At 65.0% G+C, this 56,177-nt stretch carries 60 protein-coding genes and 1 tRNA gene (2 of these 61 cut by a window edge); 47 read left to right on the forward strand and 14 right to left on the reverse strand.

Features of this window, described 5'->3' with window-relative positions; translation table 11 throughout:
• The 24 genes from NA11_RS17650 to NA11_RS17775 all read left to right on the forward strand — a co-directional run.
• Window positions 1-35, forward strand: the final stretch of a protein-coding gene (locus NA11_RS17650; RefSeq protein ID WP_069163010.1) for a GAD-like domain-containing protein. It extends 607 nt beyond the left edge of the window; 35 of the gene's 642 nt are visible here — the last part of the coding sequence; its start codon lies off the left edge, out of view; it ends in the stop codon at window positions 33-35.
• Window positions 36-66: 31 nt separating this feature from the next.
• Window positions 67-834 (forward strand): hypothetical protein, encoded by a 768-nt coding sequence (locus NA11_RS46660; RefSeq protein WP_245745927.1) that lies wholly within the window; start codon window positions 67-69, stop codon window positions 832-834.
• Between the two features lie 417 nt (window positions 835-1,251).
• Window positions 1,252-1,860: a hypothetical protein gene (locus NA11_RS17660; protein ID WP_069163011.1), complete on the forward strand. Its 609-nt coding sequence runs from the start codon at window positions 1,252-1,254 to the stop codon at window positions 1,858-1,860.
• A 21-nt stretch (window positions 1,861-1,881) separates the two neighbouring features.
• Entirely contained in the window at window positions 1,882-2,316 is a 435-nt protein-coding gene (locus NA11_RS17665) for a hypothetical protein (RefSeq protein ID WP_069163012.1), read from the forward strand.
• 50 nt (window positions 2,317-2,366) lie between these two features.
• A complete protein-coding gene (locus NA11_RS17670; protein WP_069163013.1) occupies window positions 2,367-2,762 on the forward strand; it encodes a hypothetical protein in 396 nt (131 codons plus the stop codon).
• A gap of 164 nt (window positions 2,763-2,926) precedes the next feature.
• Entirely contained in the window at window positions 2,927-3,514 is a 588-nt protein-coding gene (locus tag NA11_RS17675) for a phage tail tube protein (RefSeq protein ID WP_141717662.1), read from the forward strand.
• A gap of 125 nt (window positions 3,515-3,639) precedes the next feature.
• Window positions 3,640-3,930: a hypothetical protein gene (locus tag NA11_RS17680; protein WP_069163015.1), complete on the forward strand. Its 291-nt coding sequence runs from the start codon at window positions 3,640-3,642 to the stop codon at window positions 3,928-3,930.
• Between the two features lie 62 nt (window positions 3,931-3,992).
• Entirely contained in the window at window positions 3,993-4,307 is a 315-nt protein-coding gene (locus NA11_RS17685; protein ID WP_069163016.1) for a DUF5361 domain-containing protein, read from the forward strand.
• A 161-nt stretch (window positions 4,308-4,468) separates the two neighbouring features.
• Complete coding sequence (locus NA11_RS17690) at window positions 4,469-6,862, forward strand: hypothetical protein (RefSeq protein ID WP_141717663.1); 2,394 nt, start codon at window positions 4,469-4,471, stop codon at window positions 6,860-6,862.
• Window positions 6,859-7,752: a phage tail protein gene (locus NA11_RS17695; protein WP_069163018.1), complete on the forward strand. Its 894-nt coding sequence runs from the start codon at window positions 6,859-6,861 to the stop codon at window positions 7,750-7,752. Before NA11_RS17690 ends, NA11_RS17695 begins: the two co-directional genes overlap by 4 nt.
• Window positions 7,752-9,371 carry a Gp37-like protein gene (locus NA11_RS17700; RefSeq protein ID WP_069163019.1) on the forward strand — a complete coding sequence of 540 codons (1,620 nt, stop codon included), beginning with the start codon at window positions 7,752-7,754 and terminating at the stop codon, window positions 9,369-9,371. The genes NA11_RS17695 and NA11_RS17700 overlap by 1 nt, the downstream gene beginning before the upstream one ends.
• Before the next feature lie 22 nt (window positions 9,372-9,393).
• Window positions 9,394-10,434 (forward strand): hypothetical protein, encoded by a 1,041-nt coding sequence (locus NA11_RS17705; RefSeq protein WP_069163020.1) that lies wholly within the window; start codon window positions 9,394-9,396, stop codon window positions 10,432-10,434.
• A gap of 126 nt (window positions 10,435-10,560) precedes the next feature.
• Entirely contained in the window at window positions 10,561-11,526 is a 966-nt protein-coding gene (locus NA11_RS17710; protein WP_141717664.1) for a hypothetical protein, read from the forward strand.
• A 14-nt stretch (window positions 11,527-11,540) separates the two neighbouring features.
• Complete coding sequence (locus NA11_RS17715; RefSeq protein WP_141717665.1) at window positions 11,541-12,578, forward strand: hypothetical protein; 1,038 nt, start codon at window positions 11,541-11,543, stop codon at window positions 12,576-12,578.
• Between the two features lie 100 nt (window positions 12,579-12,678).
• Window positions 12,679-13,965: a hypothetical protein gene (locus tag NA11_RS17720; RefSeq protein ID WP_069163023.1), complete on the forward strand. Its 1,287-nt coding sequence runs from the start codon at window positions 12,679-12,681 to the stop codon at window positions 13,963-13,965.
• 241 nt (window positions 13,966-14,206) lie between these two features.
• Entirely contained in the window at window positions 14,207-14,653 is a 447-nt protein-coding gene (locus NA11_RS17725) for a hypothetical protein (protein WP_141717666.1), read from the forward strand.
• Window positions 14,654-14,695: 42 nt separating this feature from the next.
• On the forward strand, window positions 14,696-15,160 hold the full coding sequence (locus NA11_RS17730; RefSeq protein ID WP_141717667.1) for a hypothetical protein: 465 nt from the start codon (window positions 14,696-14,698) through the stop codon (window positions 15,158-15,160).
• 79 nt (window positions 15,161-15,239) lie between these two features.
• Window positions 15,240-15,683: a hypothetical protein gene (locus NA11_RS17735; protein ID WP_141717668.1), complete on the forward strand. Its 444-nt coding sequence runs from the start codon at window positions 15,240-15,242 to the stop codon at window positions 15,681-15,683.
• Between the two features lie 65 nt (window positions 15,684-15,748).
• Complete coding sequence (locus NA11_RS17740) at window positions 15,749-16,522, forward strand: N-acetylmuramoyl-L-alanine amidase (protein ID WP_069163027.1); 774 nt, start codon at window positions 15,749-15,751, stop codon at window positions 16,520-16,522.
• Window positions 16,522-16,731, forward strand: a complete 210-nt coding sequence (locus NA11_RS17745; protein WP_069163028.1) for a hypothetical protein — start codon at window positions 16,522-16,524, stop codon at window positions 16,729-16,731. Before NA11_RS17740 ends, NA11_RS17745 begins: the two co-directional genes overlap by 1 nt.
• Before the next feature lie 15 nt (window positions 16,732-16,746).
• Window positions 16,747-17,031, forward strand: a complete 285-nt coding sequence (locus tag NA11_RS17750; RefSeq protein ID WP_141717669.1) for a hypothetical protein — start codon at window positions 16,747-16,749, stop codon at window positions 17,029-17,031.
• Between the two features lie 148 nt (window positions 17,032-17,179).
• Complete coding sequence (locus NA11_RS17755; protein WP_141717670.1) at window positions 17,180-17,779, forward strand: hypothetical protein; 600 nt, start codon at window positions 17,180-17,182, stop codon at window positions 17,777-17,779.
• A gap of 312 nt (window positions 17,780-18,091) precedes the next feature.
• A complete protein-coding gene (locus tag NA11_RS44835; RefSeq protein ID WP_141717671.1) occupies window positions 18,092-21,040 on the forward strand; it encodes an NHL repeat-containing protein in 2,949 nt (982 codons plus the stop codon).
• A gap of 32 nt (window positions 21,041-21,072) precedes the next feature.
• Window positions 21,073-21,384 carry a hypothetical protein gene (locus NA11_RS17775; protein ID WP_141717672.1) on the forward strand — a complete coding sequence of 104 codons (312 nt, stop codon included), beginning with the start codon at window positions 21,073-21,075 and terminating at the stop codon, window positions 21,382-21,384.
• A gap of 20 nt (window positions 21,385-21,404) precedes the next feature.
• Here the strand turns inward: NA11_RS17775 and NA11_RS17780 are convergent, their stop codons facing one another.
• Entirely contained in the window at window positions 21,405-22,106 is a 702-nt protein-coding gene (locus tag NA11_RS17780; protein WP_069163035.1) for an SMI1/KNR4 family protein, read from the reverse strand.
• A 243-nt stretch (window positions 22,107-22,349) separates the two neighbouring features.
• On the opposite strand from NA11_RS17780, the gene NA11_RS45675 reads away from it, so the two are divergent.
• Entirely contained in the window at window positions 22,350-22,505 is a 156-nt protein-coding gene (locus tag NA11_RS45675; RefSeq protein ID WP_167837666.1) for a hypothetical protein, read from the forward strand.
• Window positions 22,506-22,811: 306 nt separating this feature from the next.
• Complete coding sequence (locus tag NA11_RS17785; protein WP_167837667.1) at window positions 22,812-23,945, forward strand: GGDEF domain-containing protein; 1,134 nt, start codon at window positions 22,812-22,814, stop codon at window positions 23,943-23,945.
• A 50-nt stretch (window positions 23,946-23,995) separates the two neighbouring features.
• Here the strand turns inward: NA11_RS17785 and NA11_RS17790 are convergent, their stop codons facing one another.
• Window positions 23,996-25,831 (reverse strand): acyl-CoA dehydrogenase, encoded by a 1,836-nt coding sequence (locus NA11_RS17790; RefSeq protein WP_069163037.1) that lies wholly within the window; start codon window positions 25,829-25,831, stop codon window positions 23,996-23,998.
• A gap of 229 nt (window positions 25,832-26,060) precedes the next feature.
• On the opposite strand from NA11_RS17790, the gene NA11_RS17795 reads away from it, so the two are divergent.
• The gene (locus NA11_RS17795) at window positions 26,061-26,657 is read left to right on the forward strand and encodes an alpha/beta hydrolase family protein (protein ID WP_069163038.1); all 597 of its coding nucleotides are present in this window, start codon (window positions 26,061-26,063) and stop codon (window positions 26,655-26,657) included.
• A gap of 158 nt (window positions 26,658-26,815) precedes the next feature.
• The gene (locus NA11_RS17800; RefSeq protein WP_084654721.1) at window positions 26,816-28,270 is read left to right on the forward strand and encodes an alpha/beta hydrolase family protein; all 1,455 of its coding nucleotides are present in this window, start codon (window positions 26,816-26,818) and stop codon (window positions 28,268-28,270) included.
• A 2-nt stretch (window positions 28,271-28,272) separates the two neighbouring features.
• Here the strand turns inward: NA11_RS17800 and NA11_RS17805 are convergent, their stop codons facing one another.
• From NA11_RS17805 to NA11_RS17820, 4 genes are all read right to left on the reverse strand, one after another.
• Complete coding sequence (locus tag NA11_RS17805) at window positions 28,273-28,962, reverse strand: class I SAM-dependent methyltransferase (RefSeq protein ID WP_069163039.1); 690 nt, start codon at window positions 28,960-28,962, stop codon at window positions 28,273-28,275.
• A 31-nt stretch (window positions 28,963-28,993) separates the two neighbouring features.
• Window positions 28,994-30,199: an erythromycin esterase family protein gene (locus tag NA11_RS17810; RefSeq protein WP_069163040.1), complete on the reverse strand. Its 1,206-nt coding sequence runs from the start codon at window positions 30,197-30,199 to the stop codon at window positions 28,994-28,996.
• A 102-nt stretch (window positions 30,200-30,301) separates the two neighbouring features.
• The gene (locus tag NA11_RS17815) at window positions 30,302-31,411 is read right to left on the reverse strand and encodes a glycoside hydrolase family 183 protein (RefSeq protein ID WP_069163041.1); all 1,110 of its coding nucleotides are present in this window, start codon (window positions 31,409-31,411) and stop codon (window positions 30,302-30,304) included.
• Between the two features lie 177 nt (window positions 31,412-31,588).
• Complete coding sequence (locus NA11_RS17820) at window positions 31,589-32,335, reverse strand: crotonase/enoyl-CoA hydratase family protein (RefSeq protein ID WP_369691136.1); 747 nt, start codon at window positions 32,333-32,335, stop codon at window positions 31,589-31,591.
• 135 nt (window positions 32,336-32,470) lie between these two features.
• On the opposite strand from NA11_RS17820, the gene NA11_RS17825 reads away from it, so the two are divergent.
• From NA11_RS17825 to NA11_RS17835, 3 genes are read left to right on the forward strand one after another with little or no spacing between them, the layout of a single operon-like run.
• Window positions 32,471-34,003 carry a TLP1 C-terminal extension domain-containing protein gene (locus NA11_RS17825; RefSeq protein WP_069163043.1) on the forward strand — a complete coding sequence of 511 codons (1,533 nt, stop codon included), beginning with the start codon at window positions 32,471-32,473 and terminating at the stop codon, window positions 34,001-34,003.
• Window positions 34,000-34,764, forward strand: a complete 765-nt coding sequence (locus tag NA11_RS17830) for a crotonase/enoyl-CoA hydratase family protein (RefSeq protein WP_069163044.1) — start codon at window positions 34,000-34,002, stop codon at window positions 34,762-34,764. The genes NA11_RS17825 and NA11_RS17830 overlap by 4 nt, the downstream gene beginning before the upstream one ends.
• A 50-nt stretch (window positions 34,765-34,814) precedes the next feature.
• The gene (locus NA11_RS17835) at window positions 34,815-35,414 is read left to right on the forward strand and encodes a TetR/AcrR family transcriptional regulator (RefSeq protein ID WP_069163077.1); all 600 of its coding nucleotides are present in this window, start codon (window positions 34,815-34,817) and stop codon (window positions 35,412-35,414) included.
• A gap of 41 nt (window positions 35,415-35,455) precedes the next feature.
• Here NA11_RS17835 and NA11_RS17840 read toward each other — a convergent pair whose 3' ends face one another.
• Window positions 35,456-36,247: an alpha/beta fold hydrolase gene (locus NA11_RS17840; protein ID WP_069163045.1), complete on the reverse strand. Its 792-nt coding sequence runs from the start codon at window positions 36,245-36,247 to the stop codon at window positions 35,456-35,458.
• 191 nt (window positions 36,248-36,438) lie between these two features.
• On the opposite strand from NA11_RS17840, the gene NA11_RS17845 reads away from it, so the two are divergent.
• The 6 genes from NA11_RS17845 to NA11_RS17870 all read left to right on the forward strand — a co-directional run bounded on the left by NA11_RS17845 (window position 36,439) and on the right by NA11_RS17870 (window position 41,026).
• On the forward strand, window positions 36,439-36,663 hold the full coding sequence (locus tag NA11_RS17845; RefSeq protein WP_069163046.1) for a hypothetical protein: 225 nt from the start codon (window positions 36,439-36,441) through the stop codon (window positions 36,661-36,663).
• Window positions 36,650-36,946: a hypothetical protein gene (locus tag NA11_RS17850; RefSeq protein WP_069163047.1), complete on the forward strand. Its 297-nt coding sequence runs from the start codon at window positions 36,650-36,652 to the stop codon at window positions 36,944-36,946. Before NA11_RS17845 ends, NA11_RS17850 begins: the two co-directional genes overlap by 14 nt.
• Before the next feature lie 103 nt (window positions 36,947-37,049).
• On the forward strand, window positions 37,050-37,385 hold the full coding sequence (locus NA11_RS17855) for a hypothetical protein (RefSeq protein WP_069163078.1): 336 nt from the start codon (window positions 37,050-37,052) through the stop codon (window positions 37,383-37,385).
• 100 nt (window positions 37,386-37,485) lie between these two features.
• Window positions 37,486-38,238, forward strand: a complete 753-nt coding sequence (locus tag NA11_RS46145) for a hypothetical protein (protein WP_174567693.1) — start codon at window positions 37,486-37,488, stop codon at window positions 38,236-38,238.
• A gap of 128 nt (window positions 38,239-38,366) precedes the next feature.
• Entirely contained in the window at window positions 38,367-39,590 is a 1,224-nt protein-coding gene (locus NA11_RS17865) for an acyl-CoA dehydrogenase family protein (protein WP_069163079.1), read from the forward strand.
• Window positions 39,587-41,026 carry an LLM class flavin-dependent oxidoreductase gene (locus tag NA11_RS17870; RefSeq protein ID WP_069163049.1) on the forward strand — a complete coding sequence of 480 codons (1,440 nt, stop codon included), beginning with the start codon at window positions 39,587-39,589 and terminating at the stop codon, window positions 41,024-41,026. Before NA11_RS17865 ends, NA11_RS17870 begins: the two co-directional genes overlap by 4 nt.
• 36 nt (window positions 41,027-41,062) lie before the next feature.
• Here NA11_RS17870 and msrC read toward each other — a convergent pair whose 3' ends face one another.
• Entirely contained in the window at window positions 41,063-41,545 is a 483-nt protein-coding gene (gene msrC / locus NA11_RS17875; RefSeq protein ID WP_069163080.1) for a free L-methionine (R)-S-oxide reductase MsrC, read from the reverse strand.
• A gap of 97 nt (window positions 41,546-41,642) precedes the next feature.
• Here msrC and NA11_RS17880 point away from each other — a divergent pair, with 97 nt between their 5' ends.
• The 6 genes from NA11_RS17880 to NA11_RS17905 all read left to right on the forward strand — a co-directional run bounded on the left by NA11_RS17880 (window position 41,643) and on the right by NA11_RS17905 (window position 48,008).
• Window positions 41,643-43,028, forward strand: a complete 1,386-nt coding sequence (locus tag NA11_RS17880) for a styrene monooxygenase/indole monooxygenase family protein (RefSeq protein WP_069163050.1) — start codon at window positions 41,643-41,645, stop codon at window positions 43,026-43,028.
• Window positions 43,029-43,176: 148 nt separating this feature from the next.
• Window positions 43,177-44,292 carry a dimethylsulfone monooxygenase SfnG gene (sfnG, locus tag NA11_RS17885; protein ID WP_069163051.1) on the forward strand — a complete coding sequence of 372 codons (1,116 nt, stop codon included), beginning with the start codon at window positions 43,177-43,179 and terminating at the stop codon, window positions 44,290-44,292.
• A complete protein-coding gene (locus NA11_RS17890; RefSeq protein WP_069163052.1) occupies window positions 44,292-45,542 on the forward strand; it encodes an SfnB family sulfur acquisition oxidoreductase in 1,251 nt (416 codons plus the stop codon). Before sfnG ends, NA11_RS17890 begins: the two co-directional genes overlap by 1 nt.
• 47 nt (window positions 45,543-45,589) lie before the next feature.
• Window positions 45,590-46,105 carry an NADPH-dependent FMN reductase gene (locus tag NA11_RS17895; RefSeq protein ID WP_069163053.1) on the forward strand — a complete coding sequence of 172 codons (516 nt, stop codon included), beginning with the start codon at window positions 45,590-45,592 and terminating at the stop codon, window positions 46,103-46,105.
• Window positions 46,098-46,622, forward strand: a complete 525-nt coding sequence (locus NA11_RS17900) for a flavin reductase family protein (RefSeq protein WP_069163054.1) — start codon at window positions 46,098-46,100, stop codon at window positions 46,620-46,622. Before NA11_RS17895 ends, NA11_RS17900 begins: the two co-directional genes overlap by 8 nt.
• A 255-nt stretch (window positions 46,623-46,877) precedes the next feature.
• A complete protein-coding gene (locus NA11_RS17905) occupies window positions 46,878-48,008 on the forward strand; it encodes a methyltransferase (RefSeq protein ID WP_069163081.1) in 1,131 nt (376 codons plus the stop codon).
• 45 nt (window positions 48,009-48,053) lie between these two features.
• On the opposite strand, the gene NA11_RS17910 is transcribed toward NA11_RS17905, so the two are convergent.
• The 3 genes from NA11_RS17910 to NA11_RS44845 form a co-directional block, all read right to left on the reverse strand.
• Complete coding sequence (locus tag NA11_RS17910; protein ID WP_069163055.1) at window positions 48,054-49,487, reverse strand: alpha/beta hydrolase; 1,434 nt, start codon at window positions 49,485-49,487, stop codon at window positions 48,054-48,056.
• A 126-nt stretch (window positions 49,488-49,613) separates the two neighbouring features.
• Window positions 49,614-49,687: transfer RNA gene (locus NA11_RS17915), tRNA-Gly, on the reverse strand.
• Window positions 49,688-50,087: 400 nt separating this feature from the next.
• Complete coding sequence (locus NA11_RS44845) at window positions 50,088-50,894, reverse strand: hypothetical protein (protein ID WP_141717673.1); 807 nt, start codon at window positions 50,892-50,894, stop codon at window positions 50,088-50,090.
• A gap of 676 nt (window positions 50,895-51,570) precedes the next feature.
• On the opposite strand from NA11_RS44845, the gene NA11_RS17920 reads away from it, so the two are divergent.
• From NA11_RS17920 to NA11_RS17925, 3 genes are all read left to right on the forward strand, one after another.
• Window positions 51,571-52,182, forward strand: a complete 612-nt coding sequence (locus tag NA11_RS17920; protein WP_069163056.1) for a 2'-5' RNA ligase family protein — start codon at window positions 51,571-51,573, stop codon at window positions 52,180-52,182.
• An 85-nt stretch (window positions 52,183-52,267) separates the two neighbouring features.
• Window positions 52,268-52,501, forward strand: coding sequence for an FDXHR family putative zinc-binding protein (locus tag NA11_RS47345; RefSeq protein WP_439957080.1), 234 nt, complete (start codon window positions 52,268-52,270; stop codon window positions 52,499-52,501).
• A 282-nt stretch (window positions 52,502-52,783) separates the two neighbouring features.
• Window positions 52,784-53,716: an MBL fold metallo-hydrolase gene (locus NA11_RS17925; protein WP_245745928.1), complete on the forward strand. Its 933-nt coding sequence runs from the start codon at window positions 52,784-52,786 to the stop codon at window positions 53,714-53,716.
• A gap of 29 nt (window positions 53,717-53,745) precedes the next feature.
• Here NA11_RS17925 and NA11_RS17930 read toward each other — a convergent pair whose 3' ends face one another.
• Both NA11_RS17930 and NA11_RS17935 read right to left on the reverse strand, forming a co-directional pair.
• Window positions 53,746-54,453 carry a phosphatase PAP2 family protein gene (locus NA11_RS17930; protein WP_141717674.1) on the reverse strand — a complete coding sequence of 236 codons (708 nt, stop codon included), beginning with the start codon at window positions 54,451-54,453 and terminating at the stop codon, window positions 53,746-53,748.
• 56 nt (window positions 54,454-54,509) lie between these two features.
• Window positions 54,510-55,283 carry an SDR family NAD(P)-dependent oxidoreductase gene (locus NA11_RS17935; RefSeq protein ID WP_069163058.1) on the reverse strand — a complete coding sequence of 258 codons (774 nt, stop codon included), beginning with the start codon at window positions 55,281-55,283 and terminating at the stop codon, window positions 54,510-54,512.
• A 180-nt stretch (window positions 55,284-55,463) separates the two neighbouring features.
• Here NA11_RS17935 and dcd point away from each other — a divergent pair, with 180 nt between their 5' ends.
• Window positions 55,464-56,063 (forward strand): dCTP deaminase, encoded by a 600-nt coding sequence (gene dcd / locus NA11_RS17940; RefSeq protein WP_069163059.1) that lies wholly within the window; start codon window positions 55,464-55,466, stop codon window positions 56,061-56,063.
• Window positions 56,064-56,071: 8 nt separating this feature from the next.
• Here the strand turns inward: dcd and NA11_RS17945 are convergent, their stop codons facing one another.
• A protein-coding gene (locus NA11_RS17945; RefSeq protein WP_069163060.1) for a hypothetical protein crosses the window boundary here: on the reverse strand, window positions 56,072-56,177 show its 3' end. It continues 296 nt past the right edge of the window; 106 of the gene's 402 nt are visible here — the last part of the coding sequence; its start codon lies off the right edge, out of view — the gene reads right to left on this strand; the stop codon is at window positions 56,072-56,074.

A 56,177-nucleotide genomic window follows, 5' to 3' on the forward strand; every position in this document is an offset into this window, starting at 1 on the left:
TCACACCGCGAACGATCATGGTCAATCCCTACTAGCTGACAGATGCCAATCAGCGGGGGAGGAACCATGCCGGACAAGTCGATTCGCGACTTGCTCTTCACTGATTTCGACGGTGCATCGGTGGAGGATCCCGACAAGGTGATCCTCGATGCCTTGGATGATCCCCGCTATCAGCAACGAGTCGCGCCGCTCGAGCGGTTTCTCGAAGAGGAATCCAATCCGCCGTACGATCGCTTCCTTGCTTGTTGCGCGCTGGCTTCCTGGGCCGAACCTGTTGGCTTCCAAGCGATTGTCGAGGCGGCGAGGGCAGGAACTGAAGCGGCCTGGTTCGGTGCTCTGATTGATCGGCGATACTCCGTGGACGAAACGTTCACCTATCTCGGCGAGGCCATGCGGGTCAGCAAGAACTTCGTCGGCGAAAAGTCCACTGAGCAGGACCGTTTGGCCGCACTGCGTGCGCTGATCGGCATCGCCGATCGCTTCTACTTCGATTGGCACCTCGCCGGGGCGATCGATGGCAGCACGGCCGCCGCCGTCAATGCCGACGTGGCCGCCACTGTCCGGCGGGGCATCGCGGCGTTGACCAACGGTGAACGACCGCACTTCGATCTAGGGGGCCAACTGGCCGGGTTGGTGGTGTCCCTCGCAACTGCCGACGAGTCGACAGCTGTTCAGCTCGGCTACGAGCTGGCTCGAATCGACAGCACCCCAAGCACTCTCATCCGTCTCGCGGCGATCGCATCGCCGGGATCCACCCCCGACAGTCGTTCATTCGGCGAGTACCTCAGCACGATCGGCGACGAGCGAGTGCGGGCCGCGATCGCAGAAACCTGAGCTGGACAACATCTATGGAGTCATTCCCGCTCATGCACTCGGTGGGCCGATGCTGCCCGACCATGTTCAGATTGTGGACGCGGCGGTGCACATGCAGATCCTCAGCCAGGTCACACCACGAACAGTCATAGTCAATCCTTACTAGCCGATAGACGCCAATCAGCCTGGCTAGAAGCATGTTTCACGGACTTTGAAATTTGATCTTGCGTTAGGTGAAGGTCTTTTGCTAGGCTGAAGTCGTTAGCGTGTTGTGTACCTGCTAGCCATCTTTGTCACCCAATCCCGTTGTCGGGGTTGGGTTTTTTCATGCCCCCTCTCGGGCGCCCCCATGACCGACGGTCTCTGCGCAGGCATTCGAAAGACCTCTCTCGAACCATGCAGTGCACCAACCGAGTTCAGATCAGGTGACGAAAAACATTGTCTGACAAGGAAATTGTCGAATCCATTCAGTTCGCCAACCACCAGCCACCACCGGAGTACGTGAAGACCGACACCGGTCAACTGGTCACGCCGGAGTTCCTCGCGTTCATCCAGCAGGCGCTCAGCGGCAAGCTCGCCGAGTCCGCGGAAACCGCGGCGCTGGATCCGCAGGTGCAAGCGTTGGCCGAGGAGCTGTCGGTGATCCACCTGCCGGAATGGCGGAGCACGCAGTCGCCCAAGACGGCAGAGCCGACCGTGACCGGGATGAAGCAGGCGACGCGCGTCGCCGAATACCTCGTAAAGCGCGGTGTGCGTGTGCATCCCGAGCTGGAGGAGATCCGCTGGGTGGCCACACCGGGTGGCCCGCCGGGTGCCTTCGACACCGGACTCCATGTCACCAAGGACGAGAACGGCGCGTGGCCGGCCCCGGATCCCGAGTCGTTCTACGACCTCGACGACATCCAGACCAACCAGACCGATGACGGCCACTGGTACGCCGTCCATCCCCGCGGCCTGTCCTTCGAGGCCGCGACCAAGACCGAAGCCTATGCGGGAGTCGTCGATCAACTGCGACAGCGGATCGAGCAAGCCCGGCAAGAGCCATAGCCACGAAAGGGTGGTAGCGCGATGACTGAACGAATCGTGTTCCCCGACATCGAGAAGACTCTGGTCGATTACCTGACCGCGCAACTCCTCGCCGCGTCCGACACCGCAAAGGTTGTCACCCGGATTCCGGACCCGCGGCCGGTACGCATGGTGCGGGTGAAGCGCAATGACCGACTGCTGCGGCAGGACATCGAGGACCGGGAGGGGCGCCGCGGGCCGAACTTGATCCTGGATCGTCCCCGCGTGGTCCTCGAATGCACCGACGACTCCGGTGCCGCAGGGGGTTTGGCCGGTCGCGTCCGCTCCATCCTTTCGGCTGCCGCGCCCGGCTACCTCGGTCCTGTGTGGTGCGAATTCATCGAAGATGTCGGCGTCGAGAACGATACCGACCCCGCGACCGCTGCCCCACGTCAGGTGATTGTCGTCGACCTGATCGTGCGCGGTGCGACTGCCTGAATCACCAGACAACGCAACGCAACTGAATTCCTTGACAAGGAGATATAGCAGTGACACAGCGTGAAATCAGTCTGAAGAAGGATGAAACCCTTCTGGTGAAGTGGATTGCAGAGCCATTCCGGTATGCGCGGTTGGTTCGCGTACCCGGTGACTCCGGCCCCCGCGCTTACATTTTCGATATCCACCCGATAATACAGGAAGGTGGAACGGAATTGAAGCGAGCGGACTTGAGGTTCTACCATCCTAACCTCTATGTCAGCCTCTATTACGGTCCAAGTGACGACCAAAGGGGAGGTCTTAAAGAGATTCGTAGGGATTCCTGGGGCGAGCAGACCGTGAAGCAGCTACTCGCATCGGCGCTCGCCGGCTACCTCGAGGGTTACGAGGTTGTTGATTGGGGCGGTTTTGCGGTCTCCGACGATCGCCCCGCGACCCAAGTCTACTGACCTGCATCATGCGTCACTTCGCACACCCTTGCCTGAACTTCGGCAGGGCGTTGTGCGACATCAAACGTGCGGGGAATAGCCCTCGCCTGACTCCCCCTCATGGGAGCCACAACTGAATACCGAAATCCCATGGGCCTGCGCAACAATCCCAAGGGAGATTCACCATGGCTGTGCCTAACAGCAATTTCATCGGCGCTGGTACTCCGGTGTCCGTCACCGGCGGTGTGCTGGTCGCCAACATCGGCACCACGCTGCCCGCCTCCGCGTCGGAAGCCCTCGACATCACCAAGTTCAAGCCGCTCGGCTACGTCTCCGAGGACGGCATCGAGTCCAAGGGTGAGCGCAAGATCGAGCAGATCAAGGACTGGAACGCCGACATCATCGCCAACCTGCAGACCGAACACTCGGTCCGCTTCGGCCTCACCCTGTACGCGGTGTGGGACGAGGACGTCCTCAACGAGGTGTTCGGCAAGACCAACGTCACGGTCACTCCGGCCAGCGCCACCAGCGGCAAGCTGTACACGGTCAAGGAAACCGGTTCGGTGCTGGAGCGTCGCATGTTCGTGTTCGACATGCTGAGCGAGAAGAAGAAGATGCGCATCGTGCTGCCGAACGCCTCGATCTCGCAGGTCCAGGAGCGCAAGTTCGTGTCCAAGGAACTGGCGGGCTTCAGCATCACCATCGAAGCGTTCAAGGACGGTAGCAACAACAAGGCCTACCGCTACCTCGACGACGGCATCAAGGCCGCCTGATAAAAGCCCCCAACGGCGGCGGGTAACACACCTATGCGCAGGCCCGCCCGCCGCCGTTGGGCCCTTGTCTCTCAATACTTCTCAATTCCTGCGCACATAAACGTCATGAAAGGGTCTGCGAACCAATGACTTCCCCGAAAGCTCCGATCACCTTGAACCGTCCGGTCCAGGTGAAGGACGACTTCGTCTACAAGGTGGACGGCGTCGAACTGCATCTGCCATCGCTGTCGTACCTCAAGCCGGGCCTGATCCGCCGTATTCGTCGCCTCGGCGATGTCGACGCAATGTACACACTGCTCGAGCTGACTCTGTCCGCGGAGTCGCTCGCGGTGCTGGACGATATGGATCCGGACGCCTACCACGAGCTGCTCGACGCATGGCGCACCCACTCCGGAGTCAACCTGGGGGAATCCTAAGCCTCGATGCTCTTCTCGAAGAGCATTGCGAGGCAATCGAATACGACCTGATTACGCTTGGCTTGCGCTTGCATCAGCTCGGCACCGAGGTGCTCGGCTGGCGTGAGCTGAAGGCGATCATCAGATGGCTGCCCACCGAATCCGCGCTGTTTCGCGCGATGAACCCCGAAAGCCATCGCTGGCAACTCGACCAATTCCTCCTCGCCGATATCACCGATTCACTGCGCTGGCTGGTGTGGGCGAAGACCGACGACGCCAGGAATGGGCGCAACCGTCCTGAACTCGTGCCGCGGCCAGGAGTGAAGTCCGATCGCGAGCGCGTCGGCACGGCCACCGGGATCGGCGAGATGAACGAGTTCCTCAACTGGGACGAGTAGCGATTCGCGGGTGTTGATCTGCGCAAGCGGCCGAGAAAGTAGATGCGAATGTGGAGAAACAAATGAGCTCCGATGTGCGGACTCCGCCGGACTCGAGCCGCCCTTCGGCGGCTGATACCAATACTTCTCGGTCCGAGCAGACACGCCCGCCGGTCATGGCGATGCCGGACATTCTTGCCATGGCCAACAGCGGCCAGCCCGCTCCAGGACAACGAGTCACGCTGCCGAGTGGGGCGGTCTGGGAGGGCGGGAAGGTCACCGGGACATCGATCATCACCCTTCCCGGTGACGATCCGATTCTGGTGGCCGGCGATTCCTCGGCGAACGGAATCACCGGCGATTCCGTCCAGATCGGTTCGCTGGCAAAGGCTTTCCACGAAATCCTCGGCGCGGTACCCAGGTTCTTCGCCAACTGGATTTCGGCAGGCGCGCTCAACCGCTACGACCCGGACGCGAAGGGGGCCAAGACTCGGACCCGAGTCGTCCGGGTCAGTTCGAAGGCAACCCTGTCCGGTCTGGCACCTGGTAAGGGCGACAACGACTCCGGCGACGACGTAGTCGACGTTCCCGACTCGGGTATCGACGGCCGGACGCCGCAGCGCTTCGCCAGCGGCGGCATGGTGTACGGGCCTGGCGGGTCGCGGGACGACCGGGTGCTCGCTCGGTTGTCTCCTGGCGAGTTCGTGGTCAACGCCGCGGCGACGTCGAATGCGTTGCCGCTGTTGGCCGCAATCAACGGCGGTTGGGTGCCGTCGCCGTCCTACCTGGGCGGCATGCTGCCCGGCTTCGCGGATGGCGGTCTGGTCGGCGGGGATTCCGCGGCGTCCTGGCGTGACCTGCTTCGCAACCCGATCGCTCCGGCCGGAGCTGACGCGGCCTTCCGGCCGCAGGACTTCGGTTTGTTCGGCTTGGTGGCAGATGCCTTGGGCGGCATCGGAAATGCCGCGATCAACGCGGGTGGCGCCGCCGGTGCCGCGCTGGGTTCGCTGATCGCGCCTGCCTTCGGGCCGGGCGGCATGTTGAGCTCGGCGTTCGGTACTTCAGCTGGTGGCTCGACACAGGAGTCGGCGACTCGCTCGGATCCGGCTGAGGGCGCCGGACTCGATCCGATGGCCGCCGCGATGCGGGTGCGGACCGAAGGCAATCCGGAGGCGCTCGGCTTCGGCCGCGCGTACAAGGCGCCGATCGGCACCATGCCGACCGGCAATCCGGCCCGCCAAGAGGCACTGCGACCCGAGGGCCTCAGTCAGATGGGCTCGTTGTCCGCTGCGCTGGCACAGGGCATCGTCGGTGCGGCCACCGAAGCGGGCGGTCGGGTCGGTGCCGCCTTGGGCACGGCACTCATACCGGCGCTGGGACCTGCGGGTGCCTTGGCGCCCGAGATCGGTGCTCAGCTAGGAAGTTTGATCGGCTCGAAGTTCGGCGGCAGCCTGTCGGCGTCGATGACGTTGAGCGGCCAATCCGGCGGATCCGGTCTCGCTCCGAGCGGACCGACCAGCCTCGGTGACGGAGGAGTCGACACCGAGGGCGGGAATTCGTTCGTGCCGGGACAGCCGGAATCGAACACTGAGACCACCGATACGGGAGCCTCGTATTCCGGCGGCGGGTCGAGCTTCACCTACGGCGGCGGCTCCTCGACGGCCGGGCAATCCCCGGCAAGCTCGTATCTCGTCCGCAACCGCCCGAACACCAACGGACTACCGGCTCAGGCCGGTGGAGCCGCAACTCCCGGCGCGGACTTGGGAGAGTCTGTGCCGCAGGGTGATTCGCCGGTCGATGGTACGCCGTTGGTCGGCGCGCAATCGCTCGCGCTGAGCGACCGGATCTACGACCCGACGAAGGACAGTTTCAAAGACTTCCTCAACGTCGCGGGCGGCAAGCTCGGCGGTGACGCGGCCTCGATGATCGCCCCGCTGCTCGGTGAGAACGGCAACCAGATCATCGAAGCCGGAGCCCAATTCGGCGCCGGGCAAGGCGACGCCCTCGGCGACTTCTACAAGAGCGTCGATCCTGAGGGCAAGTGGTCGTCGAGCATCGCCTCAGTTGTCAAGCAGTACACCGGCATCGACTGGAACCCGACAGGCAAGCAGGGTGAGACGCCGCAGCTGACCCCTGGCGATCAGGTCGGACTCGCTGCTCTGCAAGGTGGCATCAGCGGCCTGCAGCAGCACGGCCTGGTCGGCGGCATCACCGGCGCGATCAAGGGCGCCGCATCGACGGTCGGCAACCTGGCCGGCACCGCCGCTGGAACCTTGCTCGCCCCCGTCCTCGGCCCACTGGCGCCCGTCATCGGCGGGATGCTCGGTTCGATGATCGCAGGCACCGCCGCGGAGGTCGTCACCAAGCCGATCGAATTCGCGGCCAATGCCGCGAAAGAGGAGATCGGCACCGGTTTCGGCCTGACCAACCTCGCCAAAGGTCCGGGCGGTCGCACCGCCCGGGGAGACATCTACAACTTCAACGGCATGGACCCCAAGAGCGCCGCTATCGCGGTGGAACGGGTTCGCCGGCGTCGCACGGTGGCGCAACAACGCGGAGGAGGGCTCGGCCGATGACCCACCAGCTATTGGAAAGCCAGTACACGAAGGTCGTCCTGTGGGACATCAACGGCCGGGTGTGGCATCTGTCCGGCGCGAACGCCGGTCGCGAAGGTGTCCGGCTGTCGAATCAGACCGGTTACATGTTCGCCCCGGTGCAGTTGCTCATCAACGAGGGCGCCCGCCAGGACGGCGCGACCTTCCAGCGGTCGGTGCGTGCGAAGAAGGAATGGGATTTCATCGCCGTGATCTCCCCGGCCGCGAAAAGCACTGGCGCCAACCCGATCCGCGACTTCTACGCGGTGCACGACGCTTGGTTCCGTGGCTGGTCCACCGACAAGCCGTCCACCATCGGGTATTTCACCCGGCACCAGGGCTGGCGGTTCCAGCAAGTGCAGCTCGACAGCGCACCGGAGGCGGTCGGCGAGATCGATCCGGCACGCAATGCGGTTGCGCTGTACAAGATGTCGGCGACGGCGATGGACCCGTTGGAGCGGCACTTCGACGAAACCGCAGTATGGACAAACAGTTTGGCGTTGGGGCAGGGCATGGTGCGGGCACGCAACGCGGCCGATCAGCCTGCCTGGCCGCGATACACGATGAATGGTCCAGGGCGTTGGGCAATTCTGGATCCGACCGGCGGTGCACAACCTCGGATGGTGCAGACACCGAGGATCACGGCGGGCCAGACCTTGCGGATCGATACGCATCCGCGGCACCGCACCGCGCGCTTGTACTCGGGTAACTCGAAGGTCATCGAGAACGTCTGGGGTCAGTTGGCCGGTCGCCGCTGGATGGCCGCGCTGCCGCCATGGAGCACCACCGACATCATCGTTGAGGTCGACGGCGGCACTGTGCAGTCCAGCCTGGTCGTTTCGGTGACACCGCGATCGTCGAGGCCGTTCTGATGACGACGCCGGCATGGGACCCGCAGACAGAAGCTCTGCGAATGGACAAGGCGTACAAGGACGAACAGGAGCAGCTACGCGATCCCGATGTCCTGGTGCGCTATTGGGACAAGTGGATGCAGGAGGTCGGCGAGGAGCACAGTTACCTCTCGCTGGAATTCACCTACCCGCGCAACTCGCCGGGCGGGCTCAAGATGATCTGCCCGCGTGACATGGTCCATTTCGACCACCTCTTCAACAACGCGGACCACGAAGACGCCACCATCCCGATCACCGTGAACACCAAGGGGTTCCGCTGGGACGGCTACATCACCAAGGCCTCGATCGTCCGGGACGAGCACGGCGTCGAAACCGTCGATATCGAAGCAATCCACTGCTGGAACCACATCTCGACGATCTGCTGCTGGGCAAGTCCTTTCGCGCCGATCCTCGCGCAGTTCCCGCGGCACATGATCCAGTTCGGGCCGGTGCGCACCATCATCACCAACTACCTGACGGCGAACCTGATGCGCCTGCAGGCGCCAGGGTGGGTGCCGCCCGACAACGCCGGGGATCCCCGCTGGGGCGATACCGGCAACCTGCTCTTCCCGATTGCCGTCGTCCCGGTGGATCCGTTGCACGACACCAGCAAATGGAGTGCGGCATCGGCGCGCTTCGACATGGCCGACAAGCTGTTCGCGCCCATGCTCGAAGACTCCGGCGTCATGCTGACCGCCAGATTCTTCCTGCCCGATGAGGACGAACAGCCTGCGCCGGAGTGGTTCCACCTGGACCGGCCGACCGTCGTCCTCGAGACGGTGGACAAGTCCGGTGTCACCGGCGCCACCGGCACGCTGCTCGACGGAATCCGTTCCTGGATCGAAGAATTCTCGGGCGACGGCACCACGCCGCACCGGTATCCGAATCTCGACTCGACCACCGAATACGAAGCGGTGTACGGGGAACGGCTCAGCCAGGGCACCTTCCGGAACTTTCCGTGGGTGTGGTACTTCGAAGGCGAATACTCCGGTATCGGGAAGTCCGAGATCGCGCTGCACAAGCCAACCGCCACCGACATCATCATCGGCGGCCGATCACCCGGTTGGGTCAACGCGGGCATCGAACTCGTGATCAAGGGTTTGCTGTCGCTCATCGGTCTCGGCTGGCTGTACCGCGGCCAGCTCAACGACGTATTCCTCGCGTGGAACGTCTACCGCAACATGGAACGAGTGGATCGCGCAGGCCCGTATGCCTTCCGCGAGCTGTATATCTCGGGCAGCGACAAGGCATTCAACCTCGACGGCTTGGTCGCGGCCCGCCAGGGCATGCACCTGACCCGCGGCTACACCAGCAAGCGGGTGACCGTCGAGGACAACGCCCCCTACATCCTCGGCAAGGACTACGGGCTCGGCGATCAGATCGGCTTCGCATTGGACGGCCAGATCTTCACCGACTACGTGACCGAGCTGACCTTCACCGACGATCGCGAGACCGCCGCGAAATGGCACATCGTGGTCGGCGACGGATCCGATGAAGAGGACTCGATCGTCAAGGCATGGCAGCGGCTCGGCCGCGTCGCCGCCGCGATCAAGGATCTGGCTACCGACGTCGGCGCCGATCTCGACCTGCTCATCTTCTGAGCCTTTTCGAAGAGGAGAAACCATGGCGGACATAACCTTTCCCGCCCACATCACCGTCAGGCGGGCACCCGATGTCGACGGATTGCCGGTACTGACCGCGCAGACGACTGTCTCTGCGGAAGTCGCGGGGTTGGAGCTCCCGCCGGGCCCGCTCGGTGAGACCGGCCAGCGGGGTCGGCCCCGCACCACGTTCCGGAAGCGGGGCGAGATCGCCAACGCGGCGGCGCGGCCGACCGGGCTCGGTCCGGAGGATCGCGGTAGCTGGTGGCATCGGCTCGACGACAACGGCATGGACGTGTGGACCGGCACCGAGTGGCGGCATTCACCGGATGCGGTCGGACCTCGTGGGCCGGTCGCCACCCCGACCACCATCACCGTCACCGAGACAAAGCACCGCGAGGACCTGATCGTGCCTGCGGTCGAGTTTGCCGGAACGGGCGCCGAGCAGAAGGTGAAGGTGACCGTGCCTGCCGGCCTGCGCGGTCCGAAGGGGCCTCCTGGCGCCTCCGGGCAGATCACCGAGTCCGGGGACTACGACAAGGCGCGCACCCCCGGTACCGGTGGTGTGTTCGCCTACGACCGGTCCAGCCGGAAGTTTCGCCCGGTGGCCCCGCCCCTCGGCCTCGGCCCCTGGTCGTGGTTTCAGGAGGACTTCATCGCCGAACGGAACGAGAACGTCGGCCGAATCGACGCCGCCACCTTCACCATTCCGCCGCTGCCCTTCCGCTGGCGCCCCGTCGTGTACGGGCACATGTTCACTCGCGCGGATGGCGGCGCCGACACGGCTGCGGAAGGGACTGTGCGCCTGCATCATTCGCAGGGCGAGATCGTGTCCACTTCTATCGCCGCATCAGGCGGCTGGCTGTACATGCCACTGACCCCGTGCTACCGCGACGGCGCCACCTCGAAAGTACTGTCGCCGACCTCCGATTTCGCCACCGTCGCCGCGGGGCAACCCGCGAATCTGGTGGTCGGAGTCGAAAAGGTCGGCTCCGCCGGCGTCAAGATCGGGTTCCATCCCGGTGGCGCGTCCATCGTCGTCTTCGCAGAACCAATCGAGTGAGGTGAAATGTCTACTGTAAGAGAATATTTCGCATCCACGCAGATCCGGGGCATCGATGAGGGCGTCGGTACACCCGGTGTCGTGCAGTCCATGCACGGTACCCCGCGCGATGGTTCCCTGGAATTGATGACCGGCACGCCCGGAAAGCAGGGCTCGCAAGGCGAGCCCGCCCGGCCGTTCCGCTGGGAAGGTGACGTCACCGACCAAGCTGCGCTGTCGGCGATCAGCCCGAAGCTGGGGATGGCGCATGCGGGCAAAGCATGGCGGATCGTGTCCACCGGCGCATTGGTGTACTGGAACGGCACCGGATTCGACGAGTTCGCTGACGCATTCGGCGCCGCAGGCCCCGACGGGCAACCGTGCACGGTCACCATCGGTACGGTCGACACCGGGCCTGTCGGGTCCGACCTTGTGGTCACGGTGACCGGCACCGCGCCTGATCTGACGCTGAATCTCACGATTCCGCGAGGCATGAAAGGAAAGAAGGGTGCAGTCGGCGGCCCAGGGCCGATCCGCAACGCGTCGGACTATGCGGACGGTCCGCACGTAGATCGAGCCGTGCCGACCTGGGACCCGACGGCTGGGAAGTGGAAGCCTCGGCCGTATCCCGGCCTACGCGGACCGTGGACCATCCTCGAGGGCCGTTCCTGGGATGATGGTCCTGGCTTCGTCGCATCGCAAATCGGGATCACGGCTCCTACGAAAAACATTGCGCAGCTGAACATCCCGGCACAGGACGTCGACTGGCGTCCGATGATCACCGGTGGCGTCGTCGTCCGCGCCAACGAGAATTGGGATCAGCTCAACACCCGTATCGATGCCGAAGTACGCATCGGCTCGGTGACCGGCCAGATCGTCGCGCTCGGTTGCGGTTTCGTGACCGGCGCCAGCACCCGCGCCCGATTCCAGCCCTTCTACGGTGTGCGCGGAATGACCCCGGACAGCACTGTCGGTGTCGTCCCCGCGGGACAGCCGGTGACGCTGCATGTGCTGTTGCGGCGAAACAGCATCGACAACTCCAACCCCAACTACGACTACCAGATGGCCGACGCACAGATCGTGTGCATGGCCCGACCTGTGGGGGCACCGTGACCAGCGACAACGCTGTGAGCAGCGAATCGACCGTCGTCTACGAGGACGACATCATGATCACCATGCGCGGGGTCGCCGACTCGATCGGGCTGCCCTACACGGTGAATCCCTTCGACCTGGTCGATCGGGAAGCTCTCATCGAGCTTCGCGAAGGCAGCCAGGGTGCGGCCGGGCCGGAAGGCGACGCGGCGTGGCCGTGGTCGTGGCAGGGCGACATCGCCGATGTGGCCGCCCTGAGCCGCCTGCAGCTCAGCACGGCGGACGCGCGCAAAGCGTGGCGCGTCGTCGCGGACAACTGCATCTACTACTGGACCGGGATGGGATTCATCCTCTTCGACAAGGCCTTTCGCATGGTCGGTCGTCGGGGTGCGCCGAATCTGCTGACCGGAACCGCTGTCGTAGGAGCCACCGGTTCGGCCGCGGCGGCCCGGGTTACCGGGAGCGCGCCTGCCCAGCAGTTGGAGATCACCTTCCCGCGTGGTGCGACCGGCGACGTCGGCGATCCTGGTGTGGCGGGTCGGATCCAGGATGCGTCCGATGTGCTGATCAACGAAGAACGCCCGCTCGGTCAGGACCATGTACTCGCGTGGGACGCTGCCGCGCAAAAATTCCGTCCTATCCCCACCCCGAGGCCGATCGGGCCATGGGTGATCGGTGAGAAGCAGTTCATCGCCGCGCAGAACATCACGGACGAAACGAGAGCCTTTGCCACCATTACGATTCCGGCGCAGCCCAACGCATGGCGCCCGATCGTGGAGGGTGGCGTGATGGTGCAGACGGAACAGCCGACGCGCTGCAATATCGAGGTCCGTATCGGCAGCCCCAAAGGCGACCTTGTCGCGCTCGGCTGGAGTCATTGGGTCGCGCGTTTTCCGTACGTGCTGGTCTCGCCCGGCTTTCAGTATCCGATGAAACCCGGAGCGACCTTCGGCGTGGTACCCGCGAACCAGACGGTCACCCTGTACGTCGTCGCACATCGGGTAGCGGGCAGCGGGGGCTACAACATTCAGTCCAGTTATTCGCATCTTCATGTTCGCGCGCTACCTGTGTAGTCGCCGACCGCACCTCTTGTACGGCTGAACCACGGCCGCTCTCATTTCCGCAAAACGGTATGCCGTCTCCGGCTGCCTGCTGTCCGAAAGGCATTGATCCATGGCCGATCTGCCCCCGTTGAAGTACGGCAAAGTCGTCGGGCGCTTCCTCGCAAACATCATCGACGACGCCGACGGTGGTGACACCCCCGAGTTTCCGGCGTTGACCGGTACGTTGACCTTCACTGCCGACGCACCGAAAGTGCTTGTCCCAGGCGCACAGTTGGGCCCAGCGACCTATGTCCAGCTGCCGAGCCACTACGAATGCCAGCTGGACGAGTGGGGTTTCATCACCTGGCGTGGTCGCCGAGGCGTGCGGCTCGTCGCACCCAACGCTGCCACGAAGCCCTCCGAATGGACCTGGCGAGTCTCGTTCGACCTGTCCTACGAGGGCGAACAGGTTCCGATGGCGCCCTTCAGTTTCACTGTGCCCGAGTATGTTCCGGGTGCCGACCCGCAGAACCCGGATGCAGGCTCGACCGGCCTGGTCGATCTGACCTTGGTCTCGCCGGTGCCCGCCTCTGCTGGCAACGCCATCGTCATGGGACCGCGTGGTGAAGGCATCAAGATCGATGGACAGGTGGGTACCTATGCTCAGCTGCCTGCTGCCCCCGCCGAAGGTGCCCAGTATGTGGTGAAGGCGGACGGGCTGCTCTACGTGTATCACGCGGCGACGGGCGGCTGGTTGCCGAACGGCCAGGGTGTCGTCATCCGTGGTCAGGCGGGTACCACCGACTGGGCGGGTATCACCGGCAAGCCCGCGGCGTTCGCGCCGATCATCGGCGATACCGCGACAACTGCTGTCGCAGGCGACGATCCGCGGTTGACGAACCCGCGCACGCCGACCTCGCACAACCACCCGGCGAATCAGATCACCGATTCGACCGCACTGGGCCGTACCTTGCTCACCGCGCCCAACCCGGCGGCCGCGCGGACGGCGATCGACACGATCGTCAGCACGGATACGCGGTTGTCCGATGCCAGGACCCCCACGCTGGCCGGTCAGGTCTACGACATCGCGTTCAAGTCGCACAGCGGAACTCGTGTCGCCGGTGTGGGCAATGTGATGCCGGAGGGTCTGCGGATCGAACGCAAGGTTGCGGTGAGTTCGGTGACCTATCGAGGGGAAACCGCGGGCACTGGAAACCTTGTCGTCGAACTGCGGGTGAACGGCACCGCGGTTCCCGGCTCGTCAGCGACCATCACCCCGGCGAATCAGATTGGGGATACGACGATTCCGCTCACGCTGACCGTCAACCCCGGCGAGCGGCTCACCGTATTCATCACCACGCTGGACACCGGCGCAGGTAAGGGACTGCAGGCCAGCCTCAAGGGAGTGACCGTCTGATGGCATCGATACGTATGGGCTTGCCGATGTACAACGGGCCGCTGGATGTGAATGAGTTACCCGTTTCGGATGGCTCGGGTACAGCGCCGAAGCCGCCAGAATCGCCTGCCGGTTCCGGCGGGGGCGGTTCAAGCCCAGCGCCGATACCCTCGGAGACGCCTGCCGGCTCCGGTGCAGACGGCACTGGGCCCGCCGCGTCCGAGAAGGCCGCAGACGGCACCTCTTCACCCGTGGTGTAGTGATGACGTTCCTCATTGCGGCAGGTGTAGCCGAATCCGCAGTGCCGATGGGCATGAACAAGAACGGCTCGCAGTCAGTCCCCGGCGACAGCTCGAACGTCAAGCTGACAGGCTGGGTCGTTCGCAGCGGCTACGGGCAGACCGTCATCAGCGCGAACGACGAACTCGTTTCCAGCGGCCCAGGCACGGTGACTGTCAATTGCCGGCTGGAGGTGTCCGGCAATCTCGGCGTCAATGAGAAGCGGAGCTTCGACGTGATGCAGAACGAGACTCCGGTTCAGACGTTCGCCACTACTGCCACGTCGGTGGTCATTCCGGCCAAGACATTGACCCTGGCGCGGGGCGACCGGGTGTGGTTGCGAATGACTGGCTCAACGTTCCTCAACTGGGCCACCACGGTCGCAGGAGGAGCGAACACCTACCTCTCCTTCGACCTCAGCCAGCCGTAGTGCGGGCCGTCGACAACTCGCTCATCTTTTCGGAAGGATCTGATGTCGTTCGTCATTGTTGCTGGGATCTCTGGCTCATTGCCGGCCCGCATGACGAAAAGTGGTACCCAGCCGATGCCGGAAGACGACGAATGGGGCCAAATCACTGGTTGGGTTGCCGACACAGAGGGATACCCCGGCTCTGTCGTCGTCGGAACGAAGAAAGAGGGCCTCAAGGCGCTCAGCGAACAGAAATCCGCCACGGTGACCGCCGCTATTGCCTATACCGGCGCCACTAAGGGCCGTGGTGCCGCCACGAAGCTCCAGGCGCGACTGCGCGTCAATTCGACGATTGTGGCGACCTCGCAACCTCCGATGGACGGCCCAGCGGGCACGTTGTCGGTCAGTGCGACTGTCGATATCGCTGTGGGTGATGTCGTGACAGTGGAAGCGCTCTCCGTGCCTGTCTCGGGTGGAGAGGCGGGCACCGTGTCAGCCAATACAGGAACCTTCGTGCAGATCACCTGATTTGCCCGAACACGCTGCGGCAGAGGCTAATACGTACAACTACTACAACCTGGCGTGAGCTGGGATGAATAGAGGAACCATGGCCTTCGTCATTGTCGGCGCATCAGCACCCGCAGCGGCCGTCTCCATGGGTATGAACAAGAACGGTGTGCAAGCAGTTCCGCCGAATCCGGACATCAAATTGGTCAATTGGGCGGCGCGGCCCGGGTATTCCGGAACGGTGATCGAGAATCACGAACTCGTTGCCAGCGGGCCGGGCACGGCCACCGTGCGTTGCGGCGTCGAGTTGTCGGGGAATATGAGTGCGGGCCAGTCACTGTCGGTCATGTTGATGGTCAATAATGCGACGGTCCAAACAGGCACCATCGGGTCGTTCGACAATTCAGTCGAACTCGACGCCAAAGTCGTCACACTCGCCGCGGGGGACAAGATCTCGGTGCACGTCGGCAACGGAGGCAGCTTCAACGGCCCCAATGTGATCGGCGGCGCGACCACATATGTCTATTTCGACGTCACCCCCTGACGCGAGTCGCACACCCCTCGAAAGCTCGTATCAGTGCTGACTTTTCAGCGAAAGGCAGGACAACCATGTCGTGGACCGGTGATCCGGTGTGGCTCGCGGATGTGCTCCGCGCGGAAGGTTTGCGGGTCGTCGAGTTCCCCGGCTGGCGCGAGCGTGGTCACGGCGATTTCGGGGAGATCTGGGGCATCGTCGCCCACCACACCGGTGGGTCCGCGACGCCGCCTACCGAAATAGCTTATGGGCTACCGACTTTGGATGGTCCGCTCTCGCAGTTGCATTTGGCGAAGGACGGGACCGTCACCGTCGTCGCCGTTGGCGTCGCCTGGCACGCGGGCGCCGGCTCCTGGCCCGGTCTGCCCGAGGACAACGCGAATTACCACACGATCGGCATCGAAGCCGTCAACAACGGCACCGAGGGTTGGTCGGACGCACAGTACGACGCCTACGTGGGGATTTGTGCGGCGATCCTGCGCAAACTCGGCCACGGCGCCGATCGGGTGATCGGCCACAAGGAATGGGCCGGGCCCAAACAAGGCAAGTGGGATCCCGGCGCCATGGACATGGACCGCTTCCGCTCTGATATCGCGGATCGATTGAAAGGCAGTGCACTGATGGCACTTTCAGATATGGAGCAGCGTGAGCTGCTGGACAAGTTGCGCAGGGTGCACTTCGAGTTGACCTACGGCTTCCAGTCCAGGGTCGCCGACTCCGAATACCGCGACACCGTCGCCGGCTACGTGCTCAATTCCGATGCCGCCGACTACCGCAACGAACAGCGCCTGAAGGCGCTCGAACTCAAGCTGGACCGTCTGCTGGCGGCGACCGAGAGGAAGATCTGATGTCCATCAAGAGGATTCCCGAGCCCGCACTGATCCGGTCGGTGCTCGTCGCCGTCACCGGTGTCATCGCGTTTATCGTCGGCCACCAGATCGACACCTCGTGGATCGAGGCGGTGCTCACGGTCTACGGCCTGCTCACGCCCGTGATCGCGGGGATCGTGATCCGACCGGCGGTCACGCCTGTCGAGCTGCCGGAAGGCAGGCTATGAATGAGTCAGCAGTGGATGAATCCCGAACTCGTACAGGCCTGCGGCATGGCCGTCGCCACCGTGATCGGTGCGATCACCGCCTGGCAGGCGCGTGAGGTCAGCAAGCTTCGCACCCGCGTCGAAGTGCTGGAAACCCAAGCGGCAGATGACAAGAAGCGGTTCCGCGATGCGATCCGCCTGATCCGTGCCCTCCAGCACCACATCGACGAACTCCGCAGCTTCCTGCGGTTGCACGTCCCAGGACAGGAGCCCCCGTCCGCTCGATACCGGATCCCGCCTTCCCTCCAGGAAGAGCTCTGACGAACGGAATCCATATATCGCCGCGTTCAAGAGGCAGACCGGCCGCGATGGAACGTTCACCGCAGTCTGGTTGGACACCGATCTCTGACCCAATCGACGAAATATCAAGCGGCCCATAAAAATACGGGCCCATTCGAAAAGAGCTCCCATGGAACAATCTGTGACTCTGCGCGGCCACGCGTGGGTAACTGAACTCGCTATCCCAGGCTTTGTTCGTATCGATGAAATGCGCCAGGTCGGTGATGACGGCCAGGTCGACATCTACGTCATCTACGACGACACCAAGCTGCACGAAGTGCATAACGTGTTGATTACCAACAACGGCCGCGCACCGATGCAGCCCCAGAGCGGTGCGAAGCCGTTGGGCAAGTTCTACTTCACTAGCAAAGCCCCCTACTCGGATGGCAGTTGGATCTTCTCCTACTACTTCTCTTCCGTCGCTGAGGCGCTGGCACCCGGATCACCAAACGCGCTGAAGACGATGGTCATGTACGGCACTCCGGGCGGCATGGGCATGCAGTTCTATGTTCCTGGATTCGTCCGCGTCGACAAGATGCGCCAGGTCGAAACCGGCGATCAGGTCGAGCTCTATGTCGTCTACGACCGGACCAAGCTCACCGAAATCCATCGTATGAAGCTGCATTGGGGCGACCAGAACCCGAATGTCCAGCCAGGCAAGCTGAAGCTGGAGATCGTGTACCGCCAGGGCATGTGGAGCTATGCCGTCCTCGAGGACACAGTGCTCTGACCAGCGACCCGAACCTGAAATAACAAGCGGCCCGGAGAATTCCGGGCCGCTTTGTCGTCTTGCCGCCATGTTCCCGTGTCGAACCCGCGGCACCTTCTGCTTCTCGAATTCTGATTGCAATCGAGGTCTGTTATGGCGAGTAGTTCGGCGTGGCCGACGCAAACCGAAGTGGCGCCATGGGCGTCGGCGCGTGCCGCACACCTGGCCTCGTTGTCGACAGGTGGTGCCGCGGTTGATGATTCGGCCTCATCCCGTGCTGGTGGTGGCCGCGTATACAACTTCCATGGGATGACCCCGGCCTCGTCAGCCCGGATGGTGGCTCGTTCCTTTGTCCGGCAGGAGCTGACGGAGTCAGCGGCCGGATTGACGTCGGCTGAGAAGACTTCCCATGTCTCCGCGGTGGCCGACACCGGTGGTGTTCCGAATGACGAGCGGCCGGTGCCCGACGTGGTGCTGCCATCGACGGCACTCGTCGCGGACCCCGACTCGGGCTCGATACTCGGCCCTGACGGGTATCCGATACCGCAGCCGGGACATGTCCCGAATCCGGGGCAGCGCACTGGGCCAACACAACCAGCTCAACCGAATCCGCCACCAGCCCAGCCGAATCCGCAACCCGGCCAAAACCAGCAGCCGGGTGTCAACCCGAATCCAGCAGTACCCGGCCCTGCGGGCAATGGAGGCCAGGCACCGCCCAATGTGCCGAACCCGCCGAACGCGTCAGCCCCGCCTGCTGACAACGCGCCGGCTCCGCAGCCGGCCGCCGAAGCGCCGCAGCCACCCGTCAGACCCGCTGACGAGCACATCTTCGGATTGCCGGACACGACAGGACACAAAGAAGGCGACACGTGGGAAGAAGTGTTGCCGGGCGGGATCCGCCGGACAAACACGATCCCGTACGGCAACGGCACCGCGACCGTCGATCAGGTCATCTACAACGCGGATGGAACCACGACCTGGAGCCGCGTGGTGGCGAACAACGAGGGCGGGTATCAGCGCTGGAACAACGACTCCACCGGCAACGCCTCTTACTACAACAGTGGCGGTCTTGGCGAGTGGGGGGAGGGCCAGAGTTTCCGTCCTGGATCGTCTACGTCAGGCGCGCCCGATAGTGGATTTGCCGCTTCACCGGATTGGTCGGCAACAGGCACGACGGCGCGCGACACCGAAGGCAATCCGATCGGCGTGGATATAGGTGTCCGCAACAAGGACGGGTTGTACGACAACACCTATCGAGATCTGCACGGAAATGAGACCTATACCAGAACCAAGCGGAACGCCGACGGCACCTTTGGCAGCGAACTGGCCGGTCACGTCGACAGCACTGGCCATGGCTGGCGAATGGATGAACAGAATCGCCGTTGGGATGTTTTTGTCGATGACAACGGAAATGGCGCTCGGCGGCGATTCGATCCCGCGACCGGGGAGTGGAGCTTCGTCTATAAGGAGGGGGAAAACACCAAGAGTGAGACGAAGGACGCATCCGGTCATCTTGTAAAAGAAGCTGTTGTCGGCCCCAATGGTGAATTGCTGTCTTCCTGGCTCCGTGAAGGCGATCTGATAATCCAGGGAGCACTTCGCGGGGACGGTAAATTCGACTACCGGTTCACTGAGCTCGACGAGAAGCGTCGCGGAACAATCGAATATCTGAACGATGGCCGTTTCAAGATGATCTATGACAACGGTGACGTAAAGACATTCGATAAAGACGGAAAAGAGATCAGGCAGCCGTGGAACCCGTCGAAACTCAAGGAGGGCGGCGCTCCGTTCGCATTGGCGATCGTCAAGGCCGCGGGGGGCGCGATCGTCGGGCTCGGCGGCATTAGTGGGGTCAACGACGTCATCAACGCGGGCGGAATAGTCCTGGGTCGGCAATCCAATCTCCTGCCCTCGAAACAAGAAACACTTGACAGTTTCGAACAGTCCGTCAACAGCTTTGAGGATGCGGTGCGCGCATATGTGACCGTATCGACAAAGGAATTCGCCATGTACGGCGCAGGCCGTCAGGGTCTGGGAGACACGCTCGGCAACATCGGACCCAGCTTTTTGAATGTCCTCAACGAAGAGTCCAAGCTAATCATAGGCACCGACTGGAAGGAATTCCCGTACGACCCGTGGGGAACCCTCGGCACTGCCACCTTCGGCGTCGGCAGCTTCGTTGTGCCGGTGAAAATGCCCGGTGTACCAAAACGGGTCCCACTCGGCGTAGTCGACGCGTCCGGACAGGTCGGCAAAACGGCTGCCGCGGCCCTGCGCGGCCCGGACATTCCGGGCAATATCGGCCATGGCTCTGTCGATTTTCCCATACCTGGCAAGCTGCCCGCAGCTCCTGCTCGTATGCCGAGCTGGTTATCGAATGCGGCGACGAAAAGTATCAATGCATGGGACCGGCTGCCTCAGCAGATGGGCAATTGGTGGGCGCGAGTCGATACGAAAATCACGGAAAAAATCCAAACAACGTTCGGCGCCGGGCACCTGGGTGTTGATTTGGCGGTTGCTGGCCACGCTGTGCCGAATTTGCTCGGCCGTGAGGCTTCTGCGTTGGGCAAGATATTCGCCGACATGGGCACGGCGGCCAAAGGCCTCGCAGAAATACTCGCTGACCTGCAGGGCAGGGCAATCAATATTGGGCGGAATTTCGCGCAGGCAAGTCGTGGTGGTGGCGGCGGTGCAACCAGGCCTCCAGTTATAACCACCGTACGCCCCAAAACTAGAGGCACTATTGTTAACGTCGACACCCTACTTCCGGACGGCACGTTGCTTAAAGCCGGTGAGCATAAAATCTTCGTCAACGGTGATGTCACGTACTATCTCGATAAGAACGGTGATCCCAGAGCCGCTGTAGGAAAGCTCGATCCGCCGAACCCGTACAAGAAGCGTGGCGTGGGTTCTGTAAAGCAGATCGGATTTATCGATGGCATTGACAACCGCGGCCATATGCTGCCCGAGGCGGGATTCAAGGACTACAAAGATGTTAATGTCCAGGAAAATCTCTATGCGCAGCAGGAGAACTCCAACCTGTCGCCTAAGAAGATATGGGAGAACGCTCTCGTCGCTTATGCGAAGAAGCATCCCGGAGTGAGGGCGCAGGCGACGATCATGGCGCGTGACGCCACGGGGCGGCCGACATGGTCGAGATACTCGGCGTATGATGCACAAGGGAGGGAGATTCCCGGATTCAGAGTGGAGATTGACAACCCTAAAATTAAAGGGCCACATTCCACAACGATTCCACCCAACCCGGCCTATCCGACGCCGTAACACCGCCCACCGCAGGAAATGGAGAGAGCTACATGCCCGAGCTGTCTATGGAAGATCAGCATAGACTCGATATCGCAATCGGGAATAGGGTCCTTCGGGAAATGTATGAAGAGGACAATTCGGCTGAGCTCACGATCGAGCTCGATGATGAAGGCATTCATATCACGCTGATCTCCGATACTCAGCCCGTTATTGTGCCGGAAGACGAGCTTTATCAGATCGTCGGCGAATTGGTGGATTCACATCAGCATGCGCAAACGAAGTTGATCAAAGTTGTTTATCGGTATCAGAAGGAGCCGAGCGGGCAGTGGGATATGAATGCGAGTTTTTCCTACGGAACCTGAACTGCGGCAGCTGCAACGTCTCAACTGTTATCTTCGTTGGCCTCGAATCGGGCATATAGGGCGTTGAAGAAGTGTTCGTCGGGGTCGCCGAACCAAGGGCCACCTTCGATTATCTTGTCATCCTCGTACTCCTCGTCATGGAGCTTCGAAGCTTGCCAGGCGCCCGACCTAACCTCCTCGAGGAGGATCTGTAGCAGGCTGGTGAAATCTGGTGCGCAGAGAAAGTGTCGCTCCTCGTCCCGGCCGAAATTGATAATCTGTCCGGTCTTGCCACCGGGGGCCGGGTCGAGGTCAATGCCAATGTAGTCGTGGCGCGTGGGATCGGACCAGAGCGGTATCCAGCCCGGAGACGTGTACAACGGCCTGATCAGTCCTTCGGCGCCAGGCCACACTCCACCCATTTTCTGGAGTTCCTCGATGTCGGGGCCACGTCGTGTTTCCGCCCAAATTTCCCAACGTTCCTGGATTGCTCCTGTGGACAGAAGGTTCAATGTCGGAATGCACGGTACTCCGTGCTCTCCTCCGGAGGGTGTGAGCGATACCTTTTGGCCGTTGTGAACGCCGAGGACGGCCTTCACCGTGGACGGAAGCTCGTATCCGACTGCTTCCTCCAGCGCTGCCAGCTCCGATGCGGTGGCAGGTGGCGCCAGATTGTCGTACGCCAGCGGCACGTTCACACGAAGCCAGGAAATGTAGTCGTCGAAGATCTCGAGGGCGAGCACATCCAGAACTTAGCAGTATCGAGGCGCGACGGCAGGTACACCTGCGGCAGCTTGCAAGGCTCTCGTGGTGTGAGCTCTACACCCGCGTCGGGGTGCCGGAAACCCAAGCGGCAGATGACAAGTAGCGATGGCGACACCACGTGCGCCATCGTCGGTAGCATCCTCGCTGCCTGAGCATTTCGGGTTGCCCGCCGAATGGCTTGAACGCTATGGGTGGCTGCCGGTCTTCACGATGTGTCGAAGATGTTGATGCTCAGTGACCAGGGCTGCGCCTATCAGATGATTGATGGGGCCGATCTCGATCAGGATGATCCGCTGGCTCCAGCAAGGCGTTGTCGACATCACCGAAGCGGCTTGTTGGCCAGCCGGTCGATGCTGACCCTGCAGCCGGCCGAGTAGCAAAAATCCAAGGTTTGCTGGAGGTCGGCGGCGAAGAGTTTCTGGCACGGAAGAGTGACCCGGAGGAATCCGGGCCGTTCGCGGATATCACTCCAAGGGCCGAACGGCAGCCGCGTTATGCCTGATCAGGCGGCTTTATGCCGCTCACCATACCTGTGCCGACGAACACACCAACCCAACTCAGCGAACAGTCGTACACTGAGAAAGTTAGCTGGTGAGATTCCAACGGCGAAATCTCGCGTTCTGCGTGTGCGAAGCAATGGTCCCTCTCGACGAGGCGGTGGCCCTGTGGACAATGGTCGCGCGATGCTCGAGGCTTGGTGGCGAGATCCCGCCGACTACGCCTGGCTGTCGCGTGCCCTCAACTCCCACGTCGCGATGCGGTGGACGAAGGCGGTTATCGGGGCGGGCGGGGTTTTCCTGGCGAGCATCACGCTTATGGTGTTGTCGTCCGATACTGGCCCGATCAGTCCGCTCGGTCGATTCCTCGACTGGATCATCACCGGGTTCGCGTTGTTCTGGGCTGTGCGCTGGTGGACGCTTCCGTGGCCGACGCGGACCGAATCACTGCTTTTGTTCGCCGCCGCGGATGTCGCGATCACGGTGGCCAACCTGCAGGAGTCGAACCGCGTCTACGGCGCGATCGGCGTCATTCTGCTGGTCGTCACCGGCGGCTACATCGCGGTCATGCACAACGCCAAAGTTCTTGCCCTACATGCAAGTTGGACAGTGTTGTCGAGCGTCGCGCTGACGGCGCGCATGGTGGTGGCCGGCGGTGACCTGTTCCTCGGCATCGCGATCGTGTTGATCTCGCTGGTCGCGGGCGTGGTGATGCTGCCGTCGATGCAGTTCTTCTACTGGGTGCTGCGCCAGGACGCGGTCACGGATCCGCTGACGAAGCTGTTGAACCGGCGCGGTCTGGAACTGCACCTGATGAAGGTGGTCGAGACGGGCTGGCACGGCCCGGTCTGTGCGATCGCGGTCGATCTCGATCGATTCAAGGACGTCAACGACGGTTTCGGTCACCGAGTGGGTGACGAGGTCCTGACCAGGACGGCACGCCGCTTACGCTCGGTCGAGGCGTCCGGGATGGTGGTGTCGCGGACGGGTGGCGAGGAGTTCCTGATCTTCGGGCGTCTTGACGCCCAGACGGCGCGCACTGCGGCGGAGTTGATTCGTCGAGCGGTTGCCGAGCCGGAGGGTCCGGTCGCGGTGACCGCGAGCATCGGGGTCGCGTTGTTCGACGGCCGCTGTGACTCGCCGACGCCGTACTCGCTGATCAGCTGCGCCGACACGGCGATGTATCGCGCTAAACAGCTCGGCGGCAATTTGGTTGTCGTCCAACAACTGTCGGCTCGAACCCCACCTGTCGTCGAACCTCGAACACCACCCGTCGAACCGCGAACGCACCATGAAGGACAGCGCTCGCACATCCCATGACGACGAAAACGGCCCGGAGCAATCCGGGCCGTTTTCGTCGTTTCAGTGGATCAGAACGCCGCTTCGTCCAGCTCCATGATGTCGTTGTCCAGGTTGGCCAGCACCGCGCGCACCGCAGTGAGCTCGGGAAGGATGTTGCGCGCGAAGAACTGCGCGACAGCGACCTTGCCCTGGTAGAACGACTCGTCGGCGCCGGTGGCCCCGTTGTCGAGCGCCTTGATGGCGACCTCGGCCTGACGCAGCAGCTGCCAGCCGATGAGCAGGTCGCCGACCGCGAGCAGGAAGCGCACGGAACCGAGGCCGACCTTGTACAGCTCGGCCGGGTTCTCCTGCGCGCCCATCAGGTGGCCGGTGAGCGAGGCCGCCATGGCCTGCACGTCCTCGAGCGCGGTGGCGAGCAGCTTGCGCTCGCCCTTCAGGCGGCCGTTGCCCGCCTCCGACTCGATGAACTTCTGGACCTGGCCTGCCACGTGCGCCAGTGCGACGCCGCGGTCACGGGCGATCTTGCGGAAGAAGAAGTCCTGCGCCTGGATCGCGGTGGTGCCCTCGTACAGCGAGTCGATCTTCGCGTCCCGGATGTACTGCTCGATCGGGTAGTCCTGCAGGAAGCCGGAGCCACCGAGGGTCTGCAGCGATTCGGTCAGGTACTGGTAGGCCCGCTCGGAACCGACACCCTTGACGATCGGCAGCAGCAGATCGTTGACGCGGAACGCGACATCGGCGTCCGCACCCGAAACCTGCTGGGCGATATCGGCATTCTGGTGTGCGGCGGTGTAGAGGTACACCGCGCGCAGGCCCTCGGCGTATGCCTTCTGGGTGGCCAGCGAGCGCCGCACGTCGGGGTGGTGGGTGATGGTCACGCGGGGCGCGGCCTTGTCGGTCATCTTGGTCAGGTCGGCGCCCTGCACCCGGTTCTTGGCGTAGTCGAGTGCGTTCAGGTAGCCGGTCGACAGGGTGGCGATGGCCTTGGTGCCCACCATCATTCGCGCGTTCTCGATGACGTCGAACATCTGCGCGATGCCGTTGTGCACCTCGCCGACGAGCCAGCCCTTGGCCGGAATGCCGTTGCCGCCGAAGGTGACCTCACAGGTGGCCGAGACCTTCAGGCCCATCTTGTGTTCGACGCCGGTGACGAAAACGCCGTTGCGGTCGCCGAGTTCGCCGGTCTCGTGGTCGAAGTGGAACTTCGGCACGAAGAACAGCGACAGGCCCTTGGTGCCAGGTCCTGCGCCTTCGGGGCGCGCCAGCACCAGGTGGACGGTGTTCTCGAACAGGTCGTCGGCGTCACCGGAGGTGATGAAGCGCTTGACGCCCTCGATGTGCCAGGTGCCGTCTTCCTGCTTGATGGCCTTGGTGCGGCCTGCGCCGACGTCGGAACCGGCATCGGGCTCGGTGAGCACCATGGTGGCGCCCCAGTCGCGCTCGACGCCGATCTTGGCCCACTTCTTCTGCTCTTCGGTGCCGTTGTTGTAGAAGATGGCGTTGAAGCCGGGGCCCGCTGCGTACATGTAGGCGGCAGGCGCCGCACCGAGGATCATCTCGCTGATGGCCCAGTGCACGGTCTTCGGCACGGCGAGTCCGCCGAGCTCCTCGGGCAGGGCGAGCTTCTCCCAGCCGCCTTCCTGCAGTGCGCGGAAGGACTTCTTGAACGACTCGGGGATGGCGACGGTGTGGGTTTCCGGATCGAAGACCGGCGGGTTGCGGTCGGCGTCGGCGAAGGATTCGGCGAGCGGGCCTTCGGACAGGCGACGCACCTCGCTGAGCATCTCCTTGACGGTGTCCGTGTCGAGGTCGCCGTAGGCGCCGCTGTCGAGGATGGAACCGAGACCCAAGACCTCGAAGAGGTTGAACTCCAGGTCGCGGACGTTGCTCTTGTAGTGACCCATGTCGGTACTCACTCTCCGTTGAGTTGGTGCGGTCGGTTGGTTAGCCGTTCCCGCCCGTTTGTTCGCTCCACCGGGTAGCCGGTTTTCCGCATGCTACTCGCGGGTAACTTAGCTCCCATATTACCGACCAGTAATGGGCTCGCAAAGGCTCGAGCGAGCAATGTGACGCGAAAAACAGCGACACGCGGTGCGCGCCGGAGTACACACGCCGACCCGGTTACCGTGAACTGTGCGCATCGAGACGAGTGCCGGACCGGCTGAGATCGAGCTCGACCAGCCGCGTAAGCCCACCTTCCTGCTGCTTCTCACGCATGGCTCCGGCGGCGGAGTCGACGCCAAGGACATCCTGACCGTGCGTGATGCGGCCGTTCAACTGGGTGGCGCGGTGGCACGGGTGGTGCAGCCCTATCGGGTCGCTGGTCGGCGTGCGCCGGGGTCCGCGGTGAAGCAGGACGAGGCGTGGCTGGAGATCGTCGCCGCGTTGCGCGCGCGGAAAAAGAAGATCCCGCTGATCCAGGGCGGACGGAGCAACGGGGCTCGCGTGGCCTGCCGGACGGCGATCGAGGTCGGCGCGCGCGGGGTGATCGCGCTGTCGTTTCCGCTGCACCCGCCGGGGAAGCCGGAGAACTCGCGCCGCGCGGAGTTGCTCGCACCCGGCGATATCGAGGTGGTCGTCATCAACGGCGGCAGCGACCCGTTCGGCATCCCGGATCCGGCGGATGCCGCGGAGGTCAGGGTGATCGCGGGGCAGCCGCATTCCTTCCGCACCGGATTCGATGTCATCGCCGAGACCGTCACGCCGTGGTTGCAGCGGTGGAGTGCCTGATCAGACTGCGTCGGTCCTCGGCAGGAGGTCGGTGTAGTACCGCAGCCGACCCACTGCCGCATCCCTCGTCGGCGGGATGACTGAAAGTGCTTGTCGGACTGGGGGTCTAGCTCTGCGGCCCGATGTAGTAAGACGGCTCGGTCGCTACCGTTCCACCCATGCAGATCGGCCTTTTCGCCTGGTTGAAGCACTATTCGTCAACACTACGCACGCCAGCGCTCGTCCTGGTCGGGGTGCTCGCGTGCCTCGGTATCGCCGCACCCGCCGCGTCCGCCGAGCAGGACATCGTGCAGCAGGAAGTCACGTTCGAAAGTCACGGCGTGACGCTGCACGGCACCGTCTTCGCCCCTCGCGCCGACACCGCCGTACCGAAGCGTCCTGGCATCGTCCTTGTCCACGGCGCGGGGCCGGGCCCGCGCGCCAAATACGTCCCCGAGGCCGAGGTGTTCGCCCGCGCGGGCATCGTCACGCTGGCCTTCGACAAACGCACCGACGGCTACTCCCTCATGCACCGCGACTTCGACTTGCTGGCCGATGACGTGCTTGCGGGCGTCGCGACATTGCGCAACCGCGCCGATGTCGAGCCGACGCAGGTCGGTCTGTGGGCATTGAGCGAAGGCGGCTGGGTAGCGCCACTTGCCGCCGCGGCAGCACCCGACCTCGCATTCCTGGTGACGATCGGCGCCTCCGGCTTCGAACCGCTGCGCACCCAGACCTGGAACCTGGGCAATCAGCTACGCCACCAAGGGATTTCCGAGCCGCTCCGGGATGTGATCGCTGGACCGGGCGCCCAGCACATGGCCGACACCGGACTCTTCCCGGAAGCGTGGCACGACCCGGTGCCGGCGTTGGAGCGCCTACGCCTGCCGGTGCTGGCGCTGTGGGGTGAGCACGACACGCTGTGCCCGCCCGCGGAGAGCGCCGCGGTGTTCAAGCAGGCGCTGGCGCGCGCGGGCAATCAGCACGTCACGGTCCGATTCGTGCCGGAGGCAGGCCATACCGGGCACGCGACCACCGATGGCTTCGACAAGGTCGGCGGCCTGATCTTCAACGGCAAGCCGCTCGGCGCGCTCGGGCCGGTCTACACCGAAACGATGACGTCGTGGATCCAGTCTGTCGTCGCGGGTCGCGCGCCGGCGTCGAGCATCGAAGCTGTTCCGTCGCAAGCTGATACGAGCCGCGCCCCGTCCAGCGGAGCTTGGTACGAGGCGGCCGCCGTGCGATACGCCGCCCTGGCGTTGTTGCTGATCGGATTCGCCGGGTACCCGTTGTCGGCGTGGGTCGGGCGCACCGGCCGCAACCCCGTGCGATGGCCTGCCCGAGGGCTGGCCGCAGCCGGGCTGGTGGCCGTCGTCGGGACCCTGTCCTATCTCCTGTCGATCTTCGCAACCAGCGGCGAAGGCGCCACCGCCCTGGTGGCAGGCCGCACCCTGCCATGGCTGGTGCTGCAGATCAGTGCCGTCGGGGTGCTCCTTGCCACTGCAGCGACCGCGATCAGTTGGTGGCGCGCCCGCGATCAGGTGGTCGGGGCGCTCCGCGTCCGGCTCTGCGTGCTGGTGCTCGCCGGTGTGGTGTTCATCCCGTGGGCACTGGAATGGCAGCTACTGCGGTGACCTCATGCACCGGACTCCAACTCGGCCGGTCCTGTCACCGGACGGGTGGCGATGACCAGGGCATCGATCGCATCGCGACTCTCGGTGGGTCGATAGACGCGGTCCGCGAGCCGGATACGAATGGGGCTGTCGCCCAGGTCGGCCGCGATGTCGTCCGGAGTGAACAAGATCGAAGGGTCCTGCGGCCCGCCGTAGCCCTCGGTGAGGTTGAGGGTGTCGTGGCCGAGCACGAGCAGAGTGCCGTCCGGAGCAAGCAGTTCCGCGGCGGCGCGGAGCACGATGCGCCGCTCGTCCTTCGGCAGATGCAGGAAGACCATCAGGATCAGCTCGAACGGACCGGTGATCTCGGCGGCGTCGAGGTCGGTGACGTCGGCGCACTGCCAGGTGATGCGACTGCGGACCGAGCGGGACAGCCGGGTGGCGACGGTGCGTCCCTTGTCGACGCCGACCTGGGAGTAGTCGACGGCGTGCACCTGCCAGCCGTGGGTGGCCAGCCACAACGCGTTGCGACCTTCGCCGCAGGCCAGGTCGAGGGCGCGTGGCAACTCGGGGGCAGGACCGTCGGCCGTGTCGGGCTGGAGCGGCGTGCGGCGCTCCAGCCCGTAGACGTGCTCCACCACGGTGTTGTTCGGTGGTGCGCCCCAGACCAATTCAGTTTGCGCGTAGCGCTCGTCCCAATCGGTCGCATCCATGTCCGCGAGTCTATTGATCGTGGACCGGGGCTTACACCGCGACGGGCTCCGGCAACCAGTGCACCGGTGTGACTTCGCGAATGTGCACCAGGACGTCGAAGGCGCCGGCCAGCGAGTCGAACGCGAGATACGCGCCTGCATCCTCGGCCGGGTCGTACATGCCGCTGATAATGCGCGCCTTGGCCGGAGCATCGAGCCATGCGCGCACCGCTTCGGGCGCGTCGGCGTGCAGGTCTACGTAGTAGACGGGCAGGTCGATCTCGCCGAGGAGCGCATCGATCAGCTCCGGCCGCGGGGCGGGCGCGACGGCGACGCCGAGGTCGCCGTGGTGGAAACCGATGGCAACCGACGCGTATCCGGTGCCGAACGCGTCACGCAGGTAGGAACCGATGCCACGGAATGCGGCTGTCCCCAACCCCGCTCCGAGGTTCATGGTGAGGGCAATGCCGTCCCAGTACACGACCTTAGCGCCGGTGCTGTGCTGCCAGTCGACGACTCGCTGGCCCGCGGCGCTCGAGTCGCGGCCGAATCCGCCCTTTCCGGCGACGCTGTTGGCGTGGAAGTCGACGATCAGCTGCGCGTGCGCCAGCACCTCGGCGTATCCCGTTGTCTTCGGCAGGGTTTCGACCAATGCCAGGGCAGCGCGGGCATCCTCGACGAAGGGGCGGCCTGGATGGATGCCTCGATGCCGCTGAATGTGCTCGTCGACCCGGTGTGCGGTGCGGATCGGCGCGAGGTGAGTGTCGATGGCGGACAACCGATCCGGCGCCACGCGGCGGACGTAGTCGAGAACGGCATCGTAGTCCGAGGCTTCGGCGCGCGGCGGCTCGACGCCGAGGATGCGGATCGGGTCGTCCGGGTGCGCCTGGTTGAACGCGCGGATCCAGTGCAGTGCCGCAACGGTTTCCGTGGTTCGCCACGGCGCCCACGAGCCGGCCAGCACCGATTCGGGATCGCCGATCCCGGCGCGCACGTAGTCGTCCCAGCGTGCGCCGGACCGGGCGCTGTCTTGGATGGCCAACCCGCGGAAGCCATGTCGTTCGACCAGTGCGCGGAACACCCGCTCCTGGATTCCGGACAACTGTTGGGAGAAGCGCGTCGACTCGCCGAGCCCGACCACCGTCGCGGACCCGAGCCGGTCGAGCAGTGGATCGAGATCGGCGCCGGTGGCGTTCGGATCGGTGTCGAGCACTGTCTGGGCGTTGGCACTGAGCCATTCGCGCACTGTGGTTTTCATGGTTCCTCCTGAAAGACGATCCGACGCAGCCCAGCCTCGTACATGAACTAATGTTGAGGTCAAGGGCTGGGCCGGATCGTGGAGAACCCGTCGCGGAAACCTTTACAGCGTTGTGCGCATGAGCAGCACGTTGTACTGACTGTGCACGGTCGTCAGGTAGTACAGATCACGCCCGGTCTGGTACGGGAAGATCGACGGCGCATACGCGCTCGGCAGCTCCCTGGTATCGATCAACACCTCGGGATCACTCCACGGTCCCGTCGGCGCGGGCGCTCGGCGCATGACGACCGAGTTGAACGGGTCGGTGGTGAGCGAGATGTATTGCCCCAGATACGCGTTGTACATCACCGAGAGTTCACCGACGCCCCACATGATCGGCGCCGCGGCGTCGACATCTCCGCGCCGCCACCGCTCGCCGTCCCAGTACTCGTAGGCGCCGAGGTCGGTGATCTCCGCCTCGGGCACCCGCGCGACGAACGCTTGGTTGTTGCGTCCCGGCGGTGTGCCGTACTCGTAGACGAAGCCGCCGTCCTTGAGGAATGCGTTCATCTGAAAGTTGCTGTTGCCGCCCTCATCCGGCCGCCTGGTAGCGGGCAGTTCGCCCCAGGTTTCGCCGTTGTCGCCGGAGGCGGCGAGCCCGGAATAGTTCGTGCTCCACTGGCCGACCTCGTCCCAGCTGCGCACCGACATCAAGCTCATGAATTGCACGCCACCGACCGAAATGCCTGCTGTCGGAATGCGACTGATCTCGAGGAAGGGAATCTTCGGGCTCGGTATCAAATCGCGGGCCTGACCGAATACATCCCGGACCACGCTGTCGAAATAAATCCCATTTGCCGGGTTCTGGGTGTGGCTGCGCGTCAGAATATTGGAGCGCCACGCCCAAAAGCTGCCTGCGAGCAGATTGGGGAAGCCGAGGCCGGCAGTGTCGCCGAAGGCGGTGAGTAGCTCGCCGTTCCCGTTGTCCCACATGATCCCGAGGTCGGTGCCGAGCACGTTGTAGGCCTGGGTGTTGTTCGGGCTTGCCATGCCGGTCATCTGGAACACGGCCTTGCTGCGGCCAGGCAGATTGGGCAGGCCGTTGCTGCCGTTGAGCACCGGAATCGGATTGATCGTGTTCGGGTTCGCGGTGGCCGGGGCGGCAGTGACGGTGAGAAGCAAGGCCGAAGCACCCGCCAACGCTGAAAGCACGATGGATGCTGTTCTGGTCAAGTCTGTGAGCCCTCCGGATTCTCGCCGAGAGCGATGCGAAACACAGACTTCCCGCGATACACAGACCACTCGCGGCGTGCAGCGCACCACAATTCGACTGGCTGGCAAATCCCTCAAATATTAGCAGTGAATTAGCCAAAATGTGGTGCCTGGCCCGGGCGTCAGGCCGTTGTCGCGTTAGCTTTTCGAGGACTTCCCCTGTGTTGCCAGCCGAATGATCAGCGGTAGCTGGGTCGCGCGTTCCAATGCGAACGTGCGGCGTGTCGAGGCGTGCCATGCCTTGTCGAAGAGTCGTTTGGCGCCTGCGACGGCATGCGGGGAGCGGGTCGCGATCCGCTCGGCGAGCTTCTCCGCGGCGGCGACCGGATCCGCGGTGACCTCGGTGACCAGGCCGATGCGCTCGGCGTAGGCGGCGTCGACGGTGTCCGCGGTCATGGTCAGCAGCAGCGCCTTGTCGACGCCGATCAGCCGGGACAGCGTGGCCGCGCCGGTCATGTCCGGCACGAGTCCGTGCTTGCCCTCCATCACCGAGAACTCCGAGTCCGGGGTGGCGAAGCGGACGTCGGCGGCCAGTGCGAGTTGCAGCCCGCCGCCGTAGCAGCGGCCGTGCACCGCGGCGATCACCGGAACCCGCAGCCTGCGCCATGACCAGCAGGCTTCCTGGAAGGTGTTGGTGCCACGCCATGGCAGCGGCACGAAGCTGCGCACGATGGACAGCGGATCGCCGGTGGCCTTGGCGATGTCGAGTCCGCTGCTGAAGCTGGGGCCGTTGCCGGACAGGATGACCGCGCGCACGTCGTCGCGGCCCGCGATGGTGTCGGCGGTGCGGATCAGGTCGCGGAGCATGTCGATGGTGAGGCCGTTGTGCTTGTCCGGCCGGTCGAGTGTGACGTAGGCGCGGTCGCCGTCGAACCGCAGCGCGATGTTGGTGCCCATTCTCGGATCTTACCCGTGAGTCAGTTCAGGTCCAGTGGGTCATTGCCCGGTGGAACGGGGTCTGTTCTAATCGAACTCAAGTTACCGTCAATGCTGACGGTAACCGCGAGGAGCGGAGGAACAATGCTGCCAGCGGGAATGGACCCCCGAACGCCGGTGCTCGTCGGCGCCGGGCAGGTCGTGCACCGAAACGACGAGCCTGGACTGCCGGGACCGGTTGAACTCGCCGCCGAATCCTTGCGCCGTGCGGGCGCCGACAGCGGCACCGCCGATCGGCTGCTGCGCTCGGCCGACCTGATCGCGGCCGCGGCGCCGGTCAGCAGGCCGTACGCGGATCTCGGCGCGCTCGTCGCCGCCGAACTCGGCGCGACACCGAAGCGGACGATGCAGTCCGTGCGCTTCGGCGGCGACGCACCGCAGCGCCTGCTCAACACGGTCGCGCAGGCCATCGCCGACGGGCAGGCGGACATCGCGCTGATCACCGGCGCCGAGGCGGTGGCCGCATGGAACGCCGCGACCCGCACCGGTGCCGCGCTCGACTGGCCGGAGCAGCCGGACGACCTGGCGCCGAGCGAGCTCGTCGGCTCGGATCGAGCGCCCAACTCCGACATGGAAACCGACGCCGGGATGTGGGGCCCGGTGTACTTCTATGCCCTGATGGAAACCGCGCTGCGCGGTCGGCTCGGACTGAGCGAAGCCGAGCATCGGGCGCGGATCGGCGGCCTGTGGTCGCGGCTGTCCGATATCGCGGCGCGCAATCCCTATGCGTGGCAACCGGAGTCGCACGCCGTCGCCGACCTGGTGACGCCGTCGTCGACGAATCGGCTGGTGTCTACGCCGTATCCGAAGCTGCTCATCGCGAACCTGTCGGTGAATCAGGGTGCCGGGCTGATCGTCTGCAGCGCGGCCGCGGCCGACGCCGCTGGGGTGCCTCGAGACCGGTGGGTGTTCCCGCACGGTGGGGCGACCGCGACCGACGAGTGGATCGTCACCGAACGTGCGGACATGTCCGTCTCGCCCGCCATCGCCGCAGCCGGGCAGGCCGCGCTCGGCGCCGCTGGCATCGGCATCGATGAGGTCGCGCACATCGACCTGTACTCGTGCTTTCCGGTTGCGGTGCAGGTCGCTGCCGAGGCGCTCGGCCTGCCGATCGACGATCCGGCGCGGCCGTTGTCGGTGACCGGCGGGCTCACGTTCGCGGGCGGGCCGGGCAACAACTACACCACTCATTCGATCGCGACGCTGGTCGGCTTGTTGCGCGAAGACCCCGAAGCCTACGGTCTGGCGACCGCGCTCGGCTGGTACATCACCAAGCATGGCGTCGGCGTGTACTCGGCGAAACCGCCTGCGCGGCTGTTTCATTCGATCGAGGCGGAAGTGCCTGCGGCGCGCCGCGCAGCTGCGCCCGGTTACACCGGGCCGGTAAATGTCGAGTCCTACACCGTCGTCTACCGCAAGGGCCCTGCGCCGGAGCACGCCGACGAGGCGGAAGCTGTTGTGGTCAGTGCTCTTACCCCCACCGGCGCCCGCATACTGGTTCGGGCGTCGGATGCTGAGACTGTTGCCGCGTTTGTCGACGGTGACCCGCTCGGCGCTGCGGCTGAGATCGCCGCGGCCGAAAAGCTCACTCTGCTGACTGAGAGGACCGTCAAATGACTGAAGTGATCTTGGTGGAACGGCGTGACGCCATCACCGTGCTGACCGTCAACCGGCCCGAGGCCCGCAACGCCATCAATCTGGCGACCGCACAGGCCATCGAGGCCGCCGTCGACGAGTTCGAAGCCGACGACACCGCCAGGGTGCTCGTGCTCACCGGCGCGGGCGGAACCTTCAGCGCCGGTATGGATCTAGTCGCCGCGTCGAAGGGCGAGATGCCGATGACGCAGCGCCGTGGTCCGCTGGGCATCGCGGCGAAACCTCCGGTGAAGCCGATGATTTCGGCGGTCGAGGGTTTCGCGCTCGCGGGTGGTTTCGAGCTGGCGCTCTCCGGTGACCTCATTGTCGCGGCGAGCAATGCCCAGTTCGGCATCCCGGAAGTCAAGCGCGGACTGGTCGCGGCAGGTGGCGGCGTGCTGCGCCTCACCCAGCGGTTGCCGCGCAGCATGGCCGCCGAGCTCGCGCTGACCGGCGGGCGGGTCAGCGCCGAGCGGCTCTATCAGCTCGGCCTGGTCAATCGAGTGACCGAGCCCGGTGGCGCATTGGCCGCCGCGCTGGAGCTGGCCGCCGAAATTGCCGCTGCCGCACCGCTTGCCGTCGCCGCGAGCAAGCGGATCATCGACGAGTCGCCGGACTGGACCGTTGCGGAGGGGTTCGCCAAGCAGGGTGAAATCGCCTTGCCCGCACTGTTTTCCAAAGATGCCGCCGAGGGTGCGCTTGCCTTCGCGCAGAAGCGCGAACCCCAGTGGCAGGGGCGCTGACCTCCGTGGGAGTACGCGTCCGGGAGACGCAGGCGCAGCGCAGGGCGCGCATGCGCACGCGCCTCCTGGACGCGGCGCTGGAGAGCCTGGTCGAAGACGGCTACGCAGGCACAACCACGCTCGCGGTGCAGAAGCGGGCCGGGGTGCCGCGCGGCACGCTGCAGCATCACTTCCCGACCAAGGCCGAGCTGCTGGCCGGTGCGGTCGAACACCTCGCCACGCGCCGATATGACCAGCTGGCAAAGGAATTCGAGGACATTCCCGCGACGGCGGATCGGCTCGAGGTCGCCGTCGAGTTGACTATGCGGATGCTCAGCGGGCCGTCGTTCCTTGCCGCGCTGGAGATTTGGGTTGGTGCGCGCACCGACCCGGAACTGCTTGCCGCGTTCCTGCCGCTGGAGCGTCGGCTGTTCGAGCTGATGCACAGCAGTATCCGGGACAGTTTCCGCGCGGAGTTCCCCGACGACCCGCGGGTGCCGACGATCACCGAGTTCACCATCGAGATCATGACCGGTCTCGCGATGCGGGTGTTGCTGACCGGTGAGGTGGATCGGAACCTGGTCATCAAGCAGCGCTGGCGGAACGCGGTGCGCATTCTGCTGGGGACGGCGCATCCGGACACGTTGACCGAGCCGCGCCGGGTTCGATAGGCAGGCTGGTGCGCCCGACTGTGTGGAAAGGTGTTGTGGCGCTACTGGATCCCGGTGCCCGCGGTGTCGAACACCGCCCGCGCGCACGCCTCGGGGTCGTCGTAGAACGGCGTGTGGCCGCTGCCGTGCAACGTGACGTGCCTGGCATTCGGCAAATCCGTTCGGGCGCGGCGACTTTGCGTGAGATAGGTCAGCAGGATGTCGCGATTGCCCCAGGCGATGGTGACGGGGATGTCGGCCAGACTGCCGTTCTCGTCCAGCTTGGCGTCGGCGAACGACGCGAGGGCGGACTCGAAGCCGGGCGCGTCTGCTGCGCCGTTCGCGGTGGCGACCGCGACCTGTGCGTTCACCGCCCACGCTTTGCCGAAGACCAGACTGAGGAATGCGGTGCGGCCCACTGCGGTGCCGAGGATCGTCGGCAGCGCGGGCTGCAATCGGCGCGCGAGCATGCGTGACTTGCCGAGCGACTGCTGACACCAGATCCGACCGCTGGTGTCCCAGAACGCGATCGGCGAGAACGCGGTGACCGACCTGGCGAGCCCGCGCGCGCCGAGGTTCAGCGTGATGAGCCCACCCATCGAATTGCCTGCCAGGTGTGGCCGTTCGAGCCCTTGCTCCACAAGGAAGTCCGCGAGCGCGTCGGTGAGGTTGTCGACGGTGGTTTCCGCCAGTGGCGCCGAATTGCCGAAGCCGGGCAGATCGACCGCGATCACCTCGAAGGATTCGGCGAGCGCGCCGATGACCGGCTCCCACACCTGCCATCGACTGCCGATCCCATGCACCAGAACCAGCGGTTCGCCCTTGCCGACTCGGTGATGGTTCAAAGTCGTCATCTCGGTATCTGTCCCGCCTCTCCGCGTATTCAGGCCAGACTCAGGTGCGTCAACAGGGGCGTTGGCGACCGGCGGGATGTCTCTAGGAAAGTTGGCCCGTACCCGGCGAGTTACCCATGTGCTCGACAAATCAGCCGTCCCGTCACAGGCGATTGTGGCAGACGGGCCGCATCATCGGTACGGTAATTGGTATGGCAACGCGTAAGGTCACCCTTTCGCTGGACGAGGCCGCCTGGTCCTACGCCGAGCAGGCCGCGGCCCGCGCGGGCATGTCGCCGTCGGCGTGGATATCGAAGGCCGCTCGGCGCGAAGCCGTGCGCATGGGCTGCAACCCCGCGACGGACGTGACGGCAGAGGCCGCCGCCGATGCGGCCGAGCTGGCCGCCGCCGAGGAGGCGATGCGTGCGGCGGGGTGAACTGTGGATCTACAACCCGCATGGTTCGCCGCGTCGTCGCACTGTCGTGCTCATCAGCAGTGACGGCATCAACGAGTCGCCGAGACCGTGGCTGATCGCCGCCGAGGTGGTCGAGGATGATCCCCAGGACATTCTCGCGGTGCCGGTAGACAGCTACGGCTGGGTGCACGCGGGCAACATCGGGCGGATCTTCCGCGGCTGGCTCGCCGAACGCATCGACGAGATGGAAATCGACACCATGGAGCGTCTCGACACCGCACTGCGCGCCGCGATGGACCTGTAAACGCCTCGGCTCCGCAACCCGTTGGCCACGAAGATCGCAGGTCGATCGCCTACCATCAGGGCCGACATTCGGAACGGTGTCCAGTCGACGGAAGAGGATGCAGGTGCGGATCTCCCTGATCGCCGCGGCGCTCATCGCGCTGCCGGTGCTCGCGGCATGCGGCGACGACACACCGGCGGCGGCGCCGACGGTGACGCAGGCAGACCTGGCCAAGTCGTTGCAGGACAAGGGTTTCAAGGGCAAGGAACGCGCCGAGTGCGCGGCGAAACTGTTCTTCGACCAAGGCATTTCGCAGGATGCGCTGCGCCTGATGGTCAGCAACGAGTACGACACCAAGGCCGCCGACGAGCAAACCCTAGGCATGAGCAAGGACGACGCGGAGAAGGCGCGCACCGCCAGCACCCGCATCGCCTCCGAATGCATGAGCTTGCCCGGCTGATTGCGGCGTGACCGTCGCGCAATGGCCAGCGCCGCAGCGGGTGGTCGCCGTATTCTGACGGGACGTCGACGTGCGGATCGGCGGGGAGGAGCCGGTTGCCATGGCGCCGCAATATCCGGAACCAGCCCAATACGCTGGCTCGCCGTATTCAGCAGGTCAGCAGGCGCCGCAACGGATCACACCCTCCGGCTGGTGGTTCGTCGTCGGTGCGCTACTCATCGTTGGCGGTCTGGTCGGCGGCATTGTGCTGGGGGTACTCGGGTTCGTCGGCATGTCCGGGAAGGTCGATGATCTCCAGCGCGTGCCGGTGCCCGGCTCCGGTGCTGTGCAGCTGACGGAAACCGGCGGGTACACGGTGAATTTCGAGTACCCCGGCGCCTCGGAACACGGGTTCCCCGGCCGGATCACCACGAGCATCACCGATCCGAGTGGCGCGGCAGTTCCGCTACAGGACTACAGCGCCAACGTGACCTACACGTTCGGCAAACACGAAGGCCGGGCAGCCTTCTCGTTCACGGCGAACACACCGGGCACCTACCGCGTCACCACCACCGGCGGACCTGCCACCGCCGCTATCGGCCGCGGCTTCGGCACCTCCCTGGCCGGCTCGCTGGTCGGGGCATTCGCCCTCGGCTTCGGTGGGCTGGTCCTCGGCGTGATCGCGCTGATCGTCGTCGGGGTCAAGCGTGGTCGAAGCAAGCGCCGATCGACCGCACCCGCAGGCTGGACCGGCGGCTATCCGCAGGGACCTCAGCAGTACGGCCCGCCGCAGTCCGGTCAACCCCAGTCGGGTCCGCAGCAATACGGTCCGCCGCAGTACGGCCCACCCCAGTCGGGTCCACGCGAGTACTGACTGGCACCACCACCTCCGCACCCGGCGGTCGAATCCTTCGGCGTCCGTAGCGAGACCCGCCGACCACTATTTCGATCGCACTGCGCGCAACCCGTGAGCTGATTCGCGGGGTGCGCGATCGTGGGGCGATGACATCCATCGAGGCCAAAGCCGTCACAGATTCCGACCTGGATGCGGTCTTCGGACCGATCTTCGAGCGCATCGCGCAGGGGGCGGTGGAGCGGGAGATCGATCGACGGCTGCCGTTCGAGGAGGTGGGGTGGCTGCGCGAGGCGAAGTTCGGCGCCCTGCGGGTGCCGGTGGAGTTCGGCGGGTACGGGGTCAGCGTGCGGCAGTTGTTCCGGCTGCTGATCGGGCTGGCGGCGGCCGAGTCGAATCTGCCGCAGGCCCTGCGGGTGCATTTCTCGTTCGTCGAGGATCAGCTGCTCGCCGAGCCGGGCCCGAGCCGCGAGCAGTGGTTGCGCGCGGTGGCCGACGGCACGCTGGTCGGCAATGCGATCACCGAGCCGGGGGTCGGCGCGGTTGATCGCTATCGAACCAGGTTGACCAGGGACGGGGATCGTTGGCTGCTCAACGGGGTGAAGTACTACAGCACCGGATCGCTGTACGCGGACCACATTCTGGCCGCGGCGGATCGCGACGGTGAGCGGGTCGGCGTGCTGGTGGACGCGAAGGCCGACGGCGTGCGTCAGCACGACGACTGGGACGGTTTCGGACAGCGCCTGACCGCAAGTGGCACTACGGAATTCACCGATGTGGTGGTGGCCGACGAGCGCATCCTCGGCCCCGGCTACGGCGCGCCTGGCCCGACCTACGGCACGTCCTATCTGCAGCTTGTCCAGCTCGCGGTACTCGCAGGCATCGCGCGGCGGGCTGAGCAGGATGCCAGGGAATGGGTGGCAGGCCGCACCCGCAGCTACTCGCATTCGGCCGCGGCGCTGCCGCGCCAGGATCCGTTGGTGCAGCAGGTGATCGGTCGCCTGTCGGCCGCGGCGTTCGCCGCCGAGGCGAGCGTGCTCGCGGTCGCCGACGTGCTCGACGAGGTGCTCGCAGGCGCGGCAAAGGACGAAAAGTTGCTGGTGGCAGCCGAACTCGCCGCCGCGCAGGCCCAGCTCGCCGTGATCGATCTGGTGCTGCCTGCCACCTCGCTGCTTTTCGAGGTCGGCGGCGCGTCGGTCGTCTCGGAGCGGCAGCGGTTGGACCGGCACTGGCGCAACGCCCGCACCATCTCGGTGCACAACCCGGCCATCCAAAAGGCAAGGGCGATCGGCGATCACCTGCTCAACGGCGCCGACCTGCCGTTCGCCTGGAGCGCAGGCGAACACAAACCAACGGACGGAGCCACCGCATGACCCGCCGTATTCGCTTCAACGCCTTCGACATGAACTGCGTCGCCCACCAGTCGCCGGGACTGTGGCGGCATCCGGACGACCAGTCGCATCGGTACAAGGAGCTGAGCTACTGGACCGATCTGGCAAAACTGTTGGAGCATGGGCATTTCGACGGCATCTTCATCGCCGATGTGCTCGGCACCTACGACGTCTACGGCGGCACCGATATCGCCGCGCTGCGCCAGGGCGCGCAGATCCCGGTGGCCGATCCGCTGCTGCTCGTTTCGGCCATGGCGGCGGTGACCGAACATCTCGGCTTCGGCATCACCACCGGCACCGGTTTCGAGCACCCCTTCCCGTTCGCGCGCCGCCTGTCCACGCTCGACCACCTGACCAACGGGCGCATCGGCTGGAACGTGGTGACCGGCTACTTGCCCTCGGCGGCACGGAATTTCGGTGCGGCCGACCAGCTGGACCACGACGAGCGCTACAACCAGGCCGACGAGTATCTCGAGGTGCTCTACAAGCTGTGGGAAGGGTCGTGGGAGGACGACGCCGTGGTTCGCGATGCGGCGCAGGGCATCTACGTGGATCCGGCGAAGGTGCACCACATCGGCCACCGCGGCAAGCATTTCACGGTGCCTGGCATCCACCTTTCCGAGCCGTCACCGCAGCGAACGCCGGTGATCTATCAGGCGGGCGCCTCGACGCGCGGCGTGCGTTTCGCCGCCGAGAACGCCGAGGCCATCTTCATCGCGGCACCGTCGAAACGATTACTCGCCCAGACGGTTTCCCGGATTCGAGACGCGCTGGTCGCGGCGGGCCGGGACCGGTATTCGGCCAGGATCTACGCGCTGGCGACCATCATCACCGACGCCACCGACGAGGCGGCGCGGCACAAACACGAGGAGTACCTGTCCTACGCCAGTGTCGAGGGCGGCCTGGTCTTCATGTCCGGCTGGATGGGCATCGACCTGTCGACCTATGACCTGGACGATCCGATCGGGCAGGTGGAGAGCAACGCGATTCAGTCCGCCGTCGCCGCCTTCCAGGAGTTCGACGACGACGGCGGCCGCGAGTGGACGGTGCGCGACATCGGGCAGTGGGCAGGCATCGGCGGCATGGGGCCGGTGTTCGTCGGATCCGGTGCGACCGTGGCGGATCTGCTCCAGGAATGGGTCGATGACACCGACCTCGACGGCTTCAACCTGGCATACGCGGTCACGCCTGGTTCGTTCGAAGACGTTGTCCGCCATGTCGTTCCGGTCCTGGCCGCCCGCGGGGCGTACGCCACCGAGTACGTGCCAGGCACGCTGCGCAACGCCCTGTTCGGCGCCGGGGACCGACTGCCGGACGAGCACCGCGGTGCTCGATACCGCATCGGCGCAGCCGGATCCACGGTGCTACCCGACGAGGTTTCGCGTCCGGGAGCGGTTGTCCAGACGCCGCACGCCTGAGATGCGGCGAACACCCCAGCGGTGTTCGCCGCAACCTCAGAGTGCTGCGAGGAAGGCCCGCGCGACGGATTCCAGACCGTGCTGGTCGATGGCATCGAACCGGTCCGGCTTCGGACTGTCGAGATCGAAGACGCCGATGAGTTCGCCGTTGTGCACCAACGGAACAACCACTTCCGAGCGAGTGTCACCGTCGCACGCGATATGGCCGGGAAATGCCTGCACGTCGGGCACCACTTGGGTTTCCCTGGCCTGCGCCGCGGTCCCACAGACGCCCTTTCCGAGGGCGATACGGACGCACGCCGGTTTGCCTTGGAATGGGCCGACCACGAGTTCGTGTCCGTCATAGAAATAGAACCCGACCCAATTCAGGTCGGGCAGCGCGTGGAAAACCAGCGACGCGAGGTTGGCGGCGTTGGCGACTCGGTCGCGCTCGCCTGCCACCAGCGCTTCGGCCTGCGCGGCGAGCTGCTGGTACTGCTCGGTCCGGTCTCCGGTCAGATCGGCAACGGTGAACGACATGCGCCGAATGGTACGCCAGGGGAAACGCCGGTTCTTCCATTGATTCTCGCTGATCGCAACACTCACGAGGGCCGCGGCACAGTTGCAGGATCCCAGCATGACAACGCAGAATTCCGTTCCCCGTTCCACCCGTTCGGCCGCGGTAATCGGCGCAGGCCAAACCGGCGTCACTGCGGCTCTAGGTCTGCTCGACGCAGGATTCGAGGTGACCCTCTACAGCGACCGCGATCAACGCAGCCTGCGCGATGACGTGCCTGCCACCGGCACCGCGCTCGAATTCGGTGTGACCCAGCAGTCCGAGTCGGCGCTCGGCCTCGACACCTACACCGGCAGGGCGCCGAGGCACACCGGGCTCAGCGTCCGCATCGCCGGACCGGACCGTGCCGAATTGATCCAGTTCGACGGCCATTTCGACGGATACGTCGGCGTCGCCGTCGACACCCGCCTGAAGGCCGACGAGCGACTGACCGCCTTCCAGGAGCGTGGCGGCCGCTTCGTGGTGGAGCCGGTGACCCCGGAAGTCCTCGACACCATCGCGGCGGCCAACGATCTCACCCTGGTCGCCACGGGCAAGGGCGGACTGTCCGACCTGTTCGCGATCGACACCGCGCGCACCCCCTACGACGCGCCGCAGCGCTCGCTGCTCACTGTCACCGTGACCGGAATCGGTTACGACAAGGATGTTTTCGCGCATCGCAGCCCGGCGGGCGGCGCGCACAGCGGCTTCTCCATCTTTGCCGAGCAGGGCGAGGCATGGTGGGGCCCTTACCTGCACAAGGACGCCGGGCCGAGCTGGGCTTTCCTCGGCTGGGCCCGTCCAGGCAGTGAGTGGGAAACCCGTTTCGCCGCAGCGGATTCCGCCGAGTCCGCGCACCGGATCGTGCAGGACCTGTACCGCGACTTCATCGATTGGGACCTGCCGGAGGTGCTCGCCACCCAGGTGATCGCCGATGACCCGCATTCCTGGCTGAAAGGCGCGGTGCGGCCGGTGGTTCGGTCCGCCGTCGGCCACACCACCGGCGGGCACGTGGTCGCCTCGCTCGGCGACACCGCGATCGCCTACGACCCGATCGCGGGCCAGGGCGCACAGAGCGGGCTCATCCAGGCGCAGCGGCTGGTCGCGGCCGCCGCCGTGCACGAGGGTCCGTTCGACGACAGCTGGTTCAACGCGCGGTACGCGGAGTTCCTCGCCGTGCGCGGTGATGCCGCGAACAAGGTGACCAGGCTGTTCCTCGGCGATCCGGAACTGGCCGAGATCGGCGGGCAGCTGTTCGCGGCCGCGAGCGTCGATCCGAGGTTCGCTGCCGCCCTGGTCGGTCTGCTGCACCACCCGCAGCCGTTCCTCGAGGTCGATTCGCTCGAAGCGGCCAATGCGTTCATTACCCGCATTACCGGCGAGGACGCGGCGGCTCTGCTCGGACGCTTCGCGCCTGCGGGCAAGTTCGCCAGGTCCACCTTCGCCGACACCCTCGCCACCGCCTGAAACCCCGACCACTCCAGCACGGCGATCCGATCGCACAGATTCAAACCCTCGTGCCGGCCGGAGCGCGGTGCTGGAGTGGGAGGAGATCGACTGCCACCCCTCGGCTACCCCGAAAGCCACCGGCTACCCCCGAAAGCATGGAGCAGCTATGACCACGGAGCAGATTGCCGACCAGATCCGATTCGCCTACTGGGTGCCCAATGTCAGCGGGGGGCTGGTCACCAGCGATATCGAACAGCGCACGGGCTGGGACTTCGAGTACAACAAGAAGCTGGCGCAGACCGCGGAGCGCAACGGCTTCGACTACGCCCTCTCGCAGGTGCGCTACACCGCCTCCTACGGCGCCGAATTCCAGCACGAGTCCACCTCGTTCAGCCTCGCGCTGCTCGGCGCGACCGAGCGGCTGAAGGTGATCGCGGCCATCCACCCCGGCCTGTGGCATCCGGCGGTGCTCGCGAAATTCGGCGCGACCGCCGATCACCTGTCCAACGGCCGGTTCGCCATCAACGTCGTCTCCGGCTGGTTCGCCGGTGAGTTCACCGCGCTCGGCGAGCCGTGGCTCGAGCACGACGAAAGGTACCGGCGCAGTGCCGAATTCCTCGAGGTGATCCGCAAGATCTGGACCGAGGACAACGTGAACTACGGCGGCGACTTCTACCGGATCCGCGACTTCACGCTCAAGCCGAAGCCGCTCAACACCGCCGAACGCCCGAATCCCGAACTGTTCCAGGGTGGTAACTCGACGGCGGCCCGCCGCAACGGTGGCCGCCACGCCGACTGGTACTTCTCCAACGGCAAGGACTTCGACGGTGTCACCGAGCAGCTCGACGATCTGCGTGCGGTCGCTCGCCAGCACGAGCGCGAGGTGAAGTTCGGCCTGAACGGCTTCATCATCGCCCGCGACACCGAGAAGGAAGCGCGGGACACGCTGCGCGAGATTGTCGAGAAGGCGAACAAGCCTGCGGTGGAAGGATTCCGGGACGCCGTGCAGCAGGCGGGTGCGTCCACCAAGGACCGCAAGGGCATGTGGGCGGATTCCACCTTCGAGGATCTCGTGCAGTACAACGACGGCTTCCGCACCCAGCTGATCGGTACGCCGGAACAGGTGGCAGAGCGCATCGTCGCCTACAAGGAGCTCGGCGTCGATCTGATCCTCGGCGGCTTCCTGCACTTTCAGGAGGAGATCGAGTACTTCGGCGCGAAAGTGCTTCCGCTGGTTCGGGAGTTGGAGGCCGCGCGACGGCCGGTCGCGGCGGCGAGCTGATGACACTCTCGGAGGCTGCGGCGCGTCCCGCCGCGGCTGACCGGATCACCTCGGCCGCGCAAGCGTTTTCGGTTGCGGCACACCTTGCGGCCGACTTCGCGTCGGGAGCTGCCGCGCGGGACCGCGGTCGGATACTGCCGCGCGAGGAGATCGAACGGCTTGCGGCGAGTGGGCTGCTCGCGATCACGGTGCCCGCCGAGTACGGCGGCGCCGACCTGCCGCCGAGCGCGGTGGCCGAGGTGGTGCGCATTCTCGCGACCGCCGATCCGAACATCGCGCAGATTCCGCACAGCCACTTCGTGTACGTGAACCTGGTGCGGCTGGCCGGTTCGGCGGCACAGCGGGAGCGGTACTTCGCCGGCGTGCTCGACGGTGGACAGATCGCCAACGCCCAGTCCGAGCGGAGCGGCGCGACCGTCGCCGAGATCGCCACCACGGTGCGACCGGTGGGCGACCGGTTCCGCATCGACGGGCGCAAGTTCTATTGCACGGGTTCGTTGTTCGCGAATCTGCTCGCGGTGCTCACCGTGCTCGATGACCCCGAGCAGCACAGTGGACTGGCGGCAGGGGAGTACATCGCCTATCTCCCCGCGACCGCGCCCGGTGTGCGGATCATCGACGACTGGAACGGCATCGGTCAGCGCACCACCGGCAGCGGCACCGTCTCCTTCGAGGAGGTGCTTGTCGAGCGTGACCAGTTGATCCCGCGCGCCGCGGCGGTGCGCGCGCCCACCGCCTACGGTGCGTTCGCGCAACTGCTGCATGTCGCGATCGATGCGGGCATCGCGCGCGGGGCGCTCACGGCCGCAACGGAGTTCGTGCGCACGACGAGCAGGCCGTGGTTCGAAGCCGGCGTCACCGAGGCGATCGATGATCCGTTGCTGATCCAACGATTCGGTGAGCTGGCGGTCGCGGTCACGGCCGCCGAAGCGACGCTCGGCGCGGCAGGCGCCGCTGTGGACGCGGCTACCGACGCTGGGGCGCCGCACCAGCGGACCGAGGAGCTGGCCGCCAAGGCGTCGCTCGCGGTCGCTGCGGCCAAGGTGCTCGCCGATCAGGCGGCGAACGAGGTGTCCAGCGCATTGTTCGAAGTGAGCGGCACCCGCAGTGCCGCAGCGGATCTCAACCTGCATCACTTCTGGCGCAATGCCCGCACCCATACGCTGCACGACCCGATTCGGTGGAAGTACCAGCACATCGGTCGTGCGCAGTTGCACGGCACCGCGCCGCCGTTGCACGGCGTGATCTGACCGGCCCGCCGGTCGAACCGCAGGTTAGTGAAAAGGATACGAAAACAGTGACAGTGACCGTGGTAGTCGGCAATCCGAAGCCCGCTTCGCGCACCTTGACGGCGGCCACGCTGGTCGCGCGGGGTCTGCGTCCCGACGTGGAGCCGACGGTGATCGACCTGGTCGAGTTCGGCGCAGGCCTGCTCGGCTGGGGTGACCCGGCGGTGACCGCGGCGGTGCGCACCGTATCCGCTTCGGAGCTGGTCGTTTTCGCCAGTCCGACCTTCAAAGCCACCTACACCGGACTGTTGAAACTTTTCCTGGAACAGTTCGACGGAGGCACCGGGCTGGCCGGCGTCCTCGGCGTCCCGGTGATGCTCGGCGCGGGCCCGGTGCACGCATTGGCACCGGATCTGTTGCTCAAGCCGGTGCTCGTCGAGCTGGGCGCCACCGCGGCGCTACCCGGTCTTTACCTGTCGGACAGGTCATTTCAGGAGGACGGTGTGATCGACCGCTACACTGGACGCTGGCGTCCCGTGGCCGGGGCACTCGCGAGCAGCGTACAGGCGGGGAATCATGCATGAGCTCTTCGAATTTCCGGCCGATGGCGGCGGCCTGCGCCGTGCCTTCGCCAACTTTCCGAGCGGCGTCGTCGCGGTATGCGCCGAAATCGACGGCACCCAACACGGTCTCGCGGTAAGCACCTTCGTGCCCGTCTCGCTCGACCCGCCACTGGTGTCGTTCTGTGTGCAGAACTCGTCCTCGACCTGGCCCAAGCTCCGCGGCGCGAGCCACCTCGGGCTCAGCCTGCTCGGCACCGATCAGCAGGACGCCGCCCGCACGCTCGGCGCCCGCAACGGTGACCGATTCCGCGGCACCGAAGTGCACCGCGGCACCGGCGACGCGCTGTTCATCGACGGCGCGTCCGCCTGGATCGAAGGCGTGCCTGAGGTGCATGTTCCCGCGGGCGATCACGCGGTGGTCATTCTGCGCATCCATCGCATCGCCACGCGCACCGATGTCGATCCGCTGGTGTTCCACGGCAGCAGATTCCGTCGACTCCACGCCGACGTGCGGGAACGCAGGGATCTCGCCGGGTAGCGATGCTGTTGTGGCCCAACGGTGTTGGGCGCGGCACTGACCGGTGGGCGCCCGACCTGGGGCGCCATCGGCGCTGGTCGACGCATATGGGACACTATGGGGAAGCTATTCGGAAGGGTCGGTCATGACGTTGGGCATGGTTCTCGGTGACGTTTCCTCGCGCACTTCGACGCGGGCGCTGTAACACCCACCCTTCACACCTCCTCGTCGCGGTGCACTCCGTGTCCCCGCATGCCCGACCACGAGGAGTACCTCATGTCCACAATGAGCTGGACCGAAGCCGACACCGTCCGATCCGCGCCATGGCATTCGGAGAGCGCGACACCGGTGCCGACCCGGATCATGGTGGCCGACGACCGGATGACCGCCGAAAACGCGTACCGCCTGGCCTGTGAAGGCACCGCGCTGCTGTGGCGCGGCGACTATCACAACGGCCGTCAGCTGCTGCAGGCGATGAGCCGTCGCGTCGACCGGAAAGCTACGGGGCCCGCCGACACTGCGGCCGAAACCTTCCGGCTGCAGCGCCGGGCCCGCAATCATCGGGCCCGCGTGCTCGGCAAGCTGCTCGTGCAGCTCGAGGACGACCACGGGCTCGCGTTGCGCCGCGCACCGGACGTGCGCAAGGCGTGCGACGACGTCTACGGACCAGGGCACGAGCCCATGCTCATCGCGCTCACCGAACTGCTCGGTGTGCTCGGCGCGGCACAGTGGCGGGAAAAAGGCGTCGCGATACCGGCGCTCGACGCCACCATTCACCCGCACTACGGCGTGTTCTCCCCGGTTCGGGGCGAGTACATCGATCTCGTCGCCCGCGCTCCGCTGCCGATGCCCGGCGGCGTCGCCTTCGACCTCGGCACCGGCACCGGCGTGCTGGCGGCCGTGCTTGCCCGCCGCGGCGTCGAGCGCATCGTGGCCACCGACGACAGCCCGCGCGCCCTGGCCTGCGCCCGCGACAACATCGACCGGCTCGACCTCGGCCGAACCGTCGAGATCGTCGGCCCCGCCCTCTATCCCGAGGGCCGCGCCGACCTTGTCGTCTGTAATCCGCCGTGGCTGCCCGCGCGACCGACCTCCGCGCTCGAGCACGGCGTCTACGACCTGGACAGTGCCATGCTGCACGGTTTCCTCGGCGGTCTGGCCGCCCACCTGAACCCGGGCGGCGAGGGGTGGTTGATCCTGTCCGACCTGGCTGAACATCTGGGGCTGCGCACCCGCGACGACCTACTAACCATGATCACCGCCGCACGCCTGCGCATCATCGACAAAACCGACACCACCCCGCACCACCCGCGCACCAAGGACACCACCGACCCACTGCACGCCGCCCGCGCCGCCGAAACCACCTCGCTCTGGCGGCTCACCCCGTTGCGGCGAGTCGGCTCTTGAACGCCGGAAAGCCCGATCCGGCATACGGATCGGGCTTCCCCTGAGTCATGCTGCAGGACAGCGTGTTCCAGGGATGGTCAGGTCGATGAGGTAGTCATCGGCCGCCTTGGTAGTGCATGGCGAGCGGTCGTAGATGCCGTGGCCGTGGCCCTCGTAGGTGAGGAGGGTGGCACGAGGCGTGTTCTTCTCGACCCCGCGTGCCCATTCGTGCGGAGTGGCCGGATCATGCAGTGAGCCGAGGATCAGCACGGGCGGGCCATCGGTGATCTGTGGCAGGTGCGGCGGGTTCGGTGCGGCGATCGGCCAACCGGAGCACAGCGAGCCTGCGCCCCAGGCGAAGTGTGCACGCAGTGTGCCCGCGCCCGCGTTCTGTTCGCGCCACAGGCTCGTCCACTGGTCTTGGTCGGCGATGTCGAAACGCCAGTCGGAGCAGGCGATGATTTCCGGCATCGGCGCCGGTGTGCCCTGCAGTCGCGGCGTGGCCTGCGGCAGTTGGCTGCCTGCGGGTTGGTCGGCCAGCCCGCGCAGTTCCGTTGCCAGCCTGGACCATTCGGGCTTGTACAACCGTTGGATGACCGTAGCGCTCAGGTCGAACGGTCCCAGCGGCTTGCTGGTATCAGCGACACTGCGGAGTTCACCGCGCGCGGCTTTGGCATACGTATCGTCGAAGATCCGTCGGACATCCGCGCCATGCAGCACGCACTGTTCGTCACGTGCACACCAGGATACGAACTCGCCGAAGGTATCCGCGGCCGCGCGCGCCTCAGTGGCCATGAATGCGCGGCCATCCAGACTGTGATCGTCCACGCTGTCGAGCACCACCGCCCGCAGACTCTTCGGGAACAACTCCGCATACGCCTGCGCAGGCATCGTCCCGTAAGACCTGCTGTACACACTGATCTGGTCGACTCCCAACGCCGCCCGCACCGCGTCCACATCCCGGGCCACGCTCACCGCATCGAGATGGTCCATCAACGGCCCGGTGTACTGGCGGCAGCTCGCCGCGAGATCCCGTGCATAAGAACGAACTTCATCGATCCGCCCACCCAAATCCGGCACCAGATTCGGCCGGTACCCCACCAGACCCGCATCGCACTGCACCGGATGACTCCGCTTCACCCCACGCGGATCAAGACTGACGATATCGAACCGCTTCCGCAGCTCCGCCGAAAACTTTCCCCCTTTGACGATTTCATCCACACCCGAACCGCCAGGCCCGCCTGGCAACGAAACCAAAGTCCCGACCTTGCCCGCCTGATCGTCGGCCCGATCCCGCACCACGGCGACCTCGATCTTCGCTCCCGTCGGATCGGCCCAATCCACCGGTACACGGACCGTCCCACAGTCGAACGCCGCATTCTCCACGCACGGCTGCCAACTCACCCCCGGCGCGGACCGCGCCTCAGACGAACAGGCCCCGAGCACTCCCGAACACAGCCCAACGGCCAGCACCGCAGCCAAACCACGCCGAATAACCATGCCCGAATAGTCGATCCCCACCCCACCCCACCACATCCCCCCGCCGAGCCACCCGCCCTAACACCCCAGTACTGCCGCGAACACAAAAAAGACCCTGACCAGCAACTACGGTCAGGGTCTTCGTCGTGGAGCCGATGACGGGAATCGAACCCGCGCTGTCTGCTTGGGAAGCAGAAGTTCTACCATTGAACTACATCGGCAGCCGTATCAGAGATACCTCCGAGACTTTAGCAGACCCTGCTCCGACCCGGGAAAACTCCAGGTAGCTCCCTCTGACCTTCATCATTCCGTGCGGGATGTCAGTCGCGAACAGTGCGGAAGCCCTTCCGGGATCAGTCGGTTCGGGTCGTTCGCGGGAGGCTCGAACGGTCTCGTTCGCCTCGAATTTCCCAGCCGATCGGGGGCATTGCACCTCGCCGACGCCGGATCAGGCTCCAACATCTCTTGGTAGCGCCGCCGCAGCCGAGAGGCGTCGCCAGACGGTAGTCGTCGCCTTCAAGTCGCGAGCGCGTCTTGTAGGCGGGCGTGTCGTCTTCGCCTTGTGTTGTGCCATTTGCATTGCACGGCAAAGAGTTCGGTGGTCAGCTGGTGCACGCTAGTTCAGATGTATTCAGCGCAGAACCACTGTCGCCAACTCGGCGAGCCACCGTGTGTGCTTCCCTTCGGACAGGCCATCTCAGGCTGAGAAATAGCACTGACAATCTTCAGCATCTCGTGAAATCTCGGTGAATTTGGGCTTGTGCAGTCCACGATGAAAGCAAGTATCTTATCGTCAGCCAGATTGGCGGCAACACAACCGCCTATTTGAGGGATGGCTGATAGGCAATACTTCGAGGCGCCGACCGGCAGCCAACCTGTTGTTCCTTGAGAATCGCTCTGATTATCGCACTGCTCGGATGTGTCTCTGATCCGTACGAGTGTAGTCGTTGCATTTGCAGCAGAACACGGCACTTCTCTGGGGAGGGTCACGTATGAATACCTATTGCCATCCCATGCCATGATGCCGTCCCAGCATGCTCCGGGGCGCATTGTGCGGAGCACGCTCTCAACTTGGCTTTGTGGAACTGTGTGTGGGATGGCGGTCGGCCGCGGTGTTGTGGGCATAGTGATGTCCGACGAGCCGCCGAGTCGGTTGAGAAAGAATGCGATCACGGCCACGGCCAGTGCCGTGGCAACGAATATGAAGCCACTGCTCATGCCTGATGAGCCGCTGTCCAGTGGCCGGGCGTACACCGCTGGTTCTTCTTCTGCCACGTATTTTTCTGCCCTGATTAGTGCGGCAGACGAGTATGGATAATCGGTAAGTTTGTGTAGGTCGCGGATAACAGTGAGAGGGTTTCCGCCTTCATCGATTAGGAGGCGTGCCATGTGCTTGATGGTCTCCTTGTGGACTTCCTCCGTAAACATAGAACCAACTTTGTCCCGCGCAAGGTAGCTGGTCACGGCGGATCGGAAACTATCCTTTGCTGTCTGGTAATTGGGACCGTACTGTGACACATCTTCCCCAGTTTATAATCAGTGGCAATCTATTCGGGCGAACTTCAGCGAACTTCGCTTGCGATCGCTTCTATCGCACTTCTGTGCGTAGTCGGAGGTCGAGCCCTCCTCGGTGAATATAATGACCCATCGATTGTGAAGTATATGCGCGATTTGGGACGATGTGTGATGTTCGCATGAATATCAAGCCCTCTAGACCGGGCGTCTATTACGCGTGTGCTTATGGTGTGTGTGGAGACGATGGCGGACGGTATCATTCTGATCCGGCGATATGACATGACGTCATGAAGGAATTTGATCCTCTAGATCGGATGCAGGGCCTCCGTGAGAACAATTATTCGGCGTTTCGCCGCGTCAATGGAATTACATTCAGTGGTGCCAGCGAGCATGCGTTGCCGATCGCGTTGCCGAGGGGCTTCGGCTGCGCGCCCCTTGCGGGGGTTTGAGCATGTCGGTTCCCGTCTCGCTCGTGCGGCGCATGGAGCCTGCCATGCTGTTGTCTTGCGCACCGTGGATATTCACCTGACTCCGCGCGGAGGGCGCTCGTCCGGCGGGGGTGTGGGTGTGCACCATAGGATCGGTGCCCGTGCGGAATTTCTTCGACTCGCCTCATCTCGACTGGCCGCAGCTGCGTGGGTCGCTGCATGTGTATGTTCTGCCGGATCCTGGGTTCTGTGCGGCGGTGCAGTCTGTGGTGGATGCGGTGGGGGCGTTCGATGGGTGTGCTGCGGTGATACCGCGCTGGCAGCATGCGACGGTGACGCGAATTCCGTGGTGGCGCAGCGAAGTCGGCGAGGATGCGCTCGAACGGTTCGGTGCGGCGCTTGCGGCTGTCGCGGCGGACACGACCGCGTTCGGGATCCCGATGCAGGGCCCGTGGCTGCATGAATACGGCGTCGGGGTCGCCGCACCTGAAGACGCGCAATGGAAACGGCTGTATACCGCGACCCGTGACGCGGCTGTGCGGGTGTTCGGTGCCGAGCGCGCGCTGCCGGCTCCGCCGCCGATGCCGCATGTGTCGCTCGGCTACGGCATCGCCGAACGTGACTCCGCCTCGCTGGCGCAGGCACTCTCGACGATCGATACGCCCGCGACGCTGACCGTCGATGCTCTGCACTTTCTGTCGGTCGATGTGGACATCGAGGGGGGCAGTTTTACGTGGGATGCTCTTTCTTCGCATACCGTAGGGCCGTCGTAAAGACCGACGCCCGCGCAACATGATTCGATGGGCGTGCGATGAACGGTTGCGGGGAGAAAAAGCTGTGAGGACGATGTCGGCGGAGATGGTGAAGTGCCGGGGCTGTGCCAGTGAGTGGCCGCTCGGCGCACATTTGGTTTGCCATTGTCCGCAGTGTCATCAGACGTTCGTGGACGAGCAGTCGGCGACGGCGCATCTGATCGTGAACTACGGTGGCCGAAAACCCTACGTGCGGTGCAAGACTCCCGAAGCCGCGAACCTGGTTGACGCGGGACGGGCGTACCCGTGCTGGCGTCTGCGCGACGCGCCACCCGGCTGAGATGCGCTGAACCGGTTGCTGACGCCAGCTCAGACAGTTGGTACGACCGTTCGTCAGGTGTTGTGCGTCGCGGTGCGCGGGGATCCGCCAGCGCATGTTCAGCGATTCGACGCCTTCTGTGCACGCATTTGTTCGGCAGCGGTCGCGACGATCTTGCCTGAGTTCGAGCAGCGCGTTCGGTCGTGCGATATCACACAGATCGAGTAGCGGAGACCGGTGAAAGACGGCTGACGCTAACGGGATTCGCGCGCTACTGTCAGATTTCCGAACGAGGAGCGTCTGATGATCACAACCCGCGTTGCCCCCGTTGATGGAAACGACAGGCTGCGGCGCCCACCGCGGCTGCGCACGATTCGGTTGGGGAGGATGAAGCTGAGCTACGTGCCCGACGGGGCAGTGGCGCTCAAGCCGAGTGGCTGGTTACCGAATGCCACTGAGCAGGACTGGATTACCTACGCGGACCACCTCGATGAGAACGGGCACCTCGTTGCCGGGATCGGTGGGCTGCTGGTGCAGCGCGGTCGCCGCGCCCTGTTGATCGATGCGGGCATCGGGCCGGTGGTCGCCCCGGATGACCCGCATAATCCGATGACGGGCGCGGTGCACGGTGGTGCGTTGCTGCGCAACCTGGCTCGTCTCGGGGTCGCCGATCGGATCGAAGCCGTCGCCATCAGTCACCTGCATCTCGACCATTTCGGGTGGACGCTGCGCGAAGGACCGGGTGGCACTGCGCCGTTCGGTGCGGCGCGCTATCTGGTGGCCGACACCGAATGGGACTGGTGGCATTCGCTCACCCCGGAGCTGATCGACTCGTTGCCGGACTGGGCGAAGGGGAGTATCACTACCCCGGACACACTGGCCGTGATCGCGCCGAGGGTGCAGCGGATCCTCAACGGGGAGGAGATCTTTCCCGGCGTTCGCGCGCAAGCGGTGCCCGGTCACACGGCGGGTCACACGGCATTCGCGATCAAGTCCTTCGGCCGTCGCCTGGTGATGATCGGCGACGCCATGCATACTCCCGCACAGATCGCCAACCCGGAGTGGTTCTGCGCCGCGGATTTCGATCCCGAGGAAGGTGTTCGCCGCCGCCGCATCCTGATCGATCGCCTGGCCACCTCCGGTGATCTGGCCTTCGGCATCCACTTCGCCGACGTTCCGTTCGGTCGCGTGCACCGCGACGCCGACGGCCGCACCACCTGGGTGCCGGTCGGCTGAGATGCGCTGAGCGGTCCGGCAATCCGTGGTCAGGGCGCGGGATCGCGCGACAACGAGCGGGGCCGCGACTCTGGCACGGCGCCGACCGGATCCTGGCGTTGGTCCAGATAGCGGTAGGTGCCGTAACAGAGCAGCACCCACAGCGCGCCGATCGCCCACCCGCCGAGCACATCGGTTGGCCAGTGCACCCCGAGGTAGATGCGGGAAAGCCCCACCGCGACAACGAACATCGCGGCGCCGACGGCGGCGATACGGCGCACGACGGGGCGGCGCAGCCGTGGAATCAGCAGCAGCGCAAGAATTCCGACCACGACGATCGACCCGAGACTGTGCCCGGACGGATACGCCGGGTTGGTCTTGACGATGACGTGGTTGATCGCAGGCGGCCGCGGCCGATCGATCAGGTGCTTGCCGCCGTCGACGAGCAGCCAGGAGCCGAGCCCGGTGATGACGACAAGCGCGGCCGCCTTGCGCTGCCCGAGCCAGGCGAACACCGCAATGGCCAGCACCGCGAGCACGGTCATCGTGACGGTGCTGCCGATGTGCGTGATGGCGATGGCGATCGGCGTCAGCACCCCGTTGCGATGCGCGACGACCCAGTCCGAGATGCGGGGGTCGATCACGGTGAGGCCGTCCCGGTCGAGCACGTTGCTGGTGAGCCCGAGGACGAAAACGGCGAGCACGCCCGCCAGGACGACGGGCGCTGGGATCCGAACCGATGGGGGATTCGAGGTCACCCACCCACCTTCCCATCCGATCCTGAGAACAAACCCCCAGGTCTGGCGGGAGCTGGTCAGAACTTGCTGTAGGCGCCGTCGATGAGCAGGGTGTCGCCGGTGTGATACGCGCTGGCCGGGCTGGCCAGATACACCGCGACCGCCTCGAAATCGGTCGGCCTGCCCCAGCGTCTGGCCGGGATGCGCGGCTTGACTCGTTCCTGGAAGCGGTCCCACGCGAAAACGCCGTCGGTCATGGGGGTTTCGATCCAGCCGGGCAGCACCGAATTGGCGCGTATGCCCTCTTTGCCGAGTTCGACGGCGATGGAGTTCATCATGGCGATCAGCCCGGCCTTGCTCGCCGCGTAGGACTGGCCGCGCGGCACACCCTGCGTGGCCGCCAGGCTCGCGGTGCCGACCAGGCTGCCGCCCTCGCCCTGGGCGACCATGACCTTGGCGGCCTCGCGCAGGGTGACGAAGGCGGCGTCGAGATTGATCGAGGTGACGCGCCGGAACTCGGCAAGATCGGTGTCGATGAACGGCGTCATGCCCTGTGCCACACCGGCATTGACGAAACACGAATCGATGCGGCCGAGCTCGTCGGCGGCCAGCGCGATGGTGTCGATCACCTGCTTTTCCTCGCCGACATCGCAGGCAAGCGCCAGCACCCGGCCGCCGTAGGCGCGCAGGATGTCGGCGGCATCGGCATTGCGTTCCTTGTTGCGCCCGACGATGCACACGTCGGCGCCTGCCCGCGCGAGCCCGCGGGCGAAGCCGAGACCGATGCCGGAATTGCCTCCGGTGATGATGGCCACGTGGCCGGTCAGATCGAACAGCGGAGCGTCGGTCATGCGTCATCCCTTCGTCGCGGGCGTCCCTGCCCGAACGAGTGCGAGGATAGTGCTCTAACCGTGTCGCCGCGCCTCGACACTGACCTTGTCGGTACCGCCGAGCGGGTGACGCCGCAGCGATGACCGCTCGACCGCCGTGCGGCTGAGGAGTACCGGCGAGCAGGCGCTACGCTGCTTGCCGTGCTGCTTTCCGATCGCGACATCCGTGCGGAGATCGCCGCTGGGCGTCTCGGCGTCGAGCCGCTGCTGGAAAACCTGATCCAGCCGTCGAGTATCGACGTGCGACTGGACGGGATGTTCCGGGTGTTCGACAACTCCCGCTACACCCACATCGATCCCGCGCAACGCCAGGACGAGCTGACCAGCCTCGTCGAGCCTGCCGATGGCGAGCCGTTCGTGCTGCACCCCGGCGAGTTCGTGCTCGGCTCCACGCTCGAGGTGTGCACGCTGCCCGACGATCTGGCGGGTCGGCTGGAGGGCAAGTCGAGTCTCGGCAGGCTCGGCCTGCTGACGCATTCGACCGCGGGGTTCATCGATCCCGGCTTCAGCGGCCACATCACGCTGGAACTCTCGAATGTGGCCAACCTGCCGATCACCCTGTGGCCTGGCATGAAGATCGGCCAGCTGTGCCTGCTCCGGCTGACCAGTCCGGCCGAGCACCCGTACGGCAGCGCCACCGCAGGCTCGAAGTATCAGGGTCAGCGCGGGCCGACGCCGTCGAAGTCCTACCTCAACTTCCCGTTGTCGCCCGCGGTGGTCGACGCCGCGGAATCGCGGTAGTCCGAGCGTCACTCGGCCAGTTCTTGGACCGGTTCTACCACCGACGGCGTGCGCGTCTTTCGGTAGTGCCGACGACTCGCGGCGGGCGCCCACAACAGGGTCAGCACGACGATC

The organism is Nocardia altamirensis NBRC 108246 (assembly GCF_001612685.1).
Classification (GTDB): Bacteria; Actinomycetota; Actinomycetes; order Mycobacteriales; family Mycobacteriaceae; genus Nocardia; species Nocardia altamirensis.

Excerpts from the sequence above, each read along its gene's own strand:
- NA11_RS17840 (WP_069163045.1), bottom strand. The coding sequence starts at position 36,247 with ATGACGACTTTGAACCATCACCGAGTCGGCAAGGGCGAACCGCTGGTT.
- NA11_RS46145 (WP_174567693.1), top strand. The coding sequence starts at position 37,486 with ATGGCGCCGCAATATCCGGAACCAGCCCAATACGCTGGCTCGCCGTAT.
- NA11_RS17735 (WP_141717668.1), top strand. The coding sequence starts at position 15,240 with ATGGCCTTCGTCATTGTCGGCGCATCAGCACCCGCAGCGGCCGTCTCC.
- sfnG (WP_069163051.1), top strand. The coding sequence starts at position 43,177 with ATGACCACGGAGCAGATTGCCGACCAGATCCGATTCGCCTACTGGGTG.
- NA11_RS17830 (WP_069163044.1), top strand. The coding sequence starts at position 34,000 with ATGACTGAAGTGATCTTGGTGGAACGGCGTGACGCCATCACCGTGCTG.
- NA11_RS47345 (WP_439957080.1), top strand. The coding sequence starts at position 52,268 with ATGGTGAAGTGCCGGGGCTGTGCCAGTGAGTGGCCGCTCGGCGCACAT.
- NA11_RS17905 (WP_069163081.1), top strand. The coding sequence starts at position 46,878 with ATGTCCACAATGAGCTGGACCGAAGCCGACACCGTCCGATCCGCGCCA.
- NA11_RS17800 (WP_084654721.1), top strand. The coding sequence starts at position 26,816 with ATGCAGATCGGCCTTTTCGCCTGGTTGAAGCACTATTCGTCAACACTA.
- NA11_RS17845 (WP_069163046.1), top strand. The coding sequence starts at position 36,439 with ATGGCAACGCGTAAGGTCACCCTTTCGCTGGACGAGGCCGCCTGGTCC.
- NA11_RS17935 (WP_069163058.1), bottom strand. The coding sequence starts at position 55,283 with ATGACCGACGCTCCGCTGTTCGATCTGACCGGCCACGTGGCCATCATC.
- NA11_RS17725 (WP_141717666.1), top strand. The coding sequence starts at position 14,207 with ATGACGTTCCTCATTGCGGCAGGTGTAGCCGAATCCGCAGTGCCGATG.
- NA11_RS17880 (WP_069163050.1), top strand. The coding sequence starts at position 41,643 with ATGACAACGCAGAATTCCGTTCCCCGTTCCACCCGTTCGGCCGCGGTA.
- NA11_RS17890 (WP_069163052.1), top strand. The coding sequence starts at position 44,292 with ATGACACTCTCGGAGGCTGCGGCGCGTCCCGCCGCGGCTGACCGGATC.
- NA11_RS17745 (WP_069163028.1), top strand. The coding sequence starts at position 16,522 with ATGTCCATCAAGAGGATTCCCGAGCCCGCACTGATCCGGTCGGTGCTC.
- NA11_RS17835 (WP_069163077.1), top strand. The coding sequence starts at position 34,815 with ATGCGCACGCGCCTCCTGGACGCGGCGCTGGAGAGCCTGGTCGAAGAC.
- NA11_RS17825 (WP_069163043.1), top strand. The coding sequence starts at position 32,471 with ATGCTGCCAGCGGGAATGGACCCCCGAACGCCGGTGCTCGTCGGCGCC.
- NA11_RS17755 (WP_141717670.1), top strand. The coding sequence starts at position 17,180 with ATGGAACAATCTGTGACTCTGCGCGGCCACGCGTGGGTAACTGAACTC.
- NA11_RS17750 (WP_141717669.1), top strand. The coding sequence starts at position 16,747 with ATGAATCCCGAACTCGTACAGGCCTGCGGCATGGCCGTCGCCACCGTG.
- NA11_RS46660 (WP_245745927.1), top strand. The coding sequence starts at position 67 with ATGCCGGACAAGTCGATTCGCGACTTGCTCTTCACTGATTTCGACGGT.
- NA11_RS17910 (WP_069163055.1), bottom strand. The coding sequence starts at position 49,487 with ATGGTTATTCGGCGTGGTTTGGCTGCGGTGCTGGCCGTTGGGCTGTGT.
- NA11_RS17925 (WP_245745928.1), top strand. The coding sequence starts at position 52,784 with ATGATCACAACCCGCGTTGCCCCCGTTGATGGAAACGACAGGCTGCGG.
- NA11_RS17870 (WP_069163049.1), top strand. The coding sequence starts at position 39,587 with ATGACCCGCCGTATTCGCTTCAACGCCTTCGACATGAACTGCGTCGCC.
- NA11_RS17785 (WP_167837667.1), top strand. The coding sequence starts at position 22,812 with ATGCTCGAGGCTTGGTGGCGAGATCCCGCCGACTACGCCTGGCTGTCG.
- NA11_RS44845 (WP_141717673.1), bottom strand. The coding sequence starts at position 50,894 with ATGTTTACGGAGGAAGTCCACAAGGAGACCATCAAGCACATGGCACGC.
- msrC (WP_069163080.1), bottom strand. The coding sequence starts at position 41,545 with ATGTCGTTCACCGTTGCCGATCTGACCGGAGACCGGACCGAGCAGTAC.
- NA11_RS17790 (WP_069163037.1), bottom strand. The coding sequence starts at position 25,831 with ATGGGTCACTACAAGAGCAACGTCCGCGACCTGGAGTTCAACCTCTTC.
- NA11_RS17720 (WP_069163023.1), top strand. The coding sequence starts at position 12,679 with ATGGCCGATCTGCCCCCGTTGAAGTACGGCAAAGTCGTCGGGCGCTTC.
- NA11_RS45675 (WP_167837666.1), top strand. The coding sequence starts at position 22,350 with ATGTTGATGCTCAGTGACCAGGGCTGCGCCTATCAGATGATTGATGGG.
- NA11_RS17695 (WP_069163018.1), top strand. The coding sequence starts at position 6,859 with ATGACCCACCAGCTATTGGAAAGCCAGTACACGAAGGTCGTCCTGTGG.
- NA11_RS17665 (WP_069163012.1), top strand. The coding sequence starts at position 1,882 with ATGACTGAACGAATCGTGTTCCCCGACATCGAGAAGACTCTGGTCGAT.
- NA11_RS17700 (WP_069163019.1), top strand. The coding sequence starts at position 7,752 with ATGACGACGCCGGCATGGGACCCGCAGACAGAAGCTCTGCGAATGGAC.
- NA11_RS17675 (WP_141717662.1), top strand. The coding sequence starts at position 2,927 with ATGGCTGTGCCTAACAGCAATTTCATCGGCGCTGGTACTCCGGTGTCC.
- NA11_RS17730 (WP_141717667.1), top strand. The coding sequence starts at position 14,696 with ATGTCGTTCGTCATTGTTGCTGGGATCTCTGGCTCATTGCCGGCCCGC.
- NA11_RS17740 (WP_069163027.1), top strand. The coding sequence starts at position 15,749 with ATGTCGTGGACCGGTGATCCGGTGTGGCTCGCGGATGTGCTCCGCGCG.
- NA11_RS17805 (WP_069163039.1), bottom strand. The coding sequence starts at position 28,962 with ATGGATGCGACCGATTGGGACGAGCGCTACGCGCAAACTGAATTGGTC.
- NA11_RS17900 (WP_069163054.1), top strand. The coding sequence starts at position 46,098 with ATGCATGAGCTCTTCGAATTTCCGGCCGATGGCGGCGGCCTGCGCCGT.
- NA11_RS17810 (WP_069163040.1), bottom strand. The coding sequence starts at position 30,199 with ATGAAAACCACAGTGCGCGAATGGCTCAGTGCCAACGCCCAGACAGTG.
- NA11_RS44835 (WP_141717671.1), top strand. The coding sequence starts at position 18,092 with ATGGTGGCTCGTTCCTTTGTCCGGCAGGAGCTGACGGAGTCAGCGGCC.
- NA11_RS17690 (WP_141717663.1), top strand. The coding sequence starts at position 4,469 with ATGCCGGACATTCTTGCCATGGCCAACAGCGGCCAGCCCGCTCCAGGA.
- NA11_RS17705 (WP_069163020.1), top strand. The coding sequence starts at position 9,394 with ATGGCGGACATAACCTTTCCCGCCCACATCACCGTCAGGCGGGCACCC.
- NA11_RS17775 (WP_141717672.1), top strand. The coding sequence starts at position 21,073 with ATGCCCGAGCTGTCTATGGAAGATCAGCATAGACTCGATATCGCAATC.
- NA11_RS17680 (WP_069163015.1), top strand. The coding sequence starts at position 3,640 with ATGACTTCCCCGAAAGCTCCGATCACCTTGAACCGTCCGGTCCAGGTG.
- NA11_RS17710 (WP_141717664.1), top strand. The coding sequence starts at position 10,561 with ATGACCGGCACGCCCGGAAAGCAGGGCTCGCAAGGCGAGCCCGCCCGG.
- NA11_RS17865 (WP_069163079.1), top strand. The coding sequence starts at position 38,367 with ATGACATCCATCGAGGCCAAAGCCGTCACAGATTCCGACCTGGATGCG.